47 protein-coding genes, 1 tRNA gene and 2 pseudogenes (1 of these 50 only partly in view) are annotated in these 57,671 nt (G+C 44.0%); 31 read left to right on the top strand and 19 right to left on the bottom strand.

The window, feature by feature from the left end; translation table 11 throughout:
* Positions 1–720: 720 nt before the first annotated feature.
* Positions 721–1,188, top strand: coding sequence for a hypothetical protein (locus VYM24_RS10220; protein ID WP_291552051.1), 468 nt, complete (start codon positions 721–723; stop codon positions 1,186–1,188).
* Positions 1,189–1,507: 319 nt separating this feature from the next.
* Positions 1,508–1,581: transfer RNA gene (locus VYM24_RS10215), tRNA-Pro, on the top strand.
* A gap of 187 nt (positions 1,582–1,768) precedes the next feature.
* Here VYM24_RS10215 and VYM24_RS10210 read toward each other — a convergent pair.
* Positions 1,769–2,620, bottom strand: a complete 852-nt coding sequence (locus tag VYM24_RS10210; protein ID WP_299093426.1) for a GNAT family N-acetyltransferase — start codon at positions 2,618–2,620, stop codon at positions 1,769–1,771.
* 148 nt (positions 2,621–2,768) lie between these two features.
* On the opposite strand from VYM24_RS10210, the gene VYM24_RS10205 reads away from it, so the two are divergent.
* The 3 genes from VYM24_RS10205 (at position 2,769) to VYM24_RS10195 (ending at position 8,982) form a co-directional block, all read left to right on the top strand.
* Complete coding sequence (locus tag VYM24_RS10205) at positions 2,769–5,969, top strand: S41 family peptidase (RefSeq protein WP_299093424.1); 3,201 nt, start codon at positions 2,769–2,771, stop codon at positions 5,967–5,969.
* Positions 5,970–6,052: 83 nt separating this feature from the next.
* A complete protein-coding gene (locus tag VYM24_RS10200; protein WP_291552058.1) occupies positions 6,053–7,648 on the top strand; it encodes an aspartate:alanine exchanger family transporter in 1,596 nt (531 codons plus the stop codon).
* 86 nt (positions 7,649–7,734) lie between these two features.
* Positions 7,735–8,982, top strand: a complete 1,248-nt coding sequence (locus tag VYM24_RS10195) for a nitroreductase family protein (RefSeq protein WP_330942067.1) — start codon at positions 7,735–7,737, stop codon at positions 8,980–8,982.
* 3 nt (positions 8,983–8,985) lie between these two features.
* Here VYM24_RS10195 and VYM24_RS10190 read toward each other — a convergent pair whose 3' ends face one another.
* The 3 genes from VYM24_RS10190 to VYM24_RS10180 all read right to left on the bottom strand — a co-directional run bounded on the left by VYM24_RS10190 (position 8,986) and on the right by VYM24_RS10180 (position 10,687).
* Positions 8,986–9,597 (bottom strand): radical SAM protein, encoded by a 612-nt coding sequence (locus VYM24_RS10190; RefSeq protein WP_299093418.1) that lies wholly within the window; start codon positions 9,595–9,597, stop codon positions 8,986–8,988.
* A 9-nt stretch (positions 9,598–9,606) separates the two neighbouring features.
* Positions 9,607–9,996, bottom strand: coding sequence for a DUF2721 domain-containing protein (locus VYM24_RS10185; protein WP_291552067.1), 390 nt, complete (start codon positions 9,994–9,996; stop codon positions 9,607–9,609).
* Between the two features lie 253 nt (positions 9,997–10,249).
* A complete protein-coding gene (locus VYM24_RS10180; protein ID WP_330942066.1) occupies positions 10,250–10,687 on the bottom strand; it encodes a cupin domain-containing protein in 438 nt (145 codons plus the stop codon).
* A gap of 232 nt (positions 10,688–10,919) precedes the next feature.
* On the opposite strand from VYM24_RS10180, the gene VYM24_RS10175 reads away from it, so the two are divergent.
* Positions 10,920–11,312, top strand: coding sequence for an A1S_2505 family phage non-structural protein (locus tag VYM24_RS10175; protein WP_291552073.1), 393 nt, complete (start codon positions 10,920–10,922; stop codon positions 11,310–11,312).
* On the opposite strand, the pseudogene VYM24_RS10170 reads toward VYM24_RS10175, so the two are convergent.
* A pseudogene (locus VYM24_RS10170) lies at positions 11,279–11,488 on the bottom strand (Bcr/CflA family drug resistance efflux transporter); the annotation flags it as partial. The gene VYM24_RS10175 and the pseudogene VYM24_RS10170 sit on opposite strands and share 34 nt — an antisense overlap.
* Between VYM24_RS10170 and VYM24_RS10165 the strand changes: the two are divergent.
* The 8 genes and pseudogenes from VYM24_RS10165 to VYM24_RS10130 form a co-directional block, all read left to right on the top strand.
* Positions 11,480–11,614 (top strand): annotated as a pseudogene (locus VYM24_RS10165) (ATPase); the annotation flags it as partial. The pseudogenes VYM24_RS10170 and VYM24_RS10165 sit on opposite strands and share 9 nt — an antisense overlap.
* Positions 11,615–12,061: 447 nt before the next feature.
* Positions 12,062–13,315, top strand: a complete 1,254-nt coding sequence (locus VYM24_RS10160) for a 3-phosphoshikimate 1-carboxyvinyltransferase (protein ID WP_291552074.1) — start codon at positions 12,062–12,064, stop codon at positions 13,313–13,315.
* A gap of 106 nt (positions 13,316–13,421) precedes the next feature.
* Positions 13,422–13,838, top strand: a complete 417-nt coding sequence (locus VYM24_RS10155; protein WP_291552076.1) for a phospholipase — start codon at positions 13,422–13,424, stop codon at positions 13,836–13,838.
* 1 nt (position 13,839) lies between these two features.
* Complete coding sequence (locus tag VYM24_RS10150) at positions 13,840–14,667, top strand: metal ABC transporter permease (RefSeq protein ID WP_026367615.1); 828 nt, start codon at positions 13,840–13,842, stop codon at positions 14,665–14,667.
* A gap of 15 nt (positions 14,668–14,682) precedes the next feature.
* Positions 14,683–17,703, top strand: coding sequence for a type IX secretion system periplasmic lipoprotein PorW/SprE (porW, locus tag VYM24_RS10145; RefSeq protein ID WP_330942065.1), 3,021 nt, complete (start codon positions 14,683–14,685; stop codon positions 17,701–17,703).
* Positions 17,704–17,717: 14 nt separating this feature from the next.
* Positions 17,718–19,307: a T9SS response regulator signal transducer PorX gene (gene porX, locus VYM24_RS10140; RefSeq protein ID WP_299093405.1), complete on the top strand. Its 1,590-nt coding sequence runs from the start codon at positions 17,718–17,720 to the stop codon at positions 19,305–19,307.
* Between the two features lie 25 nt (positions 19,308–19,332).
* Positions 19,333–19,758, top strand: a complete 426-nt coding sequence (gene tsaE / locus VYM24_RS10135; protein WP_291552083.1) for a tRNA (adenosine(37)-N6)-threonylcarbamoyltransferase complex ATPase subunit type 1 TsaE — start codon at positions 19,333–19,335, stop codon at positions 19,756–19,758.
* A gap of 6 nt (positions 19,759–19,764) precedes the next feature.
* Positions 19,765–19,980: an immunity 17 family protein gene (locus VYM24_RS10130; protein WP_291552086.1), complete on the top strand. Its 216-nt coding sequence runs from the start codon at positions 19,765–19,767 to the stop codon at positions 19,978–19,980.
* A gap of 5 nt (positions 19,981–19,985) precedes the next feature.
* Here VYM24_RS10130 and VYM24_RS10125 read toward each other — a convergent pair whose 3' ends face one another.
* The 6 genes from VYM24_RS10125 to dnaE form a co-directional block, all read right to left on the bottom strand.
* Positions 19,986–21,359 carry an efflux transporter outer membrane subunit gene (locus VYM24_RS10125; protein ID WP_291552088.1) on the bottom strand — a complete coding sequence of 458 codons (1,374 nt, stop codon included), beginning with the start codon at positions 21,357–21,359 and terminating at the stop codon, positions 19,986–19,988.
* Between the two features lie 3 nt (positions 21,360–21,362).
* Positions 21,363–24,494 carry an efflux RND transporter permease subunit gene (locus tag VYM24_RS10120; RefSeq protein WP_217714757.1) on the bottom strand — a complete coding sequence of 1,044 codons (3,132 nt, stop codon included), beginning with the start codon at positions 24,492–24,494 and terminating at the stop codon, positions 21,363–21,365.
* A gap of 24 nt (positions 24,495–24,518) precedes the next feature.
* Complete coding sequence (locus VYM24_RS10115; protein WP_330942064.1) at positions 24,519–25,739, bottom strand: efflux RND transporter periplasmic adaptor subunit; 1,221 nt, start codon at positions 25,737–25,739, stop codon at positions 24,519–24,521.
* A 219-nt stretch (positions 25,740–25,958) separates the two neighbouring features.
* A complete protein-coding gene (locus tag VYM24_RS10110) occupies positions 25,959–26,297 on the bottom strand; it encodes a hypothetical protein (RefSeq protein ID WP_291552096.1) in 339 nt (112 codons plus the stop codon).
* A gap of 46 nt (positions 26,298–26,343) precedes the next feature.
* A complete protein-coding gene (gene trxA, locus VYM24_RS10105) occupies positions 26,344–26,661 on the bottom strand; it encodes a thioredoxin (protein ID WP_291552098.1) in 318 nt (105 codons plus the stop codon).
* A gap of 78 nt (positions 26,662–26,739) precedes the next feature.
* Complete coding sequence (gene dnaE / locus VYM24_RS10100) at positions 26,740–30,534, bottom strand: DNA polymerase III subunit alpha (protein WP_291552101.1); 3,795 nt, start codon at positions 30,532–30,534, stop codon at positions 26,740–26,742.
* Positions 30,535–30,704: 170 nt separating this feature from the next.
* Between dnaE and VYM24_RS10095 the strand changes: the two genes are divergently transcribed.
* The 3 genes from VYM24_RS10095 to VYM24_RS10085 all read left to right on the top strand — a co-directional run bounded on the left by VYM24_RS10095 (position 30,705) and on the right by VYM24_RS10085 (position 32,483).
* Positions 30,705–31,394, top strand: coding sequence for a phosphatidylserine decarboxylase family protein (locus tag VYM24_RS10095; protein ID WP_138293174.1), 690 nt, complete (start codon positions 30,705–30,707; stop codon positions 31,392–31,394).
* Between the two features lie 7 nt (positions 31,395–31,401).
* Positions 31,402–32,100, top strand: coding sequence for a CDP-diacylglycerol--serine O-phosphatidyltransferase (gene pssA, locus VYM24_RS10090; RefSeq protein WP_291552106.1), 699 nt, complete (start codon positions 31,402–31,404; stop codon positions 32,098–32,100).
* 68 nt (positions 32,101–32,168) lie between these two features.
* Positions 32,169–32,483, top strand: a complete 315-nt coding sequence (locus VYM24_RS10085; RefSeq protein ID WP_291552109.1) for a DUF4834 family protein — start codon at positions 32,169–32,171, stop codon at positions 32,481–32,483.
* On the opposite strand, the gene VYM24_RS10080 is transcribed toward VYM24_RS10085, so the two are convergent.
* The 3 genes from VYM24_RS10080 to VYM24_RS10070 form a co-directional block, all read right to left on the bottom strand.
* The gene (locus VYM24_RS10080) at positions 32,484–32,663 is read right to left on the bottom strand and encodes a hypothetical protein (protein WP_291552112.1); all 180 of its coding nucleotides are present in this window, start codon (positions 32,661–32,663) and stop codon (positions 32,484–32,486) included. It lies immediately after the preceding gene.
* Between the two features lie 87 nt (positions 32,664–32,750).
* On the bottom strand, positions 32,751–33,185 hold the full coding sequence (locus tag VYM24_RS10075) for a nucleoside deaminase (protein WP_291552114.1): 435 nt from the start codon (positions 33,183–33,185) through the stop codon (positions 32,751–32,753).
* A gap of 35 nt (positions 33,186–33,220) precedes the next feature.
* The gene (locus VYM24_RS10070; RefSeq protein ID WP_217714763.1) at positions 33,221–33,454 is read right to left on the bottom strand and encodes a hypothetical protein; all 234 of its coding nucleotides are present in this window, start codon (positions 33,452–33,454) and stop codon (positions 33,221–33,223) included.
* A 93-nt stretch (positions 33,455–33,547) separates the two neighbouring features.
* Between VYM24_RS10070 and VYM24_RS10065 the strand changes: the two genes are divergently transcribed.
* The 6 genes from VYM24_RS10065 (at position 33,548) to VYM24_RS10040 (ending at position 39,923) form a co-directional block, all read left to right on the top strand.
* Complete coding sequence (locus VYM24_RS10065; RefSeq protein ID WP_217714764.1) at positions 33,548–33,913, top strand: YraN family protein; 366 nt, start codon at positions 33,548–33,550, stop codon at positions 33,911–33,913.
* Between the two features lie 103 nt (positions 33,914–34,016).
* Positions 34,017–35,765, top strand: coding sequence for an AAA family ATPase (locus VYM24_RS10060; RefSeq protein WP_330942063.1), 1,749 nt, complete (start codon positions 34,017–34,019; stop codon positions 35,763–35,765).
* A gap of 40 nt (positions 35,766–35,805) precedes the next feature.
* Entirely contained in the window at positions 35,806–36,162 is a 357-nt protein-coding gene (locus VYM24_RS10055; protein WP_330942062.1) for an MmcQ/YjbR family DNA-binding protein, read from the top strand.
* Entirely contained in the window at positions 36,146–36,955 is an 810-nt protein-coding gene (locus VYM24_RS10050) for a biotin--[acetyl-CoA-carboxylase] ligase (RefSeq protein WP_291552118.1), read from the top strand. Before VYM24_RS10055 ends, VYM24_RS10050 begins: the two co-directional genes overlap by 17 nt.
* An 802-nt stretch (positions 36,956–37,757) precedes the next feature.
* Positions 37,758–38,873 carry a UDP-galactopyranose mutase gene (glf, locus tag VYM24_RS10045; protein ID WP_291552121.1) on the top strand — a complete coding sequence of 372 codons (1,116 nt, stop codon included), beginning with the start codon at positions 37,758–37,760 and terminating at the stop codon, positions 38,871–38,873.
* Positions 38,874–38,885: 12 nt separating this feature from the next.
* On the top strand, positions 38,886–39,923 hold the full coding sequence (locus tag VYM24_RS10040) for a glycosyltransferase (protein ID WP_330942061.1): 1,038 nt from the start codon (positions 38,886–38,888) through the stop codon (positions 39,921–39,923).
* On the opposite strand, the gene VYM24_RS10035 is transcribed toward VYM24_RS10040, so the two are convergent.
* The 3 genes from VYM24_RS10035 to VYM24_RS10025 all read right to left on the bottom strand — a co-directional run bounded on the left by VYM24_RS10035 (position 39,910) and on the right by VYM24_RS10025 (position 44,344).
* Entirely contained in the window at positions 39,910–42,537 is a 2,628-nt protein-coding gene (locus VYM24_RS10035) for a leucine-rich repeat protein (RefSeq protein WP_330942060.1), read from the bottom strand. The genes VYM24_RS10040 and VYM24_RS10035 overlap by 14 nt on opposite strands.
* An 11-nt stretch (positions 42,538–42,548) precedes the next feature.
* Positions 42,549–43,091 carry a hypothetical protein gene (locus tag VYM24_RS10030; protein ID WP_330942059.1) on the bottom strand — a complete coding sequence of 181 codons (543 nt, stop codon included), beginning with the start codon at positions 43,089–43,091 and terminating at the stop codon, positions 42,549–42,551.
* Between the two features lie 572 nt (positions 43,092–43,663).
* On the bottom strand, positions 43,664–44,344 hold the full coding sequence (locus VYM24_RS10025) for a tetratricopeptide repeat protein (protein ID WP_330942058.1): 681 nt from the start codon (positions 44,342–44,344) through the stop codon (positions 43,664–43,666).
* A 153-nt stretch (positions 44,345–44,497) separates the two neighbouring features.
* Here VYM24_RS10025 and VYM24_RS10020 point away from each other — a divergent pair, with 153 nt between their 5' ends.
* From VYM24_RS10020 to pelA, 8 genes are all read left to right on the top strand, one after another.
* Complete coding sequence (locus tag VYM24_RS10020) at positions 44,498–45,814, top strand: MATE family efflux transporter (RefSeq protein WP_330942057.1); 1,317 nt, start codon at positions 44,498–44,500, stop codon at positions 45,812–45,814.
* 49 nt (positions 45,815–45,863) lie between these two features.
* Positions 45,864–46,574, top strand: coding sequence for a UMP kinase (pyrH, locus tag VYM24_RS10015; protein ID WP_007212247.1), 711 nt, complete (start codon positions 45,864–45,866; stop codon positions 46,572–46,574).
* Positions 46,575–46,733: 159 nt separating this feature from the next.
* Positions 46,734–47,294, top strand: coding sequence for a ribosome recycling factor (frr, locus tag VYM24_RS10010; protein WP_007213330.1), 561 nt, complete (start codon positions 46,734–46,736; stop codon positions 47,292–47,294).
* A 112-nt stretch (positions 47,295–47,406) separates the two neighbouring features.
* Positions 47,407–48,339: a ribosome small subunit-dependent GTPase A gene (gene rsgA / locus VYM24_RS10005; protein WP_330942056.1), complete on the top strand. Its 933-nt coding sequence runs from the start codon at positions 47,407–47,409 to the stop codon at positions 48,337–48,339.
* 210 nt (positions 48,340–48,549) lie between these two features.
* The gene (locus VYM24_RS10000) at positions 48,550–49,632 is read left to right on the top strand and encodes an efflux RND transporter periplasmic adaptor subunit (RefSeq protein WP_291552133.1); all 1,083 of its coding nucleotides are present in this window, start codon (positions 48,550–48,552) and stop codon (positions 49,630–49,632) included.
* Between the two features lie 12 nt (positions 49,633–49,644).
* Positions 49,645–52,677, top strand: coding sequence for an efflux RND transporter permease subunit (locus VYM24_RS09995; protein ID WP_330942055.1), 3,033 nt, complete (start codon positions 49,645–49,647; stop codon positions 52,675–52,677).
* Entirely contained in the window at positions 52,674–53,999 is a 1,326-nt protein-coding gene (locus VYM24_RS09990; protein ID WP_291552139.1) for a TolC family protein, read from the top strand. Before VYM24_RS09995 ends, VYM24_RS09990 begins: the two co-directional genes overlap by 4 nt.
* A 72-nt stretch (positions 54,000–54,071) precedes the next feature.
* Positions 54,072–55,169, top strand: coding sequence for a pectate lyase (gene pelA / locus VYM24_RS09985; protein WP_299093380.1), 1,098 nt, complete (start codon positions 54,072–54,074; stop codon positions 55,167–55,169).
* A 15-nt stretch (positions 55,170–55,184) separates the two neighbouring features.
* Here the strand turns inward: pelA and VYM24_RS09980 are convergent, their stop codons facing one another.
* The gene (locus VYM24_RS09980; protein WP_299093378.1) at positions 55,185–56,345 is read right to left on the bottom strand and encodes an acyltransferase; all 1,161 of its coding nucleotides are present in this window, start codon (positions 56,343–56,345) and stop codon (positions 55,185–55,187) included.
* Between the two features lie 221 nt (positions 56,346–56,566).
* Positions 56,567–57,671, bottom strand: partial view of a fumarate hydratase gene (locus tag VYM24_RS09975; RefSeq protein ID WP_007213191.1) — the 3' portion only. It continues 536 nt past the right edge of the window; the window shows 1,105 of its 1,641 coding nt (coding positions 537–1,641); the start codon falls outside the window, past its right edge; it ends in the stop codon at positions 56,567–56,569.

The following is a 57,671-nucleotide window of genomic DNA, read 5'->3' as shown; positions in this document are numbered from 1 at the left end:
AAACTGTCCGCAAAGATAAAGATTTTCAGAGAGACTATAATACATTGATTCTCTAAAGTTTCAGAACAGAGTAGCGTTTTTTGGGGGAGTCATACCTTTCCGAAGATCAATTTTATTCATCGATCCTTTATTCCGGCATTGTTAATGGAAATCAGGAATCGAATTCAACTCATTATCGGAGCGGTTATGAGCTAAATGATAAATAATCTTTTAGACACGGATGACGCGGATCTTTTTTTTATCCACGTTTATAGCGCAGCCTTTTAAATCCGCGTTATCCGTGTCATCCGCGTCTAAATAATAATATACCGAATGGCGCTAATCACTTATCACCAAACACTAATCACTTTTATTCTTTTCTTTTCCATTATGAATGAATTTCAACTTCTGATTCGCATTATTAATAAAGTTAATCGGAGAACAAATGAATTTTCCTCCCCGATTTACATTGCTACTTTATTTTTTATTGTACCTTTGTGATGTCGAATATTTTTTTACCACACAGCAGGGAAACCTGCCAAGAAACCGTGACGGGCATTTTTATGTCCGTCGCCTCACTCCTATATGGCGGTCCCTGTACCCCCATGGGGAGTGTTAATGCACCTCCAAATACTAGCTGTGTGGTTTAGTGTTCGACAATGGGACAGGCAGGGATTGCTTTTTCAAATCCTTCTCCTCTCCCATGAATCGAATTATTTACCTTTTAAAACTTAACGATTTATGGAAAACAACACTCAGCCGGTAACCGCTCAGGAATTACCCAACGCAGCAATGCACCCACGCACGGGCTTCCCGTCAGAAGAAGCCATGAAAGCGTACTATCTACAACTGATTGGCATTATGAACATAACGTATGCCGAAGAGCCTTCGGAATATATAAGCTTGCAATGCCTAAAGCGCAAATTAAGACAATTCATCCATGTTCTACAATTGATAGGCACACACGAATGGGGAAATGGCATTGCAGAAATACAAGATGCCAGCGGATTCTATATGCTGCAAAGTACACTCCCGCACAAGACGCTGCTGCAAGCCAACCGGGAAATCGGTCTGCATCTGCAATTCATTACGCAACTGGCAAGCAATGTAGGTTTTCTGAAACAATTGGAAGGTATCTTATATTACCACTCTCAAAACGTAGAAAACTTGCTGAAGAAGGTGAAAGAAGAATCGACAGATACTTTCTAAAATAATAAAAGACACTTTATGAGATAATACAAGAGCGAGACGTAAAGCCATACAGCTTTCCCCCGCTCTTCTACCCGCAAACAATCTATCTTAAAAGACAGCAGCTATTTTCTTTGTATTATTTATTTCCTCAAGCAAAGGGCTATTTCTACGTGCTACTTGCATATTATACCTTGATTAGTCCTAAAATAGAATAAACTTTCCATCATAACAAATTAAAAATAAGAGAGATGTGTTATCTAACAAGATAATAGCAAAACAAAAATCAACAGAAATATTTGCTATTTCAAAATAAAGCACTACTTTTGCATCCGCAATTCGGGATGTAGCTCAGCCCGGTAGAGTACGCGTCTGGGGGGCGTGTGGTCGCAAGTTCGAATCTTGTCATCCCGACTACCGATAAAGCATTGATAATCGAAAGATTATCGATGCTTTTTGCTTTTTTACGAGTTTTCACCTAATGGTGTGGTTGACGCTGTGGTTGACGCGAAAAGTCAACCAAGAAGTCAACCGTAATTTTATGAAATTCCCCATTGATGTAAACCGCTGTATCCTAATCACTGAGCATTCCTATCCATAATTATAGCTTTCTGATCATTTCAAACTGCCTCCCTCTCACCTCTATATTCTTCGCTTTCAGAAAGCCGGTAATCGAAGTACACGAAATATCCGTATTTATAACTTTAACAGATTCACATCTATTTGACTCCAGCATCCGTTGAAGCAACAAGGAAGCAACTCCTTTTCTTCTATACCGTTTATCAACCGCTAATTGGGCAATATCACCTGATGCCGGTTCAAACACACAATATCCGACGAGACTATCATCAGCAAATACTCCCAAACTGATAAAATCTTCGGGTGACCTCGCAATGGATTCAAGACTATTCTGCCAGGAAGGTTTGAAGTCCCAGAAACCGGAGATTGAATCATATTGCCGTACATCAACAGGTTGAACGGAGTAAGGACGGTTAATGATTTTCAAATCATTCCTTATCTCTACATTCTCCTGCCTGAAGTAATTGAACTCGCGAGTAACTTCAAAGCCAAGTTTCCGGTAAACAGAAACTGCTCCTGTATTATGCTGTAACACTTCCAGCAAATACTGGCAAATACCCGCCGCTTTCAGGTATGGAATAGCATGCTCAAAAATACGGGTAACCAGCCCTTGTCCTCTGTAATCCTTAAGCGTCCCCGTTCCCGTATCATAAGCCGTCGGCATTCCAAAGAAATTCCCGATCCCATTGCAAGTGAAAGATACAATCTCATCTCCCTCGAAAGCGGCAAAGGAAAGAGATGGAGCAAAACCACGACGCTTCAACAGAGCATTGAACTGCACTTTGTTTTGTTGCACTTCATAATCGGCAAAAGCCTGATCAAAAGCTCTAAATAGTGCGTCGAAATTCGTTTTACCAAGAGAGTTGATTTCCATGTCGTTTCTTTATTAAACAAGGAGTAAATACAGAATATTATATTCGCAAATATAACAAAACAAGGAAAAAATATGAATATCAGACCATGCTTTTTCATATTTACAGACTAATTACCTATATTTGCATAAAAACGCATTAAATATACTTATGAAGAAAATTCTTGCTTACATTGCCTTTAGTTTCACGGCAATAACCAGCTATGCGACAACTCCTCTTTGGACGCGTGATGTACAAATTTCACCTAACGGAACAGAAATTATATTTTGCTATAAAGGGGACATCTACAAAATACCAGCCACGGGCGGAACAGCTACACAGCTTACTACACAAGACTCTTACGAATGTACCCCGGTATGGTCACCGGATGGCAAACAGATAGCCTTTGCCAGCGACAGGAATGGAAATTTCGACATTTTTGTAATGTCGGCAAATGGTGGAACAGCCCGGCGGCTGACTACTCATTCAACCAATGAAATCCCCTCCACTTTTACTCCGGACGGCAAATATGTCCTATTCGCGGCATCCATTCAGGACCCCGCAAGTAGCGCCCTCTTTCCCGCCGCCTCAATGACTGAGCTCTACAAAGTTCCCTCAACAGGTGGACGCACGGAACAAATTCTGGGCACCCCTGCCGAAGCTGTATGCTTCGATAAATCCGGTAAACGTTTTTTCTATCAGGACCGTAAAGGAGGTGAAAACGAATGGAGAAAGCATCATACTTCTTCCATCACCCGCGACGTATGGATGTACGATGCCAAAACAGGTTCACACACCAATCTTACCCAGCATGCAGGCGAAGACCGCAATCCGGTGTTGTCACCGGATGGACAAACCGTCTACTTCCTGAGCGAACGTAATGGCGGCTCATTCAACGTATATTCTTTCCCGATTTCGCAACCCCAATCGATAAAAACAATAACCAGCTTTAAAACCCATCCCGTGCGTTTCCTTTCAATGAGTAACAACGGCACCTTGTGCTATGGATACGATGGTGAGATTTATACCCAACAGGAAGGCTCGAATCCCCGGAAGATAAATATAGAAATCATTCGTGACGACCAGCCGCAAATAGCCTATCTGAAATATCCGGATAAAGCAACTTCTGCTACAGTTTCACCGGACGGCAAACAGATTGCTTTCACTGTACGTGGTGAAGTATTCGTCACATCTGCGGACTATGCCACGACCAAACAGATCACACATACGGCAGCAGAAGAAGATGGTCTCTCGTTTGCTCCGGACAACCGGACGCTGGCCTACGCCAGTGAACGCAGTGGCAACTGGCAGATTTACCTGGCTAGGATAGTTCGGGAAGAAGATCCGAATTTTCCGAACGCAACTTTAATAAAGGAAGAGGTGCTATTACCCTCTACCACCGTAGAACGTTCACATCCGCAATTCTCACCCGACGGTAAGGAGTTAGCTTTCATTGAAGACCGTAACCGTCTGATGGTGCTCAACCTGGAAACCAAGAAAGTACGCCGGATCACCGATGGCTCTACTTGGTACAGCACAGGCGGAGGATTTGACTATGCATGGTCTCCGGACGGCAAATGGTTTACATTGGAATTTATCGGAAACAAGCACGATCCATACTCGGATATAGGTCTGGTCAGTGCACAAGGCAATGGCGAAATTGTCAATCTGACTAATAGCGGATACACAAGCGGTTCACCCAGCTTCGTGCTCGACGGCAATGCCATTCTTTTCATTACCGAACGCTACGGTATGCGTGCACATGCTTCATGGGGTTCTCTGGATGATGCCATGCTGGTATTCCTGAATCAGGATGCATACGATAAATTCCGTCTGAGCAAAGAGGATTACGAACTATATAAAGAAGCAAACGCCGACCGGAAAAAAATAGCGGAAAAAGATAGCAGTAAGGTAAAAGATATCGTGGTAGAGTTGAAAAACATAGAAGACCGCATCGTGCGTCTCACTCCAAACTCATCCAATATGGGAAGTACCCTCATCTCCAAAGATGGCAAAACCCTCTATTACCTGGCAAGTACCGAAGGTGGACGTAACTTATGGAAGATGGATCTGCGCAAGAAGGAAACCAAGCTACTCCACAAAGTAGATGCCGGATGGACTTCTCTGGAAATGGATAAAGAAGGAAAAACTCTCTTCATTCTGAACGGTAAGAATATGCAGAAGATGAACATGGCTTCCGATGACCTGAAGCCCATTAAATATCTTGCTCAGGTAAAACTGGATCTGGCGGCCGAACGCGAATATATGTTTGACCATGTATACAAGCAACAGCAAAAGCGTTTCTACAATACCAATATGCACGGAGTCAATTGGGATGCCATGACGGCAGCCTATCGTAAGTTTCTGCCGCACATCAATAACAATTATGACTTCTCCGAGCTTTTAAGTGAATGGCTGGGCGAATTGAATGTCTCTCATACCGGAGGCCGTTTCTATCCGGACGGTCAAAGCGAGCCTACAGCCAGCCTGGGGCTACTTTTCGACTGGAACTATCAGGATAAAGGAATGCTCATTGCCGAAGTGATAGAAAAAGGTCCGTTCGACAAGGCTACCACAAAGGTGAAAGCCGGCGTTGTCATTGAAAAGATTGACGGCAAAGAAATTACTCCCGAAACCGATTATTACGTGCTTCTCAATGACAAGGTTAAAAAGAAAACTCTTGTTTCACTCTATAATCCTAAAACGAAAGAGCGTTGGGAAGAAGTAGTAATCCCCATCAAGGACAGTGAACTCAGCGCATTGCTCTACGAGCGCTGGGTAAAACAACGTGCGGCAGATGTTGAAAAATGGTCGAACGGCAAACTGGGCTACGTGCACATCAAGTCTATGGGTGATGACAGTTTCCGCTCCATCTACTCGGACATTTTGGGAAAATACAATAACTGCGAAGGTATTGTCATCGACACACGTTTCAACGGAGGCGGTCGTCTGCACGAAGATATAGAAATACTGTTCAGTGGTAAGAAATATTTCACACAAGTGGTTCGCGGTCGTGAAGCCTGCGATATGCCCAGCCGCCGCTGGAACAAGCCATCCATCATGTTGACGTGCGAAGCCAACTATTCCAATGCACACGGCACACCGTGGGTATACAGTCATCAGAAACTGGGCAAGCTGGTAGGTATGCCTGTCCCGGGCACTATGACCAGTGTATCATGGGAACGCCTGCAAGATCCTACCTTGGTATTCGGTATTCCTGTGATTGGTTACCGCCTGCCTGATGGCAGTTATCTGGAGAATACTCAGTTGGAACCGGATATCAAAATAGCCAACTCACCCGAAACAATTATAAAGGGCGAAGATACTCAGCTGAAAGTAGCGGTAGAGGAATTATTGAAACAACTACATTAGATAGTGATTATTAAGGAGCCAGACTATGAATTTGGCTCCTTTTTCCGTACCTTTGCGGCAAAATCAACAAATAATCTAAATTCATGTTTGCTGACCTACTTAATTCCTCCTATTTCGCCCTCTTCCTCATTGTCGCATTGGGTTTCATGCTGGGAAAAATCAAAATCAAAGGTTTATCACTGGATGTTTCCGCAGTTATTTTCATTGCTCTTCTCTTCGGACACTTCGGTGTAGTCATTCCTAAAGAATTAGGAAACTTCGGATTGGTACTTTTCATCTTTACTATCGGTATCCAGGCCGGTCCCGGTTTCTTCGACTCGTTCCGAAGCAAAGGAAAGACCCTGATCATCATTACCATGCTGATTATCTGCTCGGCTTCTCTTACAGCTGTCGGGCTCAAATACCTATTCGACATCGATACGCCTAGTGTGGTAGGTTTAATAGCCGGTGCGCTGACCAGTACACCGGGACTTGCCGTAGCCATCGACAGTACAAATTCTCCGTTGGCATCCATTTCCTATGGTATCGCTTATCCGTTTGGAGTTATTGGTGTCATCCTGTTTGTAAAACTGCTCCCCCGTATCATGCGTATCGATCTGGACAAGGAGGCCCGCCGACTGGAAAAAGAACGTCGCGGCCAATTTCCCGAACTGACAACCTGTATCTATCGTGTTACAAATCCTGCCGTATTCAACCGCAGCCTGATGCAAATCAACGCACGGGCCATGACAGGAGCTGTTATTTCACGCCATAAACATGATGAAATCATTTCCATCCCCACAGCACAAACGGTGCTCCATGAAAATGATTATATACAGGCAGTGGGCAGTGAAGAAGCTCTGAACCAGCTTTCAGTTTTAGTCGGAGAACGCGAAGAGGGCGAATTGCCTTTAGTAGACACGCAAGAGATCGAATCCTTATTGCTGACCAAAAAGGATATGATCAATAAACAATTGGGGGATCTGAACCTGATGAAGAACTTCGGATGTACTGTCACACGTGTTCGCCGAAGCGGTATCGACCTGTCTCCATCGCCGGATCTGACTTTAAAATTCGGTGATAAACTAATGGTGGTAGGTGAAAAAGAAGGACTCAAAGGATTGGCTCGCTTGCTGGGAAACAATGCTAAAAAGTTATCAGACACAGACTTCTTCCCTATCGCAATGGGTATTGTTTTAGGGGTATTGTTCGGTAAGCTGAATATAACTTTCCCCGGTGGTTTATCTTTCTCCCCGGGATTGACGGGCGGTATTCTGATTGTGGCTTTGTTTTTAAGTGCAATTGGTAAGACAGGTCCTATTCTATGGTCTATGTCCGGACCTGCTAATCAGTTATTACGCCAGTTAGGCTTGTTGTTATTCCTAGCCGAAGTCGGCACCTCGGCAGGCACCAATCTTGTAGCGACTTTCCAGGAAAGCGGCTGGTTGCTATTCGGAGTAGGTGCTGCTATTACGCTGGTACCTATGTTAGTAGCGATGTTCGTCGGACTGTTTGTTTTCAAAATCAACATACTCGACTTGTTGGGAACCATCACCGGTGGTATGACTAGTACTCCGGGACTTGCAGCGGCTGATTCTATGACTGACAGCAACATTCCGAGTGTGGCTTATGCTACGGTTTATCCTATTGCAATGGTATTCCTCATACTGTTTATTCAGATTATTGCAACTATGGTTTAAATGACGGAAGGTTACTTTTTAATAAGTACTTGCTATTTTCAGCAAAAATCCCCTAAATTTGCATACACTATAAATAGCAGCTAAATATGAAAACATTAAAAGCCCAAATCATCATTAGCCTGATAACCTATTTCTTCCTGGTTCTGGCAGTCACCATCTGCAAGGGAAACAAGTTTGGGAACATTCTTTCTGAAAACGAAAATACAACAGAAAGCCAAACAGGAACTTCCGGGATACTACGACATACAGATGACGGAGTACAGATAATATCTACCCGGCAACTAACAAAAGATATTAACGGCTATGGTGGAAATATACCTCTGGAAATCTATATAAAAGATAACCGTATTCTAAAAGTAGTAGCTCTGGAAAACTCCGAAACACCCAGCTACTTTGCCAAAGTACGGAACAGCGGTCTGTTACAACAGTGGAACAATCTTTCACCGGAGGAAGCAATCCATAAAGAAGTGGATGGAATATCCGGAGCCACAGAGTCTTCCGTAGCTATTATCCAGTCCGTACATAAGGCCATGGAGTATGCAAAGGAGCATTCGGCAGACAAACCGGCAAGTGCTTTCAGTTTCGACTGGATACTTTTCCTGGGATTACTGGCAGGTATCGCATTATGTACCCTAATCATCTCATATCTTTCTAAAAGGCCCAAAGAGCAAACAATGCACTATGCGCTGAACACTTTCAATCTAGCTTTGGTTATAGTAGTAACTGCATTATCTATCCAACCAAAACCCAATCAACTTAATAAGATGGAGGAACCTACCGTGAAACAGGATAATAAACTTTCGGTTCTTGACAACATACATGCAAGAACCAGTATTCGCTCTTATCAGCCTAAAGAAGTAGAAGATGAAAAAATAGAGCAATTGTTAAGGGCTGCCATGGCAGCTCCTACAGCAACCAACAGGCAACCTTGGGCTTTCATTGTCATCAGAAACAAAGAAACGATGAATGAACTGGGTTCTACTCTTCCTTACGCCAAGATGGTAAAAGACGCTCCGTTGGCTATTGCCGTATGCGGAGATTTAACCAAAGCTATCAGTGGTGCGGGTATGGAGTACTGGGTACAGGATGCCTCCGCCGCCAGTGAGAACTTGTTGCTGGCTGCACAAGCTTTAGGATTAGGAGCTGTCTGGACAGGCGTTTATCCCATAGACGAACGGGTAAAAGAAGTACAGAAAATACTCCAATTACCCGAACAGATTGTTCCTCTGAATGTAATCCCTATCGGTTATCCGGCAGAGAACCCACTTCCGAAAGATAAATGGAAACCGGAGAATATACATTATGACCGTTGGACGGAACCTGATAAGAAGTAATTTTTAAGTTCGGTACGTAAATACATCAAAATGACTCAGTCCCATAGATCTTAGCAAATCTATGCTATGCGTAGTATCCTCCTCCTTATTATATTGCGGAATAAGGGGGATACGGACTGTGATCTGTTCAGCTTTTCCGTACTCTATAAGCCAACGCAGGTTTCCGAGCACCTGATGATTGCTTCTGCCTGTGTAGTTTTGATAGATCTCATCATTCGTATCCTTGATATCTACGATATAGTCATCTACCACAGGCAATAGAATCTCCAGATGCTTCCGGGGTACATTTAAAGACGTTTCTACTGTAATCCTCCACTCCTTCCCACAAAGTTCCCGGAAACGGCTGATAAATTCACTTCGCAGACAAGGTTCACCACCACCAAAGGTAATACCACCACGAGTTGCAAGAAAGTAAAGTTCATCTACTTTCACCCTCTCATACAGTTGTTCGCAGGAATAAAGCGGGAAATCAAAATCATCAGATAGAGACTGAGGGTTCAGACAATACTTGCAACGCAAAGGACAACCATGAAAAGCCACCAATGTAGTCACTCCCTCACCGTCAATCAGCAGGCGGTGCCTGTTCACTCCTAATATGGGGACAAGATTACTCATTCTATCCGGTTATTCATTCATATCATTCAGATGTATCTCTAAAGCCTTCACCGAAATATAAATCTCGTACACAGAGATAGCCAGAGAGATAATCAGCAACACCATTGCCAGTCCAAAGATATAGATGGATACAAGATAAAGTTGTATATAAATAAAGAACATGCTTACGACACACAACAATAAGCTGCCTGTCCCTGTCACCTGCATAGCACGCGTCAGATACAGACGTTTACGAAGATTGGCAATCTGTGCCGCAGTTACCGACGAATGATTTTCCCGGTATTGTTCCTTCAAAGTACGTACCAACTGGGCATACGACATAAAACGGTTGGTATAAGCCAACATAATCAATGAAATTGCCGAAAACAACAGAGCCGGAGTCGTTAAATCTATTTCCATATTTCCTATTTCTTTAATATTATAACCTCAATCGTATAAGTAACGAGCTACAAGTGACAAGTGACTTTCGACGTGATAGCCGGTCGAATTATTATTCGCTCATGAGTACAGCGCAGTAACTCGTTACTGGTAGCTCGTAACTCGTAACTTAAATATTAGAGTTATGCATTATGCAAAGTTACAATAAAAAACAGAAGAGTCCCATAGTATACAAATTTCTTTATCTTCCGGAGGTGAAGGTAGGAGAACTCCATTACTTCTTATCATAAACCCCATTAGAGAACTTCCCGTAAGCCATTACCTGATCTGTATCGGGAAAATGTACAATCTCCGGAAGATTATTCGTATCGAAGTCAATATAAACCAGCTTTTCCGTATCCGAACCGTTACGAATGACATGCGCACCTTCAGGACCTGTAGGGAAAGTTATTGCATCACCAGCCTTCACCGTCACATCCCCATTCGCTGTGCGAACAATTCCTGTACCACTGATGATATAGAACACCTCTTCGTCCGTTTCATGATAATGATATCCATAGGCAAAATTACCCGGTTCTACTTCTACAAAGTTCACACGGCATTGGTCCACATCCGCTTGCTCAACAATCGGTTTCACTGTAAATTCATTACCACCCTGGTTGATTTTCTGACCTTCTGCGGTCTTGTAATTCTTTACTGCAAGTACTTTCATTGTTTTTTTGCTTTTAATTTGTTTATAAAATAGTTGCATTCATCAGTTTTTTCACTAACTTCGCAAATGCAGTCAGTAACTTTCCGACGATGCAAAGCTATATACTATTTTACTTATAAACAAGAAGTTACGAATCGGTAAGATAGTTACCTAAAGGTTACTTTTGCTGAAAAGCAAGAGTTTAAAAATGAAGAAAAGAAGAAAAAACTAATTATGACCTAATCACAAAAGTATGAAAACAAGAATTACCTCTAATCGTATCACAGAACTACACCCGGACGAGATATTCGTTTTTGGCAGCAACCTGGAAGGCGCGCATGGTGGCGGAGCCGCTTATCTGGCATGGAAAAAATGGGGAGCCATCTGGGGACAAGGAACCGGATTACAAGGACAGACCTATGGCATTCCGACCATGCATGGTGGGCCGGAAGCCATCAGACCTTATGTAGATGAGTTTATCCGCTTTGCCAAAGAGCATTCACAATATACTTTCCTCGTTACAGAGATAGGGTGCGGCATTGCCGGATTCGCCCCGAAAGAGATTGCTCCTTTATTTAAAGAGGCTGCGGTTGTGCCTAACATTTACCTGCCTCAACGCTTCTGGGATGTACTGAATGCGAAGTAAAGCTTCGTACGCCTTCTGCCTAAAGCCAACAAAATACAGGAAAGGGAACAGAGAGAGCAGATAACAAATATACCCCCTGTAGAAACCAGGATATTTCCAATGCCTACCAGGGGAGAGACAATGCCGCCGAACGAAAAGCAAACAGCACCCAACAGTGCTGAAGCTGTTCCGGCATTCGCAATGCAATCATCGGAAATTTCACCTCTCTATCTGTACGCCAAGATGTAGACGCACTATGGGAAAACTATTTAATCAGCGAGCGAATGAAGCAATCTTATAATCGTAACCAAGCCAAAGAATTTTAGTAATAAACAAAAAGAACTATCAGGAATTTGTGTTATAACCACCGTTCAATCGGATTTGTAATCCTAATATTCGGAGTGTAAGGAAACTGAAAAAAATACTATTTTCCCATTTACAGGAAGTTAAGAGTTTGTCGACAGGAAGTTGGGAGTTTGTCAACAGAAAATTAACTTTTTGTCGACTAGAAATTAATACTTTGTAAGTTTCTGATAATCTGAGAGAAAGCTTCCTTACGCAAAAGTGATATTCGTATACATATATTACTTGCGCTCTACACACCTCTTAAATAACTCGTTGGCGGAATTCGTTTCAGAGCGACTCCATGCCATCTCCGTATCTGTGCACAGTTTGGATAGAAGTCATGTAACTCAAGTTTCTTTATTCAGATATTTATCGTACTTTTGTAGCCTGTAAACCAGCTATTACGTTTAAGAAGGAATACAACTATGCGCTATAAACTTTCGGCACCAGCCACTTTGCATACCACTATCCAGCTCCCGGCTTCCAAAAGTATCAGTAACCGGGCTTTGATATTACACGCTTTAGCCCAAGGGCATATCGCGCCAAGTAATTTGAGCGATTGCGATGACACCCGTGTCATGATAAAAGCACTGGACGGGAATCCCGGACATATTGACATTCTTGCCGCCGGAACCGCCATGCGTTTTCTCACGGCTTACCTCAGTGTAACACCGGATACACGCATCATTACCGGTACCGAACGGATGCAACAACGCCCCATACGTATTCTGGTGGATGCCTTACGTGAACTGGGTGCACAGATAGAGTATGCCGGAAAAGAAGGCTTCCCTCCTTTGCGCATCACAGGTACAGAATTAACAGGCGAAGAAATCAGCCTTGCCGGAAATGTCAGTTCGCAATATATATCTGCTTTACTGATGATCGGTCCTATCCTGAAAAACGGATTGAGGCTGAATCTTACAGGAGAAATCATTTCCCGCCCTTACATTAATTTAACGCTGCAACTGATGAAAGAATTCGGTGCAGACGCTGCCTGGAGTTCTGAAAGTAGTATCACCGTCCGTCCGGGAAAGTACAGAGACATACCTTTCACAGTAGAAAGTGACTGGAGCGGTGCTTCTTACTGGTATCAGATGGTTGCCTTAATTCAGGATAATGAAAAAAAGGAATCTACAAAAACGGAAATAAAATTACCCGGACTTCTCCCACGCAGTTATCAGGGTGACAGCCGGGGAGCTGAAATATTTGCCAAACTCGGTGTACACACCACATATACCGACCAAGGAGTGGTACTAACTAAGATGGGAACTCCCGTTGCCTGTTTAAAGGAAGATTTAGTGGATATACCCGACTTGGCACAAACTTTCGTTGTGACTTGTTGTTTAATGAACATACCTTTCCGATTTACCGGATTGCAGAGTTTGAAGATAAAGGAAACCGACCGCATTCAGGCTCTTATCACGGAATTGCATAAACTGGGATATGTGGTAAAATCGGAACAGGACAGTGTATTAATCTGGAACGGTGAGCGCTGCGAACCGGAATCCAATCCCGTTATTGCGACTTATGAAGATCACCGGATGGCAATGGCATTTGCACCCGCCATCCTGCGGATGCTATCCATACAGATTGCTGACCCACAAGTGGTTTCCAAGTCTTATCCGGGATATTGGGAGGATTTGAAACAGGCAGGGTTCGGAATTGAGATAATTAAATGAAGAACAATTTAAATGAAAAATAAAGAATGAAGAATTTGGCTGCGCTACGTAAGCATACCACCAAGTAATTCTTCATTCTTAATTCTTCATTCTTAATTAAAAAACTATGTGGATATTAATTATAAGTCTTATTGTACTTGTCTGTATCGCCCTTTTGGCAGGATACATCCGTAACCTACGCTTGCAAAAGAAAATAGAACGCGGAGAACTGGATGCCATGCCCGAAGTGAAAGAGGTCGATGCAGAATGCTGCGGACAGCACGAAATATGCGAACGGGACAGTCTGTTAGCTGCCGTCAGCAAAAAGATAGAGTACTACGATGATGAAGAACTGGACAAATACATCGGCACTGCCCCCGAAGATTACACTCCTGAACAGGAAGATGAATTCAGAGACATATTCTATACGATGCAGGACACCGATGTTGCCGGATGGGTACGCAGTTTGCAACTACGTGGAATAGCTCTGCCGAACAATATCAAAGATGAAGTATTCCTGATCATAGGAGAGAGGAGACTTTAAAGTGGATCTACTACAATATACCTTCTTCCAACATGCCCTCATCGGCAGTTTACTGGCAAGCATTGTTTGCGGACTTATCGGTACGTATATCGTAACGAGGCGACTGGTGTTCATTAGTGGCGGACTGACACATGCCTCTTTCGGAGGAATCGGTCTGGGATTATATACAGGAATTTCTCCCATTTTGGCAGCCGGAGTGTTTGCGGTACTGTCGGCTTTTGGTGTGGAGTGGCTTAGCAAACGCAATGATATGCGTGAGGACTCAGCTATCGCGGTATTCTGGACGCTGGGGATGGCATTGGGTATCATGTTCACCTTCCTTTCACCCGGGTTCGCACCCGATTTGTCGGCTTATCTGTTCGGTAATATACTGACGATTACATTCGGAGACATCGCCTTGCTTGCAGGACTTGCAGTGATACTGGCTATTTTCTTTATCCTATACCTGCGTCCGATTATTTATGTTGCTTTCGACCGGGAATTTGCACGTTCACAAGGCATTCCCGTACAAATATTCGAATATGTGCTGATGATGTTCATTGCACTGACCATTGTAGCATGTCTGCGCATGGTGGGGATTGTGCTGGTTATCTCCCTGCTTACAATCCCGCAAATGACTGCGAATTTGTTCACGCATCGTTTCCACCGCATTATCTGGCTATCCATCGGCATCGGTTATCTCAGTTGCCTAGGCGGATTGATGATATCCTATTATCTCAACGTTCCTTCAGGCGCGGCTATCATCTTCTTTTCCATCATTATATACGTAGTATGTAAGCTGGGAAAGAGTTTTTATTTATCTTTACGGCAGAAAACGCAGAACCCGTAAAACTTACTGGCATAGTTGAAACGCAAAGCAATCCTCCTCACTGGCATCTTAGTCACTTTGATGCTCGTTGCCGGATGTTCTACTCGAAAGAATACAGCCGGCACACGCTTCTATCATGCCCTAACCACCCGTTACAACGTCTACTTCAACGGAAACGAAGCTTATAAAGCCGGATTGCAAGCACAGCAACAAGGGAATAAGGATAACTACATGGAAATGCTCCCCCTCTATCCCATCGGCAACAAAGAAACTACAGGTATCGGTACTTCCGACTATGAGCGAGCCATTGAAAAAGCGCAAAAAGCCATTCGCCAGCATTCTATCAAGCGACGCCCCATACGTAAACCAGGACGGGCATACACGGACGAATACAAAAAATGGCTGGCGCGTCGGGAATTCAATCCTTTCATACATCGTGCATGGCTGCTATTGGGAAAAGCACAATATCAGAAAGGAGATTTTCCGGAAGCTGCCTCAACCTTTTCTTATATCGTGCGCCTCTATGACGGACAGACGAGCATCACTTCCGAAGCTCTGATCTGGCTATCCCGCTGCTACTCAGCTCTGGGCTGGCAATACGATGCGGAAGACGCTCTGAACCGGGTAAATAATGATAGTCTGCCGTTATCACTGGCAGTCCCTTATGCTTCGGCAACAGGAAACTACCTGTTGGGCAGTCAGCGATACAAAGAAGCCATCCCCCATCTGGAAAAGACAGCCAAAAACGAGAAGAACAAGCAGCAAAAAGCGCGATGCTATTATCTCCTGGGGCAGACTTACCAGCTATTGCAACAACCGGAACAAGCTTATCAATCATACAGCAAAGTAATTCGTCTCAACCCTCCGTACGAACTGGCATTGAGTGCCCGTATCCGCCAGACGGAAGTGATGCCCACCGCCAATAGCCGTAAGATAACAGGAAAGCTACTGCGGCTGAGCAAAGACGAGAAAAACGAAGAATATCTGGATCAGATTTACTATGCATTGGGTAATGTTTACCTGGTCGGGAAAGACACGGCGCAGGCTCTTTCCGCATATCACAAAGGAATAGAAAAGAGCACCCGTAATGGTGTGGAAAAAGGAATTCTTCAACTGACATTGGGAAACTTGTACTGGCAGCAGGCACGCTATGCCGAAGCACAGAAAGCATACGCAGAGGCAATAGGGTTGATAGATAAGACACACCGGGAATATGCCGACATTACCACCCGTTCGGAAATACTGGACGAACTGGTACCTCATACCAATACCATACAGTTACAGGATAGTTTGCAGCACCTTGCCGGGATGCCGGAGGCGGAACGAATGGCCGTCATAGAAAACATCATTGCACAGGTCATCGCCCGGGAAGAAGCAGAACGTAAGGCGGCCGAAGAAGCAGAGCGGGAAACAAACCGTCTGCAGATGCGGGAAGAAGCGGAAAGTCAGTTACCTGCAACTTCGATTATCAGCAAACCAGGGCAAGGGAATACCACTACTCCACAAACCACCCAGCCGGCAATAGGCGGAAAACTGGATTGGTATTTTTATAATCCGCAATTAGTGGAACAGGGAAAAGCAGAGTTCCAACGTTTGTGGGGACGCAGAAAACTGGAAGACAACTGGCGAAGGAAAAACAAAACCGTGGTTGCACTCGACGATTTTGAAGAGATAGATTACAGTGAACCGGAAGATATTGCCCAGAAAGACAGTATCCGGAACAGTCAAGAAGATGAAACCGCAGAAAGTTCCGTCTCCCCCAAAGAAGGTCCTAAAGAGGGAACTGCCGACAGTATCGCCAATGACACGCATCGTCCGGAATACTATCTGGCACAGATACCATTGACAGAAGAGGCCATGCAGGCATCCAACGCATTGCTATCGGAAGCCTTATACGGTGCCGGAATAGTTTTCAAGGATCGTATGCACGATTTCCGACGGGCAGAAGCCATGTTCGAAAGGCTCATCCGGCAGTTCCCGGACTTCGCGCAAGCTGATGAAGCCTATTATCAGTTATTCCTGACGAAATTGGCTATAGAATATTATGAGAAAAAAGGCAGTTCCGCCGAAAAATATAAAGCCGAACTTATCGCCCGGTTCCCCAAAAGCCGTTATGCCAAGACACTGGCTGACCCGGATTTCGCAGAGAATGCCGTACATGGTAAGCAACGTGAAGATTCACTCTATGTCCGCGCTTATGAGCATTTCCAGATGGGCGACACAGCCACTGTGCGGGCTGCCGAACATCTTTCTTCCGAAATATATCCATTAGGGCAACACCGCCCGAAGTTTATGTTCCTCGAAGCCGTCACCCGACTGCAGGGAGGAGAAACAGAAAGGTTCCTCGCCACTCTGAAAGAACTTGTACAGCAATATCCGCAGAACGAAATCACTGATCTGGCCGCCCATATACTGAAAGGCGTACAAGAAGGGCGTCTGCTGGCCCGTGACAGCCATACATTCGGTTCTATCTGGCAACGCCGAAATGCCGAACTGGCCGAAGCAGGCAATCTGCTGGGCGACAGTTTGAGCAGTGCCGCTATTCTTCCACCAGACAGTGCTTTCAGCACAGAGCGCAATGTACCGTTCCTCTTTATCCTTGCTTATGAAGAAGGAAAAGTAAACGAGAATATGCTTCTGTTTGAAGTGGCACGCTATAATTTCTCCACTTTCCTGGTTAAGAACTTCGACCTTGCATTTGCTCACGAACGGGGTATCGGTATGTTGCAAATTCGTCCGTTCAACAATTACGATGAAACACAGCAATATTTCCGTCGACTTTATGCAAATCCCGAAATGGCGGCACGGCTCAGTGGCATGCGCGCCATACTCATCTCGGAGGCCAACTATGCGCAATTAATCAAACAATATAGCTTCGATGATTATGATGCCTTCTACCATACACACTTCTCTTCCATACCGGAACCGGAACTAAAAGGCTATACACTGGATGAACCTCTGCTGAACCTGCCGACAGAGGAAGAAGAACGGCAGAGAGAAGAAAATCTGCCTACGGAAGAGGACGACCCGGAAAATGGTGTTATCTTTGGGGATTGAAATAACTAACAGATATGAAGAAAGACAGATTACTTTGGGTGGACGATGAAATCAGTTTGTTGCGACCGCACATCCTGTTTCTGGAAGGCAAAGGCTACGAAGTAGATACCGTAACCAACGGACAGGATGCACTTGACCGCTGCCGCACTACAACCTACGACCTCATCTTTCTGGACGAAAACATGCCCGGACTGAGCGGTCTGCAAACTCTGGCATTAATAAAAGAAATCTGCCCAACTGTCCCCGTCGTCATGATCACCAAGAGTGAAGAAGAAAACATCATGGACATGGCTATCGGACAAAAGATTGCGGATTACCTGATCAAGCCCGTCAATCCTAACCAAATATTGTTATCGCTAAAGAAGAATCTGCATCGTCGGAATATAGTCAACGAAGCCGCACAAACCGGTTATCAACAAGATTTCGGTAAGATAGGCATGCAAATAAATGACTCGCTGACGGCAACCGACTGGATGGAATTGTATCGTCGCCTAGTATATTGGGAACTGGAATTGGAAGCTACAGACAGCCCTATGAACGAGATGCTTGCCATGCAGAAAGCAGAGGCCAATTCTGCCTTTGCCAAATTCATAAAGAAAAACTATGCCAACTGGGTATCAGACGAAAAAGGGGCAACTAACACACGCAAGCCCTCTTCGGAAAACACCGACCGCCCTCTGATGAGCCCGGATCTTTTCAAACGCATCCTTTTCCCTCTGCTGGACAAAGGTGAAAAAATTTTCTTTATTGTACTTGATAATTTCCGGTACGACCAATGGCGCGTTCTTGCCAATGAGCTATCTGGCTTATTCAACATTGAAGAACAACTCTATTTCAGCATTCTGCCCACCGCCACGCAATATGCCCGCAATGCCATCTTTTCCGGACTGATGCCTGACCAGATAGTCAAGCTTTTTCCCGAATTATGGATAGATGAGGACGAAGAAGAAAACAAAAACCTGAATGAAGCCCCACTGATACGTACCATTATAGAGCGCTATCGCCGCAGTGACACCTTCTCTTACCATAAAATTAATGATGCTTCCGGCGCGGAACGTCTGCTGGCACAACTTCCCGCCCTGGCGCAGAATGACCTCAATGTTGCCGTATTCAATTTTATCGACATGTTGAGCCACAGCCGAACGGAAAGCAAAATGATACGTGAACTCGCCTCTACCGAGGCAGCCTACCGTAGTATCACCCTTTCCTGGTTTCGCCATTCACCGCTGAGCGACTTGCTGAAAGCGCTTGCCAGTCGTCAGTACCGGGTTATCATCACCACCGATCACGGCAGCATTCGCGTAGATAACCCGATAAAAGTGCAAAGCAACAGTAAAGAAATCAATGCCAACCTGCGATACAAACTGTCACGCAACATGGCATACAACCCCAAACAGGTGTTTGAAATCACCCGTCCTGCTGAAATACACCTCCCCTCACCCAACGTGAGTACACGCTATATCTTCGCTACAGGCCGGGATTTCTTTGCCTATCCCAATAATTACAACCATTACGTCAGCTATTACACCGATACCTTCCAGCATGGAGGCATTTCGATGGAAGAGATGATTATCCCACTTATCACATTAAGTGGACGAAACTGAAAGTAAAATCATAATTAAATATAGTATGGAAATTAAAATTCAATCTCTGGACCATATCCATGAAGCCGCCCGCGAGTTCATCGCCGCTATGGGTGACAATACCGTTTTCGCTCTCTATGGAAAAATGGGAGCTGGTAAAACTACTTTTATCAAGGCACTTTGCCAGGAGTTGGGCGTTGAAGATGTCGTTACATCACCTACCTTTGCCGTTATCAATGAGTATCGTTCGGACATAGCAGGAGAATTGATCTATCATTTCGACTTCTACCGGATCAAGAAGCTGGAAGAAGTATATGATATGGGATACGAAGATTACTTCTACAGTGGTGCACTCTGTTTCATCGAATGGCCGGAACTGGTGGAGGAACTGCTACCGGGCAATACCATTAAAGTGACTATTGAGGAACAGGAAGACGGTTCGCGCAGGTTGACAATGGGAAATCTGGATTAATATCTTATGAGCCAATACATCGTACAAGGTATATTCGTAGTAGCCGGCATCCTCTCATTACTGGCGGCTGTGTTTGACTGGGAGTGGTTCTTCACTGCCCGCAACACACAGTTCGCCGTAAAGAGTGTAGGAAGAAAACGTGCCCGGTTATTCTATGGCGTACTGGGAATCATTCTTATCGGGATGTCTGTATTCTTCTTCCTGAATACACCGGAGGTTTAACCCTTCTACTGCCATCCCCCACCGAGTGCTTTATACAGTCGCACCAGTGTGATCTGCTTATCCCGTATCGCATTGCTCAATCCGATCTGGGCATCGAAATATCCACGTTGTGCATCCAGCACGTCCAGATATCCGATTACGCCATTGATATACTGTAACTGGGCCAGCTCCACATTGGTTTGCGCGGCTTGTTCCAGTTGCAGGCGCGACTCATAAATATCTTTTATCTTATTGAAATCTACAATTGCATTCCGCGCATCCTTGAAAGCCGTCAGCACTGATTTCTCGTAAGAGTAAACCTCCTGTTCGTACGCAGCTTTCTTAGCTTTCAGCATCGCCCGGTTCTTACCCATCGCAAACAACGGCGTCAGCAAGGAACCGCTCAGGAAATGATAGGGTGATTTCAGGAAATCAGAGAATTCCGCACTCTCCAAACCATAATGTGCCGTCAGAGCCAGACGAGGAAACATATTAGTATACGCAAGGCCTACTGTCGCATTTGCCGCAATCAATTTCTGTTCCGCCTGGCGTACATCCGGACGGCGTTCCAGCAATGTAGACGGAAGTCCTACAGGAAGATTTTCCGGCAATTTCACCTCTTCGGGCAATACCGAACGTTCTATCTTCCGCGGATATTCACCTGCCAGAAAAGCAATGTCATTCTCTTTAATGGAAATCTTTCGCTCCAGATCCGGAACCAGCGTTGCAGTACGTGCAAATTCCACCTGTGCCTGTTGATAAGAGGTTTCCGAGGTAAGTCCACCTTCAAAACGAAGCTTTGCCAACCGCACGCCTTCTTTACGGGCATTCAGTGTCTGACGGACAATAGCCAATTCATTATCCAAAGCCACCAGTTCAAAGTATGCCTGAGCCACTTCCGCCACCAGGCTCATTTTCAGTGCCCGTTGCGCCTCTATCGAACCCAGAAAATCCGCCATACTCTTATCTTTCGCCCAACGCAAGTTTCCCCAAAGGTCCACTTCCCATGAAACGATTGCCTTTGCTTCATAGCTACGGTCCGAATCATAATTGTCTCCGCCATAGTTCTCCGCTTCCTTGTCCGCATACAACTTACCACTAACCTGCGGGAAAAGATTAGCAAAATCTATGCGTTTCATTGCCGCCAGCTCCTTCACCCTCGCAGCGGCTATCTTCATATCCTTATTATATTCGAGTGTCCGCTCTATGAGCGCTTGCAACGTAGTATCGGTGTAGAGTTCCCACCATTGCCGGTCAGCAATAGAGAGCGTGTCCTGTTCCGTTGAGTCAAGTTGTTGCGGCAGATTCAATTCCGGACGTACATAATGTTTGCCCAACTGGCATGAACTGAACAATAGCACCAACGCCATCATGTAATATATTGTATATTTTCTTTTCATAACTTATCGTTTAAATCGCTTCGTAACTTTCTTAATATTCGTACTCTTCGCTTTTGCCTTCGCCTTATAAATCAGTACAAAGAAGAACGGTACCAAAAGAATGCCTAATGTCACAGCCAGAATCATTCCAAAGAATACACCGGTACCAATGGCCTGACGGCTTGCCGAACCCGGTCCGCTGGCAATAACCATCGGCAACATACCGAGAATAAATGCCAATGACGTCATCAGGATAGGACGGAAACGCAACTGCGATGCATGTAAGGCCGCCTTAACCACATTCGCTCCACGGTCTACTTGTTCTTTGGCGAATTCTACAATCAGAATCGCGTTCTTCGCCGCCAGACCGACCAGCATTACCAATCCGATCTGGAAATAGACATCGTTCTCCAATCCACACAACCACACTCCGAGGTAGGCTCCCAACGCGGCAATAGGCAATGAAAGCAACACCGCAATGGGCACTGTCCAGCTTTCGTAAAGTGCTGCCAGGAAGAGGAATACGAACAGGAATACCAATGCCAATACCATTGCTGTCTGTCCTCCGGCCTGTTTCTCCTGATAAGAAAGTCCACTCCATTCCACACCTATATTTTCCGGCAAGTGTTCGCGGGCTATCTGCTCAATGATTTCCATGGCCTGACCGGAACTGTAACCATCCGCTGCTCCGCCACGAATTACGGCACTGTTGAACATATTGAAACGTTTGATGCTACCCGGTCCCGTGGTATATGAAGTGGTTCCGAGAGAAGTCAACGGTATCATTACATTATCCGCCCCACGTACAAAAAACAGGTTGATATTTTCTTTGTGTTCCCGATAAGGCGCTTCAGCCTGAATGTATACACGATAGATACGATTGAACATATTGAAGTCGTTCACATATACCGAACCGGTATAAGCCTTCATGGTCGAAAAGACATCTGCCAACGGCACTCCCGCCAGTTTTACCTTATCCCGATCTACATCGAAATAGAGTTGCGGAATATCCGCCTGTAAAGATGATGACAGTCCGGATAGTTCCTTACGCTGCGATGCATAATACATCAGTGTATCCGTAGCTTGCACCAGATTATCGAATGTGGCATCTCCACGTGCTTCAAGCTGCATTTCGAAACCACCCGAACTTCCCAATCCCGGAATAACCGGTGGCGTGGAAAGATAGACTTTACACTCGGGATATTCCTGCAAATCCTTTTTCACTTGCGCCATCACCTCGTCAATGGTTTGTCCGTCACGCGCGCCCCACGGCTTCATAATAACCGTCAGTTCGCTACGTGCCTGGCTGCTGCCTACACGAGGGCTGCTACCCACTACGCTCTGCACATACTCTACAGCCGGGTTCAACATCAGATACTCCACTGCACGCTCTGACACGGTACGTGTACGCTCCAGTGTCGCACCTTCGGGCAATTCCAGTTCCACTTTGAAGTAACCCTGATCTTCCACGGGCAAGAAACTGGTCGGTATCAGGCGGTTTATCAGTAAGATGGCTACCAGTACCACACCAAATGCAGCCAGTACTCTGCGAGGATTCCCTATCACACGTGAAATCTGGCGGACATATTTACGATTGCCCATATTCAGCGCATAGTTGATATAACGGAATACGATATTCTTTCGCTTATGCGACTCCGGTTTCAATATCAACGAACACATCACCGGGCTCAAAGTCAATGCAACCACCGTAGAAAGTAATACGGAAACCACAATTGTCACCGTGAATTGACGATAAAGCTGCCCTGTGATACCACCCAGGAAACTAACCGGTACAAACACAGCCGCCAATACCAGAGACGTCGCAATAATCGCTCCCGTCAATCCCTCCATCGCTTTTTTCGTAGCTTCGTAAGGTGGCAATTTCTCTTCGTGCATAATGCGCTCTACATTCTCCACAACCACAATAGCATCGTCCACCACAATACCGATGGCAAGTACCAATCCAAGCAATGTAAGGATATTGAGCGAAAAACCGAATATCAGCATGAAACCGAACGTACCAATCAGGGAGATAGGTACTGCCACAATCGGAATAAGTGTAGCACGCCAGCTTTGCAGTGACAGAAATACCACAATAATTACCAGTATCAACGCTTCAAACAAAGTCTTATATACTTCGTGAATAGACTCCGAAATGTATGTCGTCATATCAAACGGAATCTCGTAGCTCAATCCGTCAGGAAAATTACTACTGATTTCATTCATTGCCTTCTTCACATTCTCCGCCACTTCCATGGCATTGGCGCCCGGAAGCATATAAATGCCCAGCACCGCTGCATTTTCACCGTTGATGCTACTCTCCGTATTGTATGAAGATGCCTCCAGCGAGATGCGTGCCACGTCGCGCAAACGGACAATGGAACCATCCGCATTCGCACGAACCACGATTTCTTCAAACTGCCCTACAGTAGAAAGACGCCCCTGAGTCGTAATGGGAATGGTAATATCCAATCCTTGTACCGGCTGTTGGCCCAACACACCGGCTGCGGATTCGCGGTTCTGATCTTTCAAAGCATTCTGCAAATCGGCTACAGTCAATCCGAAATTTGCCAGTTTGTCCGGTTGCACCCAAATCTGCATGGCATAGTAACGGCTACCGATATTGGAAACACGTCCTACACCTGGAATACGACGAAGCAAATCGAGTACGTTCAGTGTAGCGAAGTTACTCAGATAGATTTCATCAAACTTCGGGTCGGAAGACATCAGACAGATAGTCATTAACTGGCTGGCTGCCTGTTTTTCTACGGATATACCGTTCTGTACCACTTCTGCCGGAAGACGGGACTCGGCCAGTTTCAAACGGTTCTGTATTTCTACTGCCGCCAAATCGGGGTCGGCAGAAATATCAAATGTCACTGTAGCGGAAAAACCACCGGAATTGGAACTGTTGGACTCCATGTAGAGCATTCCCGGTGTTCCATTCAATTCTTGTTCGATAGGTGTAGCTACCGCCTGTGATACTGTCAGTGCGCTGGCACCGGGATACGAAGCGCTAATCTTCACCACCGGTGGCGTAATCTGCGGATATTGGTCAATGGGGAGCATCGTCAATCCGATGATACCTACAATGACAATCAGTATGGAGATGACAGCCGAGAATACCGGTCTGTCTATAAAGAAACTTACTTTCATATGCGTCTGTTTTATGTTCGTCAATTACTTTTCAGTCTTAGCCGAATCCGGTGTCTGACTTTGATCTTCGTCTTCTTTCTTCAACAGGGCATTATTAACCTTAACTTTTATACCCGGGCTTAGTTTGTGGTATCCTTCCACTACTATTGTCTCACCCGGCACCAGTCCTCTCTCCACTACCACCTGGTTCTGGAATTCCGGTCCCAGTTCAATAAAGCGCCGTTCTACAGTGGAGTCGCGACGCATCACAAACACGAAAGCGCCACCCTTTTCGATGATTACCGATTTCAGGGGAACTACTGTCGCATTCTCTCGTACATCCAGCAAGAGCTTCACTTTAGTGAACTGTCCCGGAAGTAATACATGTTTCGGATTGGGCATTTCGGCACGAACAGAGAAAGTACCGGTACGCGGGTCAACCTGCGGCTCGGCAAAGTCAACCAACCCTTTGAAAGGATAAACAGTGTTATCTGCCAGTGTTATAGAAATATTCGGCTGCCAGGAACGGGTAGAATCTTTCTGCCCCAGATTCACATTGCGCTCTTTGGTTTTCAGGTAATCCAATGCCGTCATACTGAAGTCTACCAGTACTGTATCACTCTTCACAATGGTAGCAAGCAATGACTTACCACCCGTACCTACCAGTGTACCAAGGTCTACATATCGTTCACTGATATGCCCTGCAAGAGGTGAGCGGACAATGGTATATCCTAATTCCAACTCGGCCTGATCCAGATCAGCTTGGCTCATAGCAACACTTGCTTCAGCCGTTTCATAGGCAGCCACTGCATTATCCAAATCCAACCTACTGGCAGCATTCTGCTCATATAAAGGACGGATACGCTCCAGGTCGTTCTGCGCCTTGCGTACCTGCGCCTCATCCTTTTTTAATTGTGCACGCGCCTTGTCTGCCTTCGCGGCATACTGGTCACGGTTGATTACAAACAATACCTGATTCTTCGTCACATAGGTACCCTCTTCAAAAAGCATATTTTCCAGATACCCTTCTACACGGGCGCGGACTTCTACGAACTGCTGGGCACGGACACGTCCTACATATTCACCATAAATTTCCACGTCATCCTGTATCACCGGTTCCACAGCTACCACCGGAAGATCCGGTACAGGTGCCGGCCGGTGGGTAACGAACCAATAAATTGCTGCCAACACCACTATAGCTATTGCGGCAATCACTGCCTGTCTTTTCGTTATTCTGATTTCTCTCTTCTTAAAAAACGATTTCATAAGCTCTCTGTTTATGTTAATGTTAAAAACCCTATAAATAAAAAACACAACTGGCGTGCCAAAGTTCGATGGGCGTACCTTTATAATTCATAGCCAACGCATTAAACGGCTAGACAAGAATAATGAAAAGTGTGGAACCTACTCTACAAGTGTGGAATTATTCCACAAAAAAAGTCCGAACAAACTGTCCGGACTCCTTTTTTACTTAACTGAACCTTTCTATTCTTCATCATCATCCAATGACTCCGTATATTCCAGTTCACCTTGAACCACGAACAGGATTTCTTCCGGATCATAGTCACCCATCTCGTCTTTGTGGGCTTCCTTGATAATGTAATCCACGATTTGCCCCAGATCCACTTCGACACATCCTTCTTCGTCCGGCTCTACATCCAGAATGCCGCTTTCAGAATAATACTCGTCAATCAAATCGAGGAAATAATAGAATTCGTCATCAGAGAACTTCTCTTTTAACTCTTGCGGCAAATAATTCTTGATGTATTCGATGGTTTTTTCGTCATCGAGATCATCCTTAAAGAAATCGTCTTCCAGTCCCATAATAGTTAGTTTTTTAAGGGTTAATACCTTATTTATATTATGCTCCTTAGAGGAGCATTTTTTTTATCTTATCATCAAAAGCTGATTTGGAAGCAGAACCTACCTGTTTGTCAACCAACTCACCGTTTTTGAAGAATAGTACAGTAGGGATGTTACGAATACCGTATTCAGCAGCTACATCGCCATTTTCGTCTACATCGCACTTACCGATGAGAACCTGTCCTTCGTACGTTTCTGCCAATTCTTCAATGATAGGACCTACCATTTTACAAGGACCACACCACGGAGCCCAAAAGTCAATCACTACAGGTTTACCCTCTGCAAGGATCTCCTTATAGTTGCTGTCTGTAATTTCTAAAGCCATTTCTTTAAATATTAAGTATTAATTATTAAGTATCAAGCCGGCATCATTTTGCGGTATCCCGTTGACGGGTCAAAGATACTAATTTATCCGGAATTCCAGTTCCGGGCGGTCATTTAAATAAGAGATTAACTCACGTCCTACGGAAAGTTTCACCGGACGTGAAATCATATCCACCACTGTCTTAGTATCAGGATCGCTCACTTTGAAATAAAGTTCCGTCGTTCCGGGATTCCCTTTCATTAGCGCTGCAAGCTCTGTAACCAAAGCCTGGTTCAACACGGAAAGCGGTATCAGAATGGTGATTTTGGAAATCAACTTCTCCTTTACATCCGGCAACAATTCCATAGAGGTAATTTTTACTTCTAATTCATCCTGCCGCCACTGTTTAGGCTGGCAACGCGCTTTTATAAAGAGGAAAGTACGTTCACCCAGATACCCCTGATAGGTCACCCAGTCATTACCAAAGAAAGGAAGTTCCGCCGAACCGGAATAGTCTTCAATCTTGGCTATGCCGTAAGGATTACCATTCTTACTGATACCCCGGCGTACAGAAGTTACAATTCCTCCCATCGTTATTTCACGTCCGGCAAGTGCCGCTTTGTCTTCCAGTTCAGCCATACGCGTATTGCAAACATGTTGCAACACAACCGAATATTCATCCAGCGGATGAGCGGAAAGATAGATACCCACCAGATCACGTTCCCTGTTCAGACGATCCAGATCACTCCAACGTTCAGCTTCAGGAATTTCGGGAGTAGCTATGTCAACTACATTCTCACCACCGAACAAGGAATTGGCGGCAGCCGCCTGATCTGCCTGATAACGGTTACCATAACGTACCAAAGTTTCCAAGAAAACTTCATTCTTAGAGTTCACGGCAAAATATTGCTCGCGTTTCAACTCCGGAAATTCATCGAAACCTCCTGCCAAAGCAAGACATTCCAGATTCTTCTTATTACAAGCTGTCAGATTGACGCGTTGCACAAAGTCGAATATACCTTTGAAAGGACCATTCTTCTCACGTTCTTCCATGATATTCAGCACGGCACCTTCGCCCACGCCTTTCACTGCACCAAGACCAAAACGGATATTTCCTTCCGGGTTAACAGTGAACTTCAGATTACTCTCATTCACATCCGGACCAAGAACTTTGATGCCCATAGCCTTACATTCGTCCATCAGCTTAGTGATATCGGTAATGTTCGACAAACTTCGGCTCATTACGGCTGCCATATACTCGGCGGGGTAATTTGCTTTCAGATAAGCCGTCTGATAAGCTACCCATGAATAGCAAGTAGCATGAGACTTGTTAAAAGCATAGGATGCAAACTTTTCCCAGTCTCCCCAAATCTTTTCAAGTACTTTCGGATCATGTCCGTTCTTGCGTCCGCCTTCAACGAACTTAGGTTTCATGTGATCCAGTTTGTCACGTAGCTTTTTACCCATTGCTTTACGCAGGGCATCGGACTCACCACGAGTGAAGTCAGCCAACAGACGGGACAAAAGCATCACCTGTTCCTGATATACCGTAATACCATACGTATCCTTCAGGTATTTCTCCATAACAGGAATATCGTACTCAATCGGTTTCCGTCCATGCTTACGGTCAATAAAATCCGGGATATAATCCATAGGTCCCGGACGATAGAGAGCATTCATTGCAATCAAGTCTTCAAAAGTAGAAGGTTGCAACTCACGCAGATATTTCTGCATACCGGCAGATTCAAACTGGAACGTACCAATAGTACGCCCATCACTATATAGCTTGTAGGTGGCGGGATCGTCAATAGGCACTCTGTCTATATTCAACCTTAAACCGCGGTGCAAACGCACATTCTCAACCGCTTCCTTGATGATCGACAATGTTTTCAATCCCAGGAAGTCCATCTTGATCAAACCCGTATCTTCAATTACCGAACCTTCATATTGGGTAACAAGCATCTTTTCGCCCGTTTCTTTATCATCGGCTGTACTTACAGGTACCCAATCGGTAATGTCGTCACGACAAATAATTGTACCACAGGCATGCACACCAGTACCGCGTACATTACCTTCCAGCATTTTGGCATATTTCAGCGTATCACGCACCAAAGGATCGGGAGAAGCCTCAGCCGCCTGCAATTCAGGAACATAATCAATGGCGTTCCTCAGGTTCAGCTTTTTATCAGGTATCTTATCGGGAACCAGTTTGGCCAGACGGTCAGACTCCGACAGGGGAAGTTTCTGCACACGGGCCACGTCCTTGATAGCAAGTTTGGTAGCCATCGTACCATACGTAATGATATGCGCCACTTTTTCCTGACCATACTTTTGTGTCACCCAGCGAAGCACTTCACCACGTCCGTCATCATCAAAATCGATATCGATATCAGGCAAGGAGATACGGTCGGGATTCAGGAAACGCTCAAACAGCAAATCATATTTAATGGGGTCAATCTTCGTAATCTGCAAGCAATACGCCACTGCCGAACCGGCCGCTGATCCACGTCCCGGACCTATCGAAACACCCATATTACGCCCTGCGGCAATAAAGTCCTGTACAATAAGGAAGTATCCCGGGAAACCCATTGTCTTCATAATGTGAAGTTCAAACTTCAATCGCTCCATTACTTCTTCAGACAAAGGGTCACCATAAAAGACTTTAGCACCGTCAAAAGTTAGTTTGGCAAGATAGTCCGCCTCTAGTTTAATACGATATAATTTTTCATATCCGCCTAAACGTTTGATTTTCGCCTTAGCATCCTCCTCACTTAATACCACATTGCCATTTTCATCCTGAGTGAACTCATCAAACAAATCCTTCTCAGTATATTTTTGCCGATACCCTTCTTCTGTTCCGAAATCTTCAGGAATAGCAAAAGTTGGCATGATAGGCGCATGATCGATTGAATAATATTCTACCTTATTCAGGATTTCCAGCGTATTGGACAAAGCCTCGGGAATGTCTGCAAATAATTCATTCATTTCAGCTTTTGTCTTCATCCACTCCTGTTTGGTATAAAGCATGCGTTTAGGGTCATCCAGATCTTTACCCGTACTCAGACAAATCAAACGATCGTGTGCCTCAGCATGTTCCTCGTTTACAAAATGAACGTCGTTGGAGCAAATAAGTTTAATATTGTATTTTTGGGCAAACTCTATCAGCTTGGCATTCGCCCTCTGTTGTAGCGGATAAGCTTCGTGATTGGCACGGGGCACGGTTGCCTTGTGGCGTTGCAACTCCAGATAATAATCTTCACCGAAAAGATTCTTGTACCAACGCACAGCTTCTTCCGCATCTTCCAATTGGTCGTTGAGTATCTTTTTAGGTACTTCACCGCCGATACAGGCCGAACAGACAATCAAGCCTTCATGATACTTTTCCAATTCGTTACGGTCAGTACGCGGACGCATATAATATCCATTTGTCCAGGCTCTGGATACCAGTTTTATCAGATTATGGTATCCTTTCTCATTCTTAGCCAACACAATCAAGTGCCAACCGCTCTGGTCGGGTTTACCTTCTTTCTTATCCATGGTGCGGCGCGCCACATACATCTCACAACCGATTATCGGCTTGAACAATTTATTTTCCGCCTCCGCAAGCTTTGCGCGACAATCAGCAAGTTCCGCGTCTTTGTCTTCGCAAGCTATCTCACCACTTTCAATACCGGCTATCCGTTTTTTGAGGTCCTTAATCTCTCCTTTCGGCCCGCTATTCTTTTTATTAACGTAATTAGTGAACTCCTTAATGCCGAACATATTGCCGTGGTCAGTCACGGCTATCCCTTTCATTCCATCCTTCATAGCCTTGTCCACCAACGCGCTTACGCTGGCCTGACCATCGAGAAGGGAGTACTGGGTATGAACGTGCAAATGAACAAAATCCTGCATAAATATCTCCTTTCAATTGAGAGCATAAAAGTACAACGTATATAAGAGCTAACAAAAATATTTCCCTAAAAGTTATCAACATCTGCATTTCTCGCCCCAAATGCTTGTTAGATTTTCAAAATAAGCCTATTTTTGCCGATAATTTCTATTCAAAGAATAAAACAACTTACATGAGTCGACTAAAAAAACTAAAAAAGATACGAATTCACCGTGAGGGGACACATACACTGGCCGGCAGTTTATTGTTGCTACTGGTTGTTAATTCCGCTCTCTACTTTGGATTAGAATGCAAATTGCCATTCTATGTCGTAGCTGTGGTAAGTATTGTCCTGTATGGAATGCTGGTGAATTTTTTCCGATGCCCTATCCGCCTGTTTGGTCAGGAAGACACCGAGAAGATTGTGGTGGCACCTGCCGATGGTAAAATAGTAGTCATAGAAGAAGTGGATGAAAATGAATACTTCCACGATCGTCGGCTTATGATTTCCATCTTTATGAGTGTTATCAATGTACACGCTAACTGGTATCCGGTAGACGGAACCGTGAAGAAAGTAGCCCATCACAACGGAAAGTTCATGAAAGCCTGGTTACCGAAAGCCAGTACGGACAACGAACGTTCCACAGTGGTAATTGAAACTCCCGAAGGTGTAGAAGTAATGGCACGTCAGATTGCCGGAGCGATGGCACGGCGCATCGTCACCTATGCCGAACCCGGTGAAGACTGTTATATAGATGAACACATGGGCTTTATCAAGTTCGGCTCCCGTGTAGATGTATATCTCCCGTTGGGTACAGAAGTATTCGTAAAGATGGGACAAACTACTACAGGAAACCAGACTGTGATAGCCAAACTAAAATAACTAAACAATGCCTAACTGTATTACCCGCCATATCCCCAATACATTAACATGCCTGAATCTGTTCTCGGGCTGTATTGCATGTGTTATGGCTTTTGAGTTCAAGTATGAATGGGCTCTCACTTTCATTATTATCAGTGCTGTCTTTGATTTCCTTGACGGAATGTCAGCGCGGTTGTTGAATGCCCCTTCTCCTATCGGAAAAGAATTGGACTCTCTGGCAGATGACGTCAGTTTCGGAGTAGTACCCTCAGTAATTGTATTCTCTTTATTACGCGAAACTACTTATCCCGACTGGATGAGCTGTTTTCAGGAATATGTTCCCTATTTTGCTTTCCTCATTGCTGTTTTTTCAGCATTGCGCTTGGCTAAATTTAACATTGACGAACGTCAGACCAGCTCATTCATCGGCCTGAATACTCCTGCCAATACCTTGTTTTGGGCAGCAGCAGCGGCTCAATATCATGATTGGCTGATACAAGGTGGAGTAATCTTGTATGGTTTATTGATTTGTATCGTATTATTCTCTCTGTTACTGGTATCTGAATTCCCAATGTTCGCCTTCAAACTGAAGAATTTCTCTTGGGAAGAAAATAAAATCCGTTATTTGTTTTTGATAGTCAGCATTCCTTTGCTTATCTTCGTAGGACTTGCAGCTGTTATTGGCTGGTACATCATTTTGTGCTGGTTTGTAAGAAAGAAGCTCTAAACAAATCTTCTGGCACAGTTGTTGTACTATCGTTCGTAAGACGAACAATATATAAAAACGATTAGCCCATGTTTCACATCTTAGGATTTTTATTTATCATTATAGTCGTTATTCTGGTCATTGGACTCAGCATCATCGGCACCGTTCTCCGAACTGTTTTCGGATTGGGAAAGCGTCGTAGCTCTTCAGGTACTTACCAGAATGGCGGAGGTAGTTATCAATCCGGTGGAGGTTATTCTTTCTCGGGTAATCAGCAGCAGAACGCTTCTTCGCAGTTCAACGGAGAAACAACTTCCTCTGAAAATGATATACATAGAAAACATAAGAAACTGTTCTCTAAAGATGAAGGAGAATATGTGGATTTTGAAGAAATTAAGGAGTAATCAGATTTTTGCCATGCCGGTGAGAATATATTTGCCTTTCAGATTATGCTCCTTCATATAAATCTGAACTTCCAGCCGGCAAGCTGACATTAAGGCATATCCCACTAACCTATCATTCATAGCTTTAATAAATGAATACTCGGTATCATTGTGAATAAAAGATATACGATGATATTCCATTACATAATGTATTTAAAGTTCTGTTGAATAGTCAAATGTACGGATAAAATACGTAATACGGATCAAAAAGAGGAACTATATTAGAATTCAACGACGTTTTGCTGCAAAAAAATCCTTCATCAGTATTGCACACTCTTCAGCGAGAATGCCCTGTGAAACTGCCGTTTTCGGGTGCAAGGCCTGAGATGCATAACGCTGATATCCACGTTTCTCATCTCCGGCACCAAATACAAGCCTTCCCATCTGAGCCCAGGCAATTGCACCTGCACACATGACACAAGGCTCTACTGTAACATAGAGAGTGCATTCATTCAGATATTTTCCGCCAAGAGTAGAGGCTGCAGCAGTAATAGCCTGCATTTCAGCGTGAGCAGTCACATCAGTCAAAGTTTCTGTTAAGTTATGGGCGCGAGCTATAATACGGTCTTTGCATACAACGACTGCGCCAACGGGCACTTCTCCTCTTTCGGAAGCCTTACGTGCTTCAATCAACGCCTGTTTCATATAATAGATATCGTCCATCCACTTCAATTTAATTTAGAATTAAAGAATTCTCTTTATCGTCTCATATCATGCTCACCGAAAAGGGTCGGATAATCTTCTTCCATATTCTTATGGATAAACATGAGAATAGTCTCCCGCAGCCACCGCGATTTATTCGTTATCTTGTATTTTTCCAGATAACGGTCTACAATCCGCAGCTCTTCCTCGCTCATCAGGCAAACAATGCGCTGTTCGCGTTTGGGCTCTTCAGGTGTTGCTTTCACACACGTTTTATCTCTCTTTCTCATATTTCCTGCAAAATTAGTTTTACTTCTGTAAATACAAAGCAGAAAAAACGTATTTTTGCATAGAAACAGCTAAAAATAAAGACGAATACAGGTATGGCAGCACACAATGCTCTCGGAAAGGCCGGAGAAGACACCGCAGTGGCGTATCTGGAATGTAACGGATACACCATCTGTCACCGTAATTGGCGAAAAAATCGTCTTGAGCTGGACATTGTGGCAGTCAAGGATGGACAATTAATCGTGGTGGAGGTAAAAACCCGCAGCAATACAGAATACATCGAACCGCAAGATGCCGTTAACTGGCAGAAAGTACGCCATATTGTAGTAGCCGCTGATGCTTACATCAAACATTTCAGTATTGATGCCCCTGTCCGCTTTGATATCATTACCGTTGTCGGTGAAGCTAATGCTTTTAAAATAGAACATATCAAAGATGCATTTTATCCACCAATGTTCTGAATCAAACGTGAAAAGTGCTTTTACACAGCATTTTCGTAATTCTTCTTGTCCGTTTCGGGAAAACTCTCTATCTTCGTTCAGAAATATTCTAAAAAACTCTATTATGAATCTGGCAAATTCCACCAAGCTGATCCCTTACGGGATGACAGACTTTCCAGCAATTATCCGTAATAACTATTATTATGTCGATAAGACGGAATATATCAGACAGATAGAACAGACTGCCCGTTTCTTCTTTTTCGTCCGCCCCCGCCGTTTCGGAAAGAGTCTTTTCCTCAATATGCTGGAATGCTATTATGATTGTAAGACAGAAAAACAGTTTGATGAACTGTTTGGCAACTTATACGTGGGAAAACATCCTACCCCAGACCGCAACAAGTATCTTGTGCTGAAGATGAGCTTCTCCTGTATCGTCTCCGACCCGGAAAAAATGGAAGCCTCATTCAACAGTAACTGCGACATGATATTTACGGACTTTTGTCTGAAATATGCAGATTTACTGCCACCGGACACCCTTGAAATGGTACAACAAAAGGAAGTGGCTTCCGAGAAGCTGACCGCAATATGCCTGTCATTGCGGAGACAAGGCCTGAAGATGTACCTCATCCTCGACGAATACGACAATTTTGCCAACAACGTACTGGTCAACTACGGTAATACCCGTTATTCCGCCCTCACCCATGGCGACGGTTTTCTGCGGAACTTTCTCAAAACCGTCAAAGACTATACTGACAGGGTTGTGGAACGTATGTACATCACCGGTGTCAGCCCTGTAACGATGGACGATCTTACAAGTGGCTTCAATATCGCCAGCAATCAAAGCACCAACCCGGTATTCAACAACATGATCGGGTTCACTGAAGCCGAAGTACGGGAATTGCTGGAATACTACCGGCAGCAAGGAAAAATCATTCATCCCGTCGATGAGTTGATCAGCATGATGAAACCGTGGTATGATAATTACTGTTTTTCAGGTCGTTCACTAAAGGAACTGCCAATGTATAATTCAGATATGGTTCTCTACTTTGTGAACAGTTATTTAAGCACGCAACTGCCACCCGAAAACATGCTCGACACCAACTGCCGCACTGACTATAACAAACTGCGCCACCTCATCCTTATAGACAAAAACTTCGGCAAAAATGCCAGTATCATTCAAGAAATCATCACACAGGGTGAAACGGTTGGCAGGATAAAAGAGTCCTTCCCCGCCGTGGAGATAGCGCAAACGGATAATTTCAAGAGTCTGCTCTTCTATTACGGAATGCTGACAATAGCGGGTACACGCGGACCGATGCTGCAACTAATAATCCCCAACCAAGTGGTGCGCGAACAACTATACGGCTATCTGGCAGACGCATACCGCACCGCCGGACACATGGACCTGGATGTTGACGAACTAAATCAACTGATGTACGGCATGGCTTATTCCCGTGAATGGGAAAGCTACTTTCAATATATCGCCACCCGGCTAAAGGAACAAAGTTCCATCCGCAAATTCATGGAAGGTGAAGCGCACGTCAAGGGCTTTCTCCTCAGCTATATGGGCATGAACAGTTACTACATAACAATGCCCGAATACGAAATGAACAAAGGCTTCTCCGACTTCTACCTGATACCCAACCTTCCGCAACTGCCCGATATGCCGTACAGCTATGCCATTGAAGTGAAGTATTGCCCCCGCGACACCAAAGATGCAGAAATGGAGAAGTTGCTGGAAGATGCAGGAATGCAGTTGGCGCAATATGTAGCCTGTCCGAAAGTACAGGCAAAAAAAGGCACTACGGAAATTATCGCAATCGCCCTGGTATTCCGCGGATGGGATTTGGTGAAATTCAAGCAAATTTCGTAACCGGACACCCGCAAATTAATAGAAATTAAAAACAGAAAGTATGGATATAGAAACCGCCCGCGAATACTGTCTCGCCAAGAAAGCCGTAACGGAATGTCTTCCGTTCGACGAGTATTCACTTGTGATGAAAGTGATGGATAAGATGTTTGTACTGATTGACTTGGAAGGCTCTAACAAAATCTGTATGAAGTGTGATCCTGAGTATGCAATAGAATTGCGTGAGTATTACTCAGCTATTGAGGGCGCCTACCACTTTAACAAGAAATACTGGAACCAGATCTTCCTTGACGGAGATGTGGACGATAAACTGATAAAGAACCTCATCGACCATGCTTATGAGGAAGTACTAAAGAAGTTCACCAAGAAAATGCGTACCGAATATGATGCCCTGCCCTGATATGAAGAAAGAACCGAATTTGATGATTACTCCCGCAGAGTTTCCTGTCCCACTGATCATATTGCCGGAAACAGACTCTACGAATAACTATTTAACTCAACTTTGCAACGAACAGCAATCCGCTGTCCGAGAGTTCACGACGGTCATAGCCGAGCGCCAGACTGCCGGCAAAGGGCAGCGTGGCAACAGTTGGGAGTCCGAAGATTGCCGGAACATCACATTCAGCTTCGTGCTTTACCCCACTTTCATTGAAGCCCGTCGCCAGTTCATCCTTTCTCAAATCGTCTCCCTTTCCATTAAAGAAGAGTTGGATGAATGGACAAAAGGCATTTCCATCAAATGGCCGAATGACATCTACTGGAACGAAAAGAAGATTTGCGGCATACTGATAGAAAACGACCTCTCCGGACATCACATCGGACGCAGCATTTCCGGCATTGGTGTCAACATAAACCAGGAAACCTTTCAGAGCAATGCTCCCAACCCGGTATCTCTAAAGCAGATCACAGGACAAGAACATGAACGTTATCTGATACTCGCCAACATCATGAGGCGACTCAAAGAATACTATATCTTTCTGCAAACAGACTCTTCGGACGATGCCGTCAACTGTATTACCGAACGATATGCCCGCTCTCTTTTCCGTCGGGAAGGTTTCCACCGCTATGCCGATGCAGACGGTGAATTCCTTGCACGCCTGTTATGCGTAGAACCGGACGGGCGATTTATTCTTGAAGATCAGGCAGGAAAGGTACGCGGATATCTGTTTAAGGAAGTACAATACATTCTTTGACAAACTCAAAAAACAGGTGCCGCATTTAAAAGTTGAATTCAGCCTCTACCCAGAGTTTATGCACACTTTTACCTACACGCTTACACCCATGCTCTGTATCTCCCTATTCATCGGCAATGAGCGATGGTGTAGGCAAATTTTAAAAAGGTGTAGGTAAAATTGCCTACACCAACGTAAAACAGAGTTATACCGCTAATAATAGGCTTATTACACTTCTTTTTGCAGATAAATCGACTGTTTCAACATCCTCATTTTTCGTTTTTTTCTTCATCACAAAGACGTCGAATGTGCCAAGTAGCAGTAGTTTGCGCCATCCCGGTGGGAGAATCCCCGCCTTACAGTGATGCTCAGAACAGTGTTTGTTTACGTTGACTGCCTATGTTTTTTTTCGGTTAGCTACCTATATTATTACATTATAAACCAACGATTTAATATTACCCACAATTATCAATCACGTGCTTCACAATCGTCGTCCTGCTGCTTCACAATAATGAAGTACGTGCTCCACTAATGTGGTCGAATGGAATAAAGCACTGTTTTGCAAAACAACCTACATACTTTTAGCAATAAACATACATTGCTTTGAGAAAGAACAATAAGGCTAAAACACAGTGTAACGTAGCATATTTCCCACCTGTTTGATATCATATTTTACTCATATCAAGACAATTATAATACGTAGCCAACTCGTTTGCCAGGCGGATAACGCTATAATTGCATTGTACCACATACTTTTACATATTCAAATGCTTTGATAAGATTTTATTTTTCCGTTACTTTGCAAATCAGAAGCATTAAATAAATGGAAAAGTATATATATGACTATCTCGTTGTGGGTTCCGGTTTATTCGGTTCTGTTTTTGCTCAAATTATGAATGAAAACGGAAAGAAATGTCTGATTATTGACAAGCGTAACCACACTGGAGGAAATATTTACACTAAAGAAGAAAATGATATAAAAATACATTGGTATGGAGCACATATATTCCATACGGACAATGAAGAAGTCTGGCGTTACATAAACAGATTCGCAAAATTCAACAATTACGTTAACTCCCCTCTGGCATACAGCGAAGGAAGGCTTTACAATCTTCCTTTTAATATGAATACATTCAATAAGTTATGGAACGTAAATACTCCGGAAGAAGCAAAACATAAGATTCAGGAACAATGCTCTAAGTATAAAGACATATCCCAGCCTGCCAATCTGGAAGAGCAAGCACTGAAACTTTGCGGAGACGACATATATTACACTTTTATTAAGGAATATACAGAAAAGCAATGGGGACGCCCCGCCAACCAACTGCCGGCTTCCATCATCAAAAGAATACCTTTCCGCCTTACTTATAACAATAACTACTTCAACGATCCCTATCAAGGCATCCCTAAAGATGGATACACAGCACTCACCAATAATCTGTTAAAGGATATCGATGTTCAAACCGATACGAACTATTTTGATAACATACCCTATTTTCAGAGTATAGCAGAAAAGATACTTTTCACAGGTTGCATCGACGAGTATTTTGAATATAAGTTTGGCAGACTGGATTACAGAAGCCTGAAATTTGAACATATCCATCTGGATACTGACAATTATCAAGGTAATGCCGTAATCAACTACAATGAAGCTAAATACCCGTTTACACGAATCATCGAACATAAACATTTTGAATTCGGGAAACAGCCTTCAACCATCATAACCAAGGAGTATCCTCAGGAATACACACCTTCCGACGAACCTTACTATCCCATCAATGATGAAAAGAATTTAAAATGCTTCAATAAGTATAAGGCATTGGCAGAAAAAGATTCCCGTGTCATTTTCGGAGGACGTTTGGGACAATATGCATATTTCGATATGGATGATACTATTGCATCCGCCATATTGCTCACTAAAAAGGAGTTATCAATCTAAAAGAACAAAATAATGACCCGATATTATCTATCCAAAAACTATAATGGTCTGAACAATGCAGGTAATAAGGCAAAAACAGATATAGAAGAAATTCTCTCTAAACTGGGATATAAAAATGCCGGACTACCGCAAACCACTTATTCCAACAAGATAGCAGGCTTTTTAATAACCCTTGCCGGAGTACTAAAAGTTTTGTTTACAGTTTCTGCCAATGACGTGGTAGTCGTCCAGTATCCTTTCAAGAAGTATTACTCTTTCGTATGTAATATCATACACTTGAAACGGGGAAAGGTTATCACGATTATCCATGACCTGGGAACTTTCAGAAGAAAGAAGTTGACAGCTGAACAGGAAATCAAACGCCTCAACCATTCGGATGTACTGATCGTACACAACGATAAGATGAAGAAATGGCTGGAAGAACAAAGATATACCAAACCTATGGTATGCCTGGAGATTTTCGATTATTTATCTCCTTCCGTAAACAACAATACACAGGAACCTAATCAGAAACCAATTAAGGTGATCTATGCAGGAGCGCTGACTTACAAGAAAAACAGATACCTGTACTCTTTGAATGATGTGATGTCAAAATGGCAATTTGAACTTTACGGCGGAGGATTCGAGGAAGACAAAATAGAAGATAAGACATTGTTCAAATTTAAAGGTTTTGTGCCTTCTGATCAGTTAATAGAACAAGTCAGCGCACACTTTGGCTTAATATGGGAAGGAGACTCTATCCATACCTGCTCGGGAGATTTCGGAATATACCTGAGGATAAACAATCCGCACAAGGTATCCTTATACATACGCTGCAATCTTCCCATAATTATATGGAAAGAAGCAGCATTGGCCTCATTTGTAGCTAAGAACAAAATAGGCGTGTGTATTGATTCACTGGAAGAGTTAGACTCCATATTATCATCCATCTCTACAGAATCCTATGACGAAATGGTCAGGAATGTAAAAGAGATCAACAAAAAGATTGCATCGGGCTATTATTGCAAAAGAGCAGTAGAAAATGCGGAAAGTTTTTTTATAGTTTTATAAACTTCTTTCGGCATTCGCCAAATCTGACAACATAAAGACCTTTCGGCAAATGTGCAACATCGATGATTGCGGTTTGTAAAGACTCACAATTGTAGGATTCCACCATATGGCCTGACAAATTTGTTATTGTCAGATATCCTGTCTTTTCAGAAAATAAAATATCTATATGCAACACATCTTTCACTGGATTTGGATAAATCCGCAGAGACGGTGTACCTACATCGTTGACACCGGTGCCTACCTGCGTTGTAAAATCGCCAATCGCAATTGTGAGCGCATGATTTCCCGCATCGTAAGACGTCAGCGAATAATAATACTGCGTTTCGGTAATCAAATCGGATATATCGCACGAAAGATTCTGTTGCGGAGAACGCATTGCTGCGCTTGGCTGTATCTTTCCTTTAGCATCCAATTGAAAAATGGCGATTGTATCCGTGCGGTTTTCATCGCTGTAAATTGCCAAAATGTAATTCATAGCGTCCATTACCGCTGTCCACGAAATTGAAGCTGAACACTCCCGAGTTTGAATGGCAATATTTTCATCATCATTTTCAATAGGTGTAAATATAGCGTAAACAGTCCGTGGTGAAGTTGACATAATATTCAATGGATTGAAATAGCCAAGCGAATTATTGTTTTCAACCCAGCCGGCAAAAGCATAACCGGTATTGGCAATGGCTGTGAGCGTAACGTTGTCGATATCTGTACCTGATGATGGAATTTCACCTCCGTAACGCGGAACAGCCAGTGCAGTAATAAGCGGAGCACCTTCCACTATATTATAAAATTCTTTCCAGCCGTCTGCAACAGAATAATATTGTCGGCTTTTTACTGGCACGCAAACTGTACAGGCAAATTTGTTGACACCTTGAAATGTACTGCTATTATACGCACTAGGCGGATATGCCCAATGCGAATAAATCTTTGTCAAGCCGCTGCAACCGTAAAGCGCATTTTCGCCAAGTCCTTGTACGGAACTAGCCAACGTCAATTCTTCTAAACTTGCATAACCCGACAATGCATTGTTGGCTATCTGAATATTGGAAACACAACGGGAAATACTAAGTTTTTTCAATGTCGTTTTACTTACACCTAGTGTATTCAAAGTAGTGGGCGTAGTGGGCGATGTACCGATAAAGGGCAAAGAGAGCTCCTGCAATGTGATAGCGCTTTTCAAACAGCCGCTATTTAATGATGTACAAGCGGAAGTTATAGTCAGTCTTTCCAAGCTTGGACTTATAAATGACTGCAAAACCGTTGGTGTTGTAACATCTTTGAAACCACCGCAAAGTAAAAAATCATCTTCCCCTACAATAACAGAATTAGAAATGGTTAGTTTTTTTATGGTTTGTTTATTAAAAAATGGAGATCGATCATTGCCTTTGGAATAATTATTATATGTAAGACTCCTGCCCAAATACAACGTATCTAAAGGACAGTCAATAAATATGTCATTAGGATATAAGGGAGCATTGCCACTGTTGTAATTGAAAGCGATCGGCGTGTCACCATCTTCAATTACAAGTTTTGTCAAATCGGTGCAACCGAGGAAAGCATCACTACTAATCCCAGTAACAGAATTAGGAATTGTTATCGAAGTTAAGCCACAACAGTCGGAAAAAACATATTGATTAATATAGGTAACTAAATTAGGAATTGTTACTGAGGCTAAGACGCTACAACCAGAAAAAGCATAATCGCCAATGAAAGTAACCGAATGAGGAATTATAACCGAAGTCAAGACATTGCAATCGTAAAAAGCATATCTACCAATGTCCGTAACTGATTCAGGAATTATTACTAAAGTCAAACCACTACGACTGGAAAAAGCATAATCCGGGATTCGAGTAACCATATTGGGAATCGTTACCGAACCCAATATAGCATTAGGTACCTGCACGATAGATATTTGCGCCTTGCCATATTCATCATGTATATCATATAATATGCCGTCAACAGAACCATAATGCTGATTTTCGGCATCAACGTTAATTAAACTCAAGCTACTGCAACCAGAAAAAGCAGAAACACCAATGGAAGCAACCGATTTAGGAATAAGTATCGAAGTCAAAACGCTGCAACCGGAAAAAGCATAAAAGGCAATAGAGGTGACCGAATTAGGAATAGTATAAGTTCCGGGGGTCTTCGCCGGGCATTGAATTAAATACGTTTTATTTTTATTGAATAAAACGCCGTTATCAGAACAATAATTGGGATTATTACTTGCAACAGTAAATGTAGTCAAACCACTGCAACCATGAAAAGTCCAACTGCCAATAGAAGCAACCGAATTAGGAATCGTTACTACAGCCAAATCGCTGTAATAGTAAAATGCATAATCTCCAATAGTTGTAACTCCTTCATCAATAACGACAGTATTCACAAAACTCCTATAAGCCTCCCAAGGAGGAGCTATGGTTATCCAGTAATCCTCCATCTTACCTCTTCCACTGATAGTCAGCGTACCCATGGAACAGTCAAGTTTCCACGTCACATCATTGCCTTCTCCTTCTGCACTACAGTTTCCACTTTGCGAAAAGAGGTTCATTACATTCAACCACGCCGCAACTGTAAAAAACAAAAATAGTTTCCCTATCATAAACTTCTGTTTCATTACTTGTAACTTTAAAATATCCAACCAATACGGAAAGAATGATATTTCGACTCACGGTCAACACTTATGGTTTGCTTGTTGATCTTGAACTCACTTGTCCCCAAATCCTGATGATTGTAGGCGTAGCCTACATACAAGTGTCTGGTAATGTTAATACCCGCACCTATTTCAAAAGAAACACCCTGCCCGCGAGCATCGGCATTACCCGACATGATGCCTCCATAACCGGCGCGACCCGTCACATAAACTTTCATTCCTAACAGTTTAGGAGAAAACAGATGTACACCAGTCATAAGTTGTGGCATGAGCATTTCTGACAATTCCCCCGTAGGAGCAACAACATTTAGAGCAAGTACGTCCCAAGCTACATAAGGGTGATAGTTGTGTTGCCACCTAACCCCAAAATTTACGGTAGCTACACCATTGCCGCCGATGCCGGCTTCCACAGCCCACAGGTTCTTTTTCTCGTCGTTTTGAGCACCTGCAGGTACGGTACAAATAATGGATGCAAGAAAGAATAATACTTTCATTTGTTTCTTAGAAAATATCTTCATAAGTATTTCTTTTGCGCCCCCTGTTCCCGCCGGAAGCTGTTATAAATATACAAGGAGGGCGTGGGAACTATCATTTATTACTACCATGGGGCTCTCGACTGCCCGTTCCAAAGTAATAAACAATAGCCCACGCCCATATATATAATACGCTCCTTAATGGAGAGTGCTATACAACAAAGACGTGAGCGTTCTTGTTTATTATCCCTCGGAACTGAAACTGTCGAGATTTCATGGTGGGATAATATCTTAAACGCTCTTCGTAAACAAAAAAAATCCAGTGTCATATACTGTCGCATCAGCAACTGGAACTGCTGCAAAAATAAGCAAAAATATTAAAATACGGTGAAATGAGTAAAAAAAATAAAGCAAGCAACTCAAAAATCTTATTTAATATCTTTATCCATAATATTCAAAAACAAATATGTACTTCCGATGTAGGCAACAAAAGGAGTACAAGGAGAAAGCACATGTTTTCCTTTCGCCTACATTTTCTAATAAAGAACTCATAATTCCATTAGTCTCCGAAAATCACTGATGCAAACTATATTTTCAAAATATGAATTTAATAACTTTCACTTTATCTCCTTCTCCAACGCTACTATCTTCTCTAACGTCTTTCCCGCCTCTGTAGAAGGGAAGAGTCGCAACACACGCTGCAAATAGTCCTTTGCTTTGGAGTAACCGTTAGAGTAGACATCAGAAAGTCCGTTACGATAGCGGGCGTATTGCATCCGTGTAGGAGAAGTTATTTTCTTATAATCATCCTCCAGTTTCTTCTTTTCGCGTTCTGCCTGTAGGTAGTAATAACTCCCCAGGAAAATATTGGCTTGCAGATTATTAGTATCCAGCATCAAAACCTTTTCATAAGTTTTGACGGCATCTTTTTCCTTACCTCTCATCATCTCCATTTCGGCACACGACACAAGTGCAGGAACATCTTCAGAATGATACTGCAAGAATTCTCTGTAAAAAAGATAAGCTTTGTCATAATTCCGCTTACGCTTGTAATAGGTTGCCAACTCATTGACCAGGCGGGGAGCCACGGCACTGTTTTTTTCTATTTGAGTCCAGTAATACATTTCAGTCTTATCTGCTCCGGCAGCTATCGCCTGGCGAAACAGACTCACAACATAATCATCCTGCCCTTCAGACAAGGCGACAGACACCTTCTGTAGGAGTTCTCCCGCCGTTTGCGCAGAGAGCGCAAAGGGGAAAGTAACCATTAATGAAAATAGCAAAGTTAAGGTTCTCATCTCTTATTAAATATTACGCAGTTTCTGTTACCGCAAAGATACTCATTTTTAAAACATTATGTATTATAAAAATTGTTATTGTCAGGTGTCTTTTTACCGTTTACGACAAAAAGAGTACCTTTGTCGGTAAATAGAACAAATCGGTATCTTAAAATGATTGCTCAAACTCCGAATATTTACAATAAAAGAATACTTCAGATAGCTGTACCCTCGATTATATCAAACATAACAGTTCCCCTTCTGGGACTGATTGATGTAACAATCGTAGGGCATCTGGGAGCCGCTGCCTATATCGGAGCCATTGCCGTGGGCGGAATGTTATTCAATATTATCTACTGGATCTTCGGATTTTTGAGAATGGGGACCAGTGGAATGACCTCACAGGCATACGGCAAACATGATCTGGATGAAGTAGCACGACTTTTATTACGGTCTGTCGGAGTAGGATTGCTTATCGCCATTATCTTAGTGGCCTTGCAATATCCCATCCGGAAACTAGCATTCGCTTTCATACAGACTACAGAGGAAGTAGAACAATTGGCCACCCTCTATTTCCGGATATGTATTTGGGGAGCTCCTGCTATGCTGGGACTCTATGGATTCGCAGGGTGGTTCATCGGTATGCAGAATTCACGTTTCCCGATGTATATTGCTATCACACAAAATATCGTGAATATTGCCGCAAGCCTTTGTTTCGTTTATCTGTTCCACATGAAAGTTGCCGGAGTGGCCTGGGGAACGCTTACAGCCCAATATGCCGGTTTCCTGATGGCATTGTCATTGTGGATACGGTATTATGGAGGACTTAAAAAACACATCGCTTGGCATGAAGTGCTGAAAAGGGAAGCCATGCTGCGCTTTTTTCAGGTAAACCGGGATATCTTTCTACGAACCCTCTGTCTGGTCGTTGTCACTCTATTCTTCACTTCTGCCGGAGCGGCACAAGGAGAAATTGTATTGGCCGTCAATACTTTGTTAATGCAATTATTCACTCTGTTTTCTTATATCATGGATGGTTTTGCTTATTCAGGAGAAGCGTTGGTGGGTAAATATGTTGGTGCCAATAATCGACTGGCATTATATCGTACAGTTCGCCAGCTCTTCATTTGGGGTGTCGGTCTTTCCACAGGCTTCACCTTGCTTTATTTCTTTGGAGGCAAGTCATTCCTAGGACTGCTGACTAATGAAACCTCCGTCATCCGGGAAGCCGGAAATTACTTTTATTGGGTATTGGCAATCCCACTTACAGGTTTTGCCGCTTTCCTGTGGGATGGCATTTTTATAGGAGCCACTGCCACCCGGCAAATGTTTTACTCCATGCTGGTAGCTTCCGGCAGCTTCTTCCTTGTTTATTACTCTTTACACACATGGATGGGAAATCATGCCCTCTGGCTCGCTTTCATCGTCTATTTATCCCTCCGTGGCATCATGCAGGCAGTTTTAAGTAGAAAAATTCTGTACCAAAGTTAATCTTTACAGACAGAAAGCGTATATTTGCAGAAACTAAATGTAATATCATATGGCAAAGTATAAAAGAATCCTGTTAAAGCTCAGCGGCGAAAGCCTGATGGGCGAAAAACAATATGGCATTGACGAGAAGCGCCTCGCCGAATATGCAGCACAGATCAAGGAAATCCATGAACTGGGCGTTCAGATAGGTATCGTCATCGGCGGTGGAAATATTTTCCGTGGATTGAGTGGTGCAAACAAAGGTTTCGACCGCGTAAAAGGCGACCAAATGGGCATGCTCGCAACTGTAATCAACAGTCTGGCACTAAGCTCTGCCCTAGTAGCCACCGGCGTAAAGGCACGTGTACTTACAGCCGTACGCATGGAACCTATCGGAGAATTTTATAATAAATGGAAAGCCATCGAAAGCATGGAAGCAGGCGAAGTCGTTATTATGTCTGCCGGAACGGGAAATCCGTTCTTCACTACAGACACGGGCTCTTCTCTACGCGGTATCGAGATTGAAGCCGATGTCATGCTAAAAGGTACACGTGTGGATGGTATCTATACCGCAGACCCGGAAAAAGACCCGACTGCTACAAAATTCGACGATATCACTTATGACGAAGTTCTGAAACGTGGACTGAAAGTAATGGATCTTACTGCAACCTGCATGTGTAAGGAAAATAATCTCCCCATTGTTGTCTTTGACATGGATACAATAGGAAACTTGAAAAAGGTAATGCTGGGAGAAGAAATAGGTACATTAGTGCATAACTGATAAAAAACAATCAAATAGTAAGAAACTCCGGTATGCAGATGTTTACCGGAGCTTTTATTATTTGCTTGATTCCTGTTAGCTAATATTTTGCAAATAGACAAAATTATACTACTTTTGTTCAATCAAAAATTCTAAAAGCACAATTCAAAACTAAGAAATATGAGAGAAGTAAAAGAGATCTTAGATGAAGCGCAAGAAAAAATGGATATGGCCGTCATGTATCTGGAAGAAGCATTGGCCCACATCCGCGCCGGAAAAGCAGATGTTCGTTTGCTGGACGGTATCCGTGTGGATTCTTACGGAAGCATGGTTCCCATCAATAACGTAGCTGCCGTAAATACTCCGGATGCCCGCAGTATTGTCATCAAGCCGTGGGACAAAAGCATGTTCAAGGTGATTGAGAAAGCTATCATTGACTCCAGCCTTGGCATCATGCCGGAAAATAACGGTGAAATTATCCGTATCGGTATCCCGCCGCTGACTGAAGAACGTCGTAAACAACTTGCCAAACAATGTAAAGGTGAAGGCGAAACTGCCAAAGTGAGCGTACGCAATGCCCGCCGTGATGCAATCGATGGCCTAAAGAAGTCTGTTAAAGACGGCTTGGCAGAAGATGCACAAAAAGGAGGTGAGGAGAAATTGCAGAAGATTCACGATAAATACATCAAGCAAATTGATGATATGCTGGCTGCAAAGGACAAAGAAATCATGACCGTATAAAAACCAATTGACAATTGACAATTGAGAATTGACAATTACTGGGAAAGAACTGTAACCAAGGTATGTCGTCAAGGAATAATTGTCAATTGTCAATTATCAATTGTCAATTAATTTGAGGGGACTGGTAATAAAAAATACAGGTAGTTGGTATTTGGTAAAAACCGATGAAGGTAAATGTGTAGAGTGCAAAATCAAGGGTAACTTCCGGTTAAAAGGCATTCGCAGTACCAACCCGGTAGCTGTGGGAGACTATGTGCAAATCATTCTGAATCCGGAAGGAACCGCTCTCATCAGTGAAATAGAAGACCGGAGAAATTACATTATCCGTCGTGCTTCCAATCTCTCCAAGCAATCGCATATTCTCGCCGCAAACCTTGACCAAAGCATGCTTATCGTAACGGTCAACTATCCGGAAACATCCACTACCTTTATCGACCGTTTTCTGGCTTCTGCCGAAGCATACCGTGTTCCGGTAAAGATCATCTTCAATAAAATAGACGCATACAATGAAGAGGAACTTCATTATATGAACAGCCTCATCAATCTCTATACCACTATCGGTTATCCCTGCTTCAAAGTCTCCGGCAAAACCGGTGAAGACATTGAACTCATTCAGGAAGAACTTAAAGGGCGGGTAACACTTTTCTCCGGTCACTCCGGTGTAGGAAAATCAACGCTCATCAACGCAATATTGCCTGAACAGGACGTAAAAACGGGTGAGATTTCCGCCTACCACAACAAAGGAATGCATACCACTACGTTCTCTGAGATGTTTCCCGTTCCGGGAGATGGATATATCATTGACACACCGGGTATCAAAGGTTTCGGAACATTCGATATGGAAGAGGAGGAAATAGGACACTATTTCCCGGAGATATTTAAGTTCTCTGCCAATTGCCGTTACGGTAACTGTACGCATCGCCACGAACCGGGATGTGCCGTACGAAAAGCCGTGGAGGAGCACTACATCAGCGAATCACGTTATGCCTCCTACCTTAACATGCTAGAAGACAAAGAGGAAGGTAAATACAGAGCAGCATATTAAAAGAAGAGTGATAGAGTGGTAGAGTGATAAGGTGATAAAGCATTTACCCATCACCTTATCACTTTAGCATTTTATCACCTTATCACCCTTTTTCATATCACTTTATCACCTTTTTTAACGCTTCTTGCATTAAACCTTTCTATTCCTAATATGTCCAAATTAGTGCTACATAATCTAACTTAATATCTGATATAATACTAATACTGATACATGAATAAAAAAGTTAAATGGGGCATTATCATTTTCATTGGTGCCGGACTGATAGGTTGGGGTATTTATTCCCAGCTTCCTAAAGAGAATAAAGAATTGGCAGCTGCCGACAAAGTTATGAGCAGTAACCGCAATAGCAAAAAAGCATTAAATGTAAACGCAAAGATCATAAAGCCACAGCTGCTCAAAGATGAAATCAAAATCAGCGGTAGCCTGTTACCTGATGAAGAAGTGGATCTTTCTTTTGAAACCTCAGGTAAAATCATAGAAATCAATTTTGAGGAAGGCAGCCAGGTTAAAAAAGGACAACTGCTGGCTAAAGTGAACGACCGGCCTTTACAGGCACAGTTACAGCGTCTTGTTGCCCAATTGAAATTGGCAGAAGACCGCGTATTTCGCCAGAATGCATTGTTGGAGCGGGATGCAGTCAGTAAGGAAGCCTACGAGCAGGTAAAAACTGAACTGGCAACCCTGAATGCAGATATAGACCTGATAGAAGCTAACATTGCACAAACCGAGCTTCGTGCCCCGTTCGACGGTGTAATCGGTCTGCGTCAAGTCAGTGTCGGAACCTATGCTTCCCCCACTACTATCGTTGCCAAACTCACAAAAATATCTCCGCTGAAAGTAGAATTCTCCGTTCCCGAACGTTATGCCAATGACGTTAAAATCGGTGCAGGAGTAAACTTCGGACTTGAGGGTAAACTTGAAACGTTCCATGCCAAAGTGTACGCACGTGAGTCGAGAATGGATCAAAACACCCATACATTGACATTGCGTGCCCTCTACCCCAATACCAACGGTAATGTAATGCCGGGACGCTATGCGGATATCCGTTTAAGTAAAAATGAAATCCATGATGCCCTTGCCGTTCCATCCGAAGCTATCGTTCCGGAAATGGGTAAGGACAAGATTTTCCTTTATAAATCGGGAAAAGCCCAACCTGTAGAAATACAAACTGGCATACGTACAGAAGCTGAAACCCAAGTATTGCAGGGTTTGCAGACCGGAGATACAATTATAATTTCCGGTACATTACAGCTCCGCACAGGATTACCCGTAACATTGGATAATATCTATTAAACCAGACGCCTTATGAACATATCCGAACTCAGCATACGGCGCCCGGTACTCTCCACAGTACTTACCCTTATCATCCTGCTTTTTGGACTTATCGGGTACAGCTATCTCGGCGTCCGCGAATATCCGTCAGTGGACAATCCCATCATTTCGGTATCCTGCTCCTACCCGGGTGCAAATGCCGATGTCATCGAAAACCAGATTACCGAGCCATTGGAGCAAAATATCAATGGTATTCCGGGAATCCGTTCTTTGTCCAGCGTCAGCCAGCAAGGTTCATCCCGTATTACGGTAGAATTTGAACTCTCCGTAGATCTGGAAACGGCTGCAAACGACGTGCGTGATAAAGTTTCACGCGCCCAACGTTATTTGCCTCGCGACTGTGACCCTCCTACCGTATCAAAAGCAGATGCGGACGCCATGCCTATACTGATGGTAGCATTGCAAAGCGACAAACGTTCCTTGCTGGAATTGAGCGAGATCGCAGACCTCACCGTCAAAGAGCAATTGCAGACTATTGCAGACGTAAGTGGTGTCAGTATCTGGGGAGAAAAGCGTTATTCCATGCGCCTTTGGCTCGATCCTATCAAAATGTCGGGTTACGGCATTACCCCCATAGACGTAAAGAATGCGGTAGATAAAGAAAATGTGGAACTCCCGTCCGGAAGTATCGAAGGTAATACGGTGGAACTTACCATCCGTACACTGGGATTAATGCACACGGCAGAAGAATTCAATAACCTTATCCTGCGGGAAGACAACAACCGCATTGTCCGTTTCAGTGATATCGGACGGGCGGAACTGGGTCCTGCGGACATCAAGAGCTACATGAAAATGAATGGCGTACCAATGGTAGGTATTGTTGTGGTACCTCAACCGGGCGCCAACCACATCAAGATTGCCGATGCCGTTTACGAACGCATGGAACAGATGAAGAAAGACCTTCCGGATGATGTGCGATACTCTTATGGTTTTGACAATACCAAGTTTATCCGCGCCTCTATCAATGAGGTAAAGGAAACGGTATACGTGGCATTCATTCTCGTCATCATCATCATCTTCCTCTTCCTGCGCGACTGGCGTGTAACGCTGGTGCCCTGTATCGTAATTCCCGTTTCACTTATCGGAGCATTCTTTGTGATGTATCTGGCAGGATTCTCTATCAATGTGCTTTCCATGCTGGCGGTAGTGCTGGCAGTAGGCTTGGTAGTAGATGATGCCATTGTAATGACGGAAAACATCTATGTCCGCATTGAACGCGGAATGCCGCCAAAAGAGGCCGGCATCGAGGGCGCCAAGGAAATTTTCTTTGCTGTAATCTCTACCACCATCACGCTGGTAGCCGTATTCTTCCCTATCGTCTTTATGGACGGTATGACGGGACGGCTTTTCCGCGAATTCAGCATCGTGGTATCCGGTTCGGTGATCATTTCCTCCTTTGCCGCATTGACCTTTACTCCGATGCTTGCCACCAAGTTGTTAGTGAAACAAGAAAAGAAAAACTGGTTCTATATAAAAACCGAACCATTCTTTGAAGGAATGAACCGCATCTACAGCCGGTCATTGGAAATTTTTCTCCGTAAACGCTGGCTGGCCATGCCACTTGTATTAGGAACATTAATCATTATCGTATATCTGTGGAATGCCATCCCTGCCGAAATGGCACCATTGGAAGATCGCTCGCAAATCAGTATCAACGTGCGTGGTGCAGAGGGTGTGACTTACGAATATATACGGGATTATACGGAAGACATCAACCAGTTGGTAGATTCCATTCTGCCGGATGCAGAATCGGTAACGGCACGCGTGTCAAGTGGTAGCGGTAACGTGCGTATCACATTGAAAGACATGAAAGAGCGTGACTACACACAGATGGAAGTAGCCGAAAAGATTTCGCAGGCTGTACAGAAAAAGACCAAGGCGCGTTCGTTCGTACAGCAATCGTCCTCTTTCGGTGGACGACGCGGTGGTATGCCGGTTCAATATGTATTGCAGGCTACCAACATTGAGAAATTACAAGAGGTGTTACCAATATTTATGGCGAAGGTTTATGAAAATCCGGTTTTCCAGATGGCCGACGTGAACCTGAAATTCAGCAAGCCGGAAGCCCGCATCAATATCAATCGCGACAAGGCAAGTATCATGAGAGTAAGCACACGTAATATCGCGCAAACGCTTCAATACGGATTGAGCGGTCAGCGTATGGGTTATTTCTATATGAACGGAAAGCAATACGAGATATTGGGTGAAATCAACCGCCAGCAACGCAACAAGCCTTCCGACCTGAAAGGCATCTATATTCGTAGTGATAAAGGTGAAATGGTGCAGTTGGACAACCTGATTGAACTGACCGGCGGTATCGCCCCTCCGCAATTGTACCGTTACAACCGTTTCGTTTCCGCCACTATTTCTGCCGGACTTGCTGATGGGAAAACCATCGGACAAGGATTGGACGAGATGGATAAGATTGCCAAAGAAACATTGGATGAGACATTCCGTACCGCACTGACGGGAGACTCCAAAGAGTACAGGGAAAGTTCTTCCAGTCTGATGTTTGCCTTTGTATTGGCAATTCTGCTGATCTACCTGATTCTGGCAGCGCAGTTCGAGAGTTTCAAAGATCCGTTGATTATCATGCTTACCGTGCCTTTGGCTATTGCCGGAGCCTTGGTATTCATGTACTTCAACGATATTACGATGAATATATTCAGTCAGATTGGCATCATCATGCTGATTGGTCTGGTGGCAAAGAACGGTATCCTTATTGTAGAGTTTGCCAACCAGAAACAGGAAGCCGGAGAAGATAAAATGGAAGCCATCAAGGATGCATCCCTGCAACGTCTACGCCCCATCCTAATGACGAGTGCTTCTACCATTCTCGGACTAATACCGTTGGCATTCGCTTCGGGTGAAGGTTGTAACCAGCGCATTGCCATGGGTACAGCCGTAGTGGGCGGTATGTTGGTATCCACATTCCTCACTATGTATATCGTACCTGCCATATATAGTTATGTATCCACTAACAGAAGTAAGTTAAAGAAATCATGAAACGTACGATTTTATCCCTCATAGCCATTTGTAGCGCCTCGCTTGCATCGCAGGCGCAGATGCCGCAATCTTATACATTAAAGTCCTGCTTGGAATACGGGCTTCAAAATAACTACTCGCTGCGCATTACCCGCAACGAGGAGCAAGTCAGCAAGAACAACGCCACGCTGGGAAACGCCGGTTATCTGCCGACACTTGACCTCTCTGCAAGTTATAAAGGAACCGTAGACAATACAGACAGTAAAGTGCGGGCTACCGGAGAACATGTTAAAGAGAATGGTGTATTCGATCAGACCATGAACGTGGGGCTTAATCTGAACTGGACTATCTTCGACGGCTTCAACATCACCGCCAACTACCAACGTCTGAAAGAGTTGGAAAGACAAGGTGAAACCAATACCCGTATTGCCGTGGAAGACCTGATAGCCAACATCGCTGCCGAATATTACAACTATCTGCAACATAAGATCCGTCTGAATAATTTCCGCTATGCCGTATCTTTGTCCAAAGAGCGTTTGCGTATCGTGGAAGAGCGTTATCACATCGGTAACTTCTCCCGTCTGGATTACCAACAGGCAAAGGTAGACTTCAATGCAGACAGTGCCCAGTATATGAAACAGCAAGAGTTGCTGCATACCTCCCGTATCCAACTGAACGAACTGATGGCAAACGAAGATGTAGACCAGCCCATCATCGTTCAGGACAGTCTGATCAACGTAGACGGTGGACTAAACTTTGAAGAGCTTTGGAACATGACTCTGCAAACCAACGCTTCTCTGTTGAAAGCCTACCAAAACAACACGCTTGCCCAGCTGGATTACAAAAAGGTTTGTTCCCGCGACTATCCTTATCTGAAGATGAACGGCGGTTATGGCTATACCTTCAACAAATACGATATCGCCACTAACATCCAACGCGGTAATCTTGGTGCCAACTTCGGCCTGACTATCGGCTTCAACCTGTTCGATGGAAACCGTCGCCGGGAACGCAACAATGCACGTATTGCCATTCAGAATGCCCGCCTGGAACGCGAACAACTGGAACAAGCCTTACGTGCAGACCTGAGCAACTTATGGCAAGCTTACCAGAACAATCTGCAAATGCTGAACCTGGAACGCCAGAACCTTGTAGCTGCTAAAGAAAACCATGAGATTGCCATGGAGCGTTACATGCTGGGAAACCTTTCGGGTATCGAAATGCGTGAAGCACAGAAGAGTCTTTTAGATGCAGAAGAAAGAATTCTTTCAGCGGAGTACAACACTAAATTATGCGAGATTTCTTTGTTGCAAATCAGTGGAAAAGTAACAAAATACCTGGAATAAAACAAATATTCCCCATCAGGCGAGTTTTTTTCCTCTACTTTTGCCATCATAGAACTATAAAAAACAACGACCATGAAAAAAATTTGCCTGTGTTGTCTGGTTTTGTTATGCCTGACAAATGTATTTGCACAAGAGAGCATAAACTACAAAGAGAAGAAGCCCTATAAAACCTGGGTGAAAATGGCTCCTAAATTGGACGATGAATTCTTTAAAACAACTGAGGCCATCCGCATTGGCGACAATGTATTGCTTTATCAACAAACCACCGGCGGTTGGCCCAAAAACATCTATATGCCTGCCGAACTGACAGAGCAAGAACGTGAAGACGTACTCGCCTCCAAGGATGATGTAAACGAAAGTACGATAGACAACGATGCAACCAGTACAGAAATCGAATATCTCTCCCGCCTGTATCTGGCTACTCATATTGAGAAATACAGAGACAGTGCGCTGGACGGCATCCGTTATATCCTCAAAGCACAATATCCCAGTGGAGGCTGGCCTCAGTTCTGGCCTCGTCCCAAAGGTTACTACACACATATCACCTACAATGACAATGCGATGGTAAATGTAATGGAGCTTCTGCGCGAGGTATACGAAAAGAAAAAACCTTATGAATATGTCCCCGACAGCATCTGCAACCGTGCTCGCGCGGCATTCAACAAAGGTGTGGAGTGTATCCTCAAAACGCAAGTTGTCTTAAATGGTAAACCAACCGTCTGGTGTGCACAACACGACGAACACACTCTTGCTCCCGCCAAAGCACGCGCTTACGAACTTCCCTCACTGAGTGGAGCCGAATCGGACAACATCGTCATCCTGCTAATGTCTCTGCCTAATCCTTCAAAAGAGGTTATCGCATGTATAGAGAACGCAATCGAATGGTTCAAAGCATCAAAGATTGAAGGGATGAAAAAAGAATTCTTCACGAATGATGAAGGCAAGAAAGACTACCGCATGATACCATGTACAGATTGTCCTCCTTTGTGGGCACGCTTCTATACACTGGAAGATAACCGTCCTTTCTTCAGTGACCGCGATGGAGTGAAGAAGTTTAATATCTCAGAGATAGGACACGAACGCCGTAATGGATATAGTTGGTATAATAGCGACGGACTGAAAGTGCTGAAGAAGTACGAACAGTGGAAGAAAAAGAATAAGATACAATAATTCACCCTCCGGGGACTATCCCATCACCCATTTCGCTTTCTTTCCAAAGCAACGGTATGTCATTGCCACCAGGAACCAGGAAATGGCAAATGCAACCACTGCGGCGACAGGTATCTGCAAACACAACGGAACACCTGCCGCCCGCATCAGTACCACTGACGGACCGGTGAAGAAGTAGTGTATCATATAAACCCCAAAGCCGCAAAGTGTCAGATTGGACAATGCTTTTATCATCCGCTCCGAACGAATGTTCACTCTCTTTGCCCACATAAATACAGGAATGGTCATCATCACCACATTCAATGAACAGTAGGTGAAGAATAATTCCAGCATTTCATCCGTAAAGTCCGGTAATGCTGTCATGTGGCGGAAACCGAAGAAAGTAACCGCATAGCCCACCACAAACATAGGAACGCCTATCAGTACGGATTGTCGTCCAGTCCAGTCATGCTTGCGTAGATAATGCCCCAGAAGCAGGTATCCATTAAAACCGGCAAAATAATAAAGCATGCCGAATGAGTTCCACGAACAAGTTCCCCACAAGTATTGCGCTACAAACTCATTATAATAAGGTATAAGCAATGTCACTCCCCATACTGCCAAGAACCAGAGTTTGGCTTTCTCCGAAGCTTTCTCCACCCAGGCGGAGAATATCGGCAAGTACAGATAGAGTCCTATCAGCAAATAAATGTACCACATGTGTACATCGAGGATAGAAAAATTAAAAGGAAGTTCTGCAATATATCCCATACTGACAGCTAAAGACTGGCGCATCACTTCTTCGCCCGAGTACGGGAAGAAGTCAAGAATTACCCACGGTTCCACTCCCAGCAATCCTGTAATCCAAGGGAAAAGATTATAAATCACCGACCAGATAAGAAACGGAAAAAACACACGTGGAATACGTTTCTTATAGAATACGGATGTATCCCCACGCACAGGAAGCAACAAAGCTCCCGTTATCATCGCAAAAAGAGGTACGCACGGACGCAGCACCGCCCCATAGACAGCCCCCCAGAACTTGATATCTTCAATATTCGGAACCGTTCCCGGATAAAAGTTGAAAGGGTCTGTGCAATGGCAACAAACCACGGTAAACATAGCTATCAATCGCACGACATCCAGCCAAACAACACGGGAGTCCGCCTTCGGAGAAATGTGGGGAGTAGTTTCCATAACTGCCAATAAGATTAATCTGATTTTGAAGGCGTAAAGATAAAAATTAGTATCGGCATACAAAGATATTTTATTATTTTTCTGTATATAGATTCCACAATAGAATACTTAGGAGCAGTAAGAAAGAAGGGAAGAAAGTCGTATGAAACCAAGAAAGCTGTCCCAAGGAGTTAATCAACTTCTTCGGGACAGCTTTCACTTAATCTATAGAAAGATTCCTCTTATTTACTACAATTCCAAGGTTTCAATTGTTTAAAGAAATCATTGCCTTTGTCATCTACCAAAATGAATGCAGGGAAGTCTTCCACTTCAATCTTCCAGATAGCTTCCATACCGAGTTCGGGATATTCTACACATTCGATACTCTTGATGTTGTTCTGTGCCAGGATAGCGGCAGGACCACCGATAGAACCGAGATAGAAACCACCGTACTTCTTGCAAGCGTCCGTCACCTGCTGGCTACGGTTACCCTTAGCAAGCATAACCATGCTGCCACCATGACTTTGGAACAACTCTACATACGAGTCCATACGTCCCGCAGTAGTGGGACCCATAGAGCCACAAGCCATACCAGCCGGAGTCTTGGCAGGGCCGGCATAGTAAATCGGATGATCCTTGATATACTGTGGCAAATCTTCACCACGGTCCAGACGTTCTTTCAGCTTAGCATGTGCAATGTCACGGCCTACGATAATCGTACCATTCAATGACAGACGTGTAGCCACCGGATATTTAGTCAGTTCCTTCAAGATATCTGCCATCGGCTGGTTCAGGTTTATCTTAACCACGGCACCTTCGCCTGCATGACGCATTTCTTCCGGAATGAGTTCACCCGGATTACTGTCCAGTTTTTCAATCCAGATACCTTCTTTGTTGATCTTACACTTGATGTTACGGTCGGCAGAGCAAGAAACGCCCAGACCTACCGGACAAGATGCACCGTGGCGAGGCAGGCGGATGATACGGATATCATGAGCCAGATATTTACCGCCGAACTGTGCACCGAGGCCAATCCTATGAGCTTCTTCTAACACTTCTTTCTCAAGTTCTACATCACGGAAGGCACGTCCGTACTCGTTACCCGTAGTGGGCAACTCATCATAATAATGAGTAGAAGCCAGCTTCACCGTCAACAGGTTCTTCTCAGCAGAAGTACCGCCAATGACGAAAGCGATGTGGTAAGGAGGACAAGCTGCTGTACCCAGCGTCTTCATTTTCTCAACGAGGAAAGGAACCAGAGTGCCGGGATTCAGGATTGCTTTTGTTTCCTGATATAGGTAAGTCTTATTGGCCGAACCGCCACCTTTGGTCACGCAAAGGAACTTA

Source organism: Bacteroides sp. MSB163, assembly GCF_036416795.1.
Taxonomy (GTDB): Bacteria; Bacteroidota; Bacteroidia; order Bacteroidales; family Bacteroidaceae; genus Bacteroides; species Bacteroides maternus.
This window is presented reverse-complemented; position numbering and strand designations above follow the sequence as displayed.

What these genes read in the sequence shown, in the direction of transcription:
- VYM24_RS10180 (WP_330942066.1), bottom strand. Translation starts at nt 10,687, where the DNA reads ATGAAAGTACTTGCAGTAAAGAATTACAAGACCGCAGAAGGTCAGAAA.
- VYM24_RS10095 (WP_138293174.1), top strand. Translation starts at nt 30,705, where the DNA reads ATGAGTCGACTAAAAAAACTAAAAAAGATACGAATTCACCGTGAGGGG.
- VYM24_RS10160 (WP_291552074.1), top strand. Translation starts at nt 12,062, where the DNA reads ATGCGCTATAAACTTTCGGCACCAGCCACTTTGCATACCACTATCCAG.
- VYM24_RS10030 (WP_330942059.1), bottom strand. Translation starts at nt 43,091, where the DNA reads ATGAAGATATTTTCTAAGAAACAAATGAAAGTATTATTCTTTCTTGCA.
- VYM24_RS09995 (WP_330942055.1), top strand. Translation starts at nt 49,645, where the DNA reads ATGAACATATCCGAACTCAGCATACGGCGCCCGGTACTCTCCACAGTA.
- frr (WP_007213330.1), top strand. Translation starts at nt 46,734, where the DNA reads ATGAGAGAAGTAAAAGAGATCTTAGATGAAGCGCAAGAAAAAATGGAT.
- pyrH (WP_007212247.1), top strand. Translation starts at nt 45,864, where the DNA reads ATGGCAAAGTATAAAAGAATCCTGTTAAAGCTCAGCGGCGAAAGCCTG.
- VYM24_RS10220 (WP_291552051.1), top strand. Translation starts at nt 721, where the DNA reads ATGGAAAACAACACTCAGCCGGTAACCGCTCAGGAATTACCCAACGCA.
- VYM24_RS10070 (WP_217714763.1), bottom strand. Translation starts at nt 33,454, where the DNA reads ATGAGAAAGAGAGATAAAACGTGTGTGAAAGCAACACCTGAAGAGCCC.
- trxA (WP_291552098.1), bottom strand. Translation starts at nt 26,661, where the DNA reads ATGGCTTTAGAAATTACAGACAGCAACTATAAGGAGATCCTTGCAGAG.
- pelA (WP_299093380.1), top strand. Translation starts at nt 54,072, where the DNA reads ATGAAAAAAATTTGCCTGTGTTGTCTGGTTTTGTTATGCCTGACAAAT.
- VYM24_RS10065 (WP_217714764.1), top strand. Translation starts at nt 33,548, where the DNA reads ATGGCAGCACACAATGCTCTCGGAAAGGCCGGAGAAGACACCGCAGTG.
- VYM24_RS10000 (WP_291552133.1), top strand. Translation starts at nt 48,550, where the DNA reads ATGAATAAAAAAGTTAAATGGGGCATTATCATTTTCATTGGTGCCGGA.
- VYM24_RS10075 (WP_291552114.1), bottom strand. Translation starts at nt 33,185, where the DNA reads ATGGACGATATCTATTATATGAAACAGGCGTTGATTGAAGCACGTAAG.
- VYM24_RS10120 (WP_217714757.1), bottom strand. Translation starts at nt 24,494, where the DNA reads ATGAAAGTAAGTTTCTTTATAGACAGACCGGTATTCTCGGCTGTCATC.
- VYM24_RS10080 (WP_291552112.1), bottom strand. Translation starts at nt 32,663, where the DNA reads ATGGAATATCATCGTATATCTTTTATTCACAATGATACCGAGTATTCA.
- VYM24_RS10195 (WP_330942067.1), top strand. Translation starts at nt 7,735, where the DNA reads ATGAAAACATTAAAAGCCCAAATCATCATTAGCCTGATAACCTATTTC.
- VYM24_RS10130 (WP_291552086.1), top strand. Translation starts at nt 19,765, where the DNA reads ATGAGCCAATACATCGTACAAGGTATATTCGTAGTAGCCGGCATCCTC.
- VYM24_RS10025 (WP_330942058.1), bottom strand. Translation starts at nt 44,344, where the DNA reads ATGAGAACCTTAACTTTGCTATTTTCATTAATGGTTACTTTCCCCTTT.
- VYM24_RS10055 (WP_330942062.1), top strand. Translation starts at nt 35,806, where the DNA reads ATGGATATAGAAACCGCCCGCGAATACTGTCTCGCCAAGAAAGCCGTA.
- VYM24_RS10210 (WP_299093426.1), bottom strand. Translation starts at nt 2,620, where the DNA reads ATGGAAATCAACTCTCTTGGTAAAACGAATTTCGACGCACTATTTAGA.
- pssA (WP_291552106.1), top strand. Translation starts at nt 31,402, where the DNA reads ATGCCTAACTGTATTACCCGCCATATCCCCAATACATTAACATGCCTG.
- VYM24_RS10205 (WP_299093424.1), top strand. Translation starts at nt 2,769, where the DNA reads ATGAAGAAAATTCTTGCTTACATTGCCTTTAGTTTCACGGCAATAACC.
- glf (WP_291552121.1), top strand. Translation starts at nt 37,758, where the DNA reads ATGGAAAAGTATATATATGACTATCTCGTTGTGGGTTCCGGTTTATTC.
- VYM24_RS10175 (WP_291552073.1), top strand. Translation starts at nt 10,920, where the DNA reads ATGAAAACAAGAATTACCTCTAATCGTATCACAGAACTACACCCGGAC.
- VYM24_RS09980 (WP_299093378.1), bottom strand. Translation starts at nt 56,345, where the DNA reads ATGGAAACTACTCCCCACATTTCTCCGAAGGCGGACTCCCGTGTTGTT.
- VYM24_RS10040 (WP_330942061.1), top strand. Translation starts at nt 38,886, where the DNA reads ATGACCCGATATTATCTATCCAAAAACTATAATGGTCTGAACAATGCA.
- VYM24_RS10200 (WP_291552058.1), top strand. Translation starts at nt 6,053, where the DNA reads ATGTTTGCTGACCTACTTAATTCCTCCTATTTCGCCCTCTTCCTCATT.
- VYM24_RS10125 (WP_291552088.1), bottom strand. Translation starts at nt 21,359, where the DNA reads ATGAAAAGAAAATATACAATATATTACATGATGGCGTTGGTGCTATTG.
- dnaE (WP_291552101.1), bottom strand. Translation starts at nt 30,534, where the DNA reads ATGCAGGATTTTGTTCATTTGCACGTTCATACCCAGTACTCCCTTCTC.
- VYM24_RS10115 (WP_330942064.1), bottom strand. Translation starts at nt 25,739, where the DNA reads ATGAAATCGTTTTTTAAGAAGAGAGAAATCAGAATAACGAAAAGACAG.
- VYM24_RS09990 (WP_291552139.1), top strand. Translation starts at nt 52,674, where the DNA reads ATGAAACGTACGATTTTATCCCTCATAGCCATTTGTAGCGCCTCGCTT.
- VYM24_RS10190 (WP_299093418.1), bottom strand. Translation starts at nt 9,597, where the DNA reads ATGAGTAATCTTGTCCCCATATTAGGAGTGAACAGGCACCGCCTGCTG.
- VYM24_RS10155 (WP_291552076.1), top strand. Translation starts at nt 13,422, where the DNA reads ATGTGGATATTAATTATAAGTCTTATTGTACTTGTCTGTATCGCCCTT.
- VYM24_RS10020 (WP_330942057.1), top strand. Translation starts at nt 44,498, where the DNA reads ATGATTGCTCAAACTCCGAATATTTACAATAAAAGAATACTTCAGATA.
- VYM24_RS10185 (WP_291552067.1), bottom strand. Translation starts at nt 9,996, where the DNA reads ATGGAAATAGATTTAACGACTCCGGCTCTGTTGTTTTCGGCAATTTCA.
- VYM24_RS10050 (WP_291552118.1), top strand. Translation starts at nt 36,146, where the DNA reads ATGATGCCCTGCCCTGATATGAAGAAAGAACCGAATTTGATGATTACT.
- VYM24_RS10035 (WP_330942060.1), bottom strand. Translation starts at nt 42,537, where the DNA reads ATGAAACAGAAGTTTATGATAGGGAAACTATTTTTGTTTTTTACAGTT.
- VYM24_RS10060 (WP_330942063.1), top strand. Translation starts at nt 34,017, where the DNA reads ATGAATCTGGCAAATTCCACCAAGCTGATCCCTTACGGGATGACAGAC.
- tsaE (WP_291552083.1), top strand. Translation starts at nt 19,333, where the DNA reads ATGGAAATTAAAATTCAATCTCTGGACCATATCCATGAAGCCGCCCGC.
- VYM24_RS10085 (WP_291552109.1), top strand. Translation starts at nt 32,169, where the DNA reads ATGTTTCACATCTTAGGATTTTTATTTATCATTATAGTCGTTATTCTG.
- porX (WP_299093405.1), top strand. Translation starts at nt 17,718, where the DNA reads ATGAAGAAAGACAGATTACTTTGGGTGGACGATGAAATCAGTTTGTTG.
- VYM24_RS10110 (WP_291552096.1), bottom strand. Translation starts at nt 26,297, where the DNA reads ATGGGACTGGAAGACGATTTCTTTAAGGATGATCTCGATGACGAAAAA.